The 57,671-nt window shown below is 41.3% G+C and carries 51 protein-coding genes, 1 tRNA gene and 1 riboswitch (1 of these 53 running past the window's edge); of the genes, 37 read left to right on the top strand and 15 right to left on the bottom strand.

Annotated features, from left to right (window positions below):
• Positions 1-280, bottom strand: partial view of a chromate transporter gene (locus tag ACYVLS_RS04505; RefSeq protein WP_460321703.1) — the start only. Its footprint begins 284 nt before the window's first position; only the first 280 of its 564 coding nucleotides appear in the window; the start codon lies at positions 278-280; its stop codon lies off the left edge, out of view.
• Positions 277-855, bottom strand: a complete 579-nt coding sequence (locus ACYVLS_RS04500) for a chromate transporter (protein WP_460321701.1) — start codon at positions 853-855, stop codon at positions 277-279. The genes ACYVLS_RS04505 and ACYVLS_RS04500 overlap by 4 nt, the downstream gene beginning before the upstream one ends.
• A 162-nt stretch (positions 856-1,017) precedes the next feature.
• Between ACYVLS_RS04500 and ACYVLS_RS04495 the strand changes: the two genes are divergently transcribed.
• The 4 genes from ACYVLS_RS04495 to ACYVLS_RS04480 all read left to right on the top strand — a co-directional run bounded on the left by ACYVLS_RS04495 (position 1,018) and on the right by ACYVLS_RS04480 (position 6,617).
• The gene (locus ACYVLS_RS04495) at positions 1,018-1,887 is read left to right on the top strand and encodes a glycosyltransferase family 8 protein (protein WP_460321698.1); all 870 of its coding nucleotides are present in this window, start codon (positions 1,018-1,020) and stop codon (positions 1,885-1,887) included.
• Positions 1,884-3,245 carry a glutathione-disulfide reductase gene (gorA, locus tag ACYVLS_RS04490; RefSeq protein WP_460321696.1) on the top strand — a complete coding sequence of 454 codons (1,362 nt, stop codon included), beginning with the start codon at positions 1,884-1,886 and terminating at the stop codon, positions 3,243-3,245. Before ACYVLS_RS04495 ends, gorA begins: the two co-directional genes overlap by 4 nt.
• A gap of 137 nt (positions 3,246-3,382) precedes the next feature.
• A riboswitch (purine riboswitch) is annotated at positions 3,383-3,480 on the top strand.
• A gap of 144 nt (positions 3,481-3,624) precedes the next feature.
• Entirely contained in the window at positions 3,625-5,085 is a 1,461-nt protein-coding gene (locus tag ACYVLS_RS04485) for an NCS2 family permease (protein ID WP_460321793.1), read from the top strand.
• Between the two features lie 332 nt (positions 5,086-5,417).
• The gene (locus ACYVLS_RS04480; RefSeq protein WP_460321693.1) at positions 5,418-6,617 is read left to right on the top strand and encodes a bactofilin family protein; all 1,200 of its coding nucleotides are present in this window, start codon (positions 5,418-5,420) and stop codon (positions 6,615-6,617) included.
• Positions 6,618-6,727: 110 nt separating this feature from the next.
• On the opposite strand, the gene ACYVLS_RS04475 is transcribed toward ACYVLS_RS04480, so the two are convergent.
• From ACYVLS_RS04475 to ACYVLS_RS04465, 3 genes are read right to left on the bottom strand one after another with little or no spacing between them, the layout of a single operon-like run.
• On the bottom strand, positions 6,728-7,948 hold the full coding sequence (locus ACYVLS_RS04475) for an ABC transporter permease (RefSeq protein WP_460321690.1): 1,221 nt from the start codon (positions 7,946-7,948) through the stop codon (positions 6,728-6,730).
• Positions 7,949-8,656 carry an ABC transporter ATP-binding protein gene (locus tag ACYVLS_RS04470; protein WP_460321687.1) on the bottom strand — a complete coding sequence of 236 codons (708 nt, stop codon included), beginning with the start codon at positions 8,654-8,656 and terminating at the stop codon, positions 7,949-7,951.
• Between the two features lie 15 nt (positions 8,657-8,671).
• A complete protein-coding gene (locus ACYVLS_RS04465; protein WP_460321684.1) occupies positions 8,672-9,538 on the bottom strand; it encodes an efflux RND transporter periplasmic adaptor subunit in 867 nt (288 codons plus the stop codon).
• Between the two features lie 231 nt (positions 9,539-9,769).
• Here ACYVLS_RS04465 and ACYVLS_RS04460 point away from each other — a divergent pair, with 231 nt between their 5' ends.
• From ACYVLS_RS04460 to ACYVLS_RS04445, 4 genes are all read left to right on the top strand, one after another.
• The gene (locus tag ACYVLS_RS04460; RefSeq protein WP_460321682.1) at positions 9,770-10,495 is read left to right on the top strand and encodes a metallophosphoesterase; all 726 of its coding nucleotides are present in this window, start codon (positions 9,770-9,772) and stop codon (positions 10,493-10,495) included.
• Between the two features lie 22 nt (positions 10,496-10,517).
• Positions 10,518-11,339 carry a metallophosphoesterase gene (locus ACYVLS_RS04455; protein ID WP_460321679.1) on the top strand — a complete coding sequence of 274 codons (822 nt, stop codon included), beginning with the start codon at positions 10,518-10,520 and terminating at the stop codon, positions 11,337-11,339.
• A gap of 97 nt (positions 11,340-11,436) precedes the next feature.
• Positions 11,437-13,617 carry a Tex family protein gene (locus ACYVLS_RS04450; RefSeq protein WP_460321676.1) on the top strand — a complete coding sequence of 727 codons (2,181 nt, stop codon included), beginning with the start codon at positions 11,437-11,439 and terminating at the stop codon, positions 13,615-13,617.
• Positions 13,618-13,667: 50 nt separating this feature from the next.
• Positions 13,668-14,114, top strand: coding sequence for a SprT family protein (locus tag ACYVLS_RS04445; RefSeq protein WP_460321673.1), 447 nt, complete (start codon positions 13,668-13,670; stop codon positions 14,112-14,114).
• Between the two features lie 461 nt (positions 14,115-14,575).
• On the opposite strand, the gene ACYVLS_RS04440 is transcribed toward ACYVLS_RS04445, so the two are convergent.
• Positions 14,576-15,193 carry an HAD family hydrolase gene (locus tag ACYVLS_RS04440; protein ID WP_460321670.1) on the bottom strand — a complete coding sequence of 206 codons (618 nt, stop codon included), beginning with the start codon at positions 15,191-15,193 and terminating at the stop codon, positions 14,576-14,578.
• A 137-nt stretch (positions 15,194-15,330) separates the two neighbouring features.
• Between ACYVLS_RS04440 and ACYVLS_RS04435 the strand changes: the two genes are divergently transcribed.
• The 5 genes from ACYVLS_RS04435 (at position 15,331) to ACYVLS_RS04415 (ending at position 19,450) form a co-directional block, all read left to right on the top strand.
• Positions 15,331-15,414 (top strand) — tRNA-Leu (locus ACYVLS_RS04435).
• A gap of 691 nt (positions 15,415-16,105) precedes the next feature.
• Complete coding sequence (locus ACYVLS_RS04430; RefSeq protein ID WP_460321667.1) at positions 16,106-16,585, top strand: DsrE/DsrF/DrsH-like family protein; 480 nt, start codon at positions 16,106-16,108, stop codon at positions 16,583-16,585.
• 57 nt (positions 16,586-16,642) lie between these two features.
• On the top strand, positions 16,643-18,322 hold the full coding sequence (locus ACYVLS_RS04425) for a rhodanese-like domain-containing protein (protein ID WP_460321791.1): 1,680 nt from the start codon (positions 16,643-16,645) through the stop codon (positions 18,320-18,322).
• 52 nt (positions 18,323-18,374) lie between these two features.
• A complete protein-coding gene (locus ACYVLS_RS04420) occupies positions 18,375-18,605 on the top strand; it encodes a sulfurtransferase TusA family protein (RefSeq protein ID WP_460321665.1) in 231 nt (76 codons plus the stop codon).
• A 62-nt stretch (positions 18,606-18,667) separates the two neighbouring features.
• Positions 18,668-19,450 carry a sulfite exporter TauE/SafE family protein gene (locus ACYVLS_RS04415; RefSeq protein WP_460321663.1) on the top strand — a complete coding sequence of 261 codons (783 nt, stop codon included), beginning with the start codon at positions 18,668-18,670 and terminating at the stop codon, positions 19,448-19,450.
• A gap of 201 nt (positions 19,451-19,651) precedes the next feature.
• On the opposite strand, the gene ACYVLS_RS04410 is transcribed toward ACYVLS_RS04415, so the two are convergent.
• Both ACYVLS_RS04410 and ACYVLS_RS04405 read right to left on the bottom strand, forming a co-directional pair.
• Positions 19,652-20,023, bottom strand: coding sequence for an iron chaperone (locus ACYVLS_RS04410; RefSeq protein ID WP_460321660.1), 372 nt, complete (start codon positions 20,021-20,023; stop codon positions 19,652-19,654).
• A gap of 233 nt (positions 20,024-20,256) precedes the next feature.
• The gene (locus ACYVLS_RS04405) at positions 20,257-21,171 is read right to left on the bottom strand and encodes an AEC family transporter (protein ID WP_460321658.1); all 915 of its coding nucleotides are present in this window, start codon (positions 21,169-21,171) and stop codon (positions 20,257-20,259) included.
• Between the two features lie 126 nt (positions 21,172-21,297).
• Here ACYVLS_RS04405 and gloA2 point away from each other — a divergent pair, with 126 nt between their 5' ends.
• The 10 genes from gloA2 to ACYVLS_RS04355 all read left to right on the top strand — a co-directional run bounded on the left by gloA2 (position 21,298) and on the right by ACYVLS_RS04355 (position 32,672).
• Entirely contained in the window at positions 21,298-21,681 is a 384-nt protein-coding gene (gene gloA2, locus ACYVLS_RS04400) for an SMU1112c/YaeR family gloxylase I-like metalloprotein (protein ID WP_460321656.1), read from the top strand.
• 286 nt (positions 21,682-21,967) lie between these two features.
• Positions 21,968-22,342 carry a lactoylglutathione lyase gene (gloA, locus tag ACYVLS_RS04395; RefSeq protein WP_460321788.1) on the top strand — a complete coding sequence of 125 codons (375 nt, stop codon included), beginning with the start codon at positions 21,968-21,970 and terminating at the stop codon, positions 22,340-22,342.
• 61 nt (positions 22,343-22,403) lie between these two features.
• On the top strand, positions 22,404-24,020 hold the full coding sequence (locus tag ACYVLS_RS04390; RefSeq protein ID WP_460321653.1) for a gamma-glutamyltransferase family protein: 1,617 nt from the start codon (positions 22,404-22,406) through the stop codon (positions 24,018-24,020).
• Positions 24,021-24,045: 25 nt separating this feature from the next.
• Positions 24,046-24,930 (top strand): ROK family protein, encoded by an 885-nt coding sequence (locus ACYVLS_RS04385; protein ID WP_460321786.1) that lies wholly within the window; start codon positions 24,046-24,048, stop codon positions 24,928-24,930.
• Between the two features lie 21 nt (positions 24,931-24,951).
• A complete protein-coding gene (locus ACYVLS_RS04380; protein WP_460321650.1) occupies positions 24,952-25,599 on the top strand; it encodes an SGNH/GDSL hydrolase family protein in 648 nt (215 codons plus the stop codon).
• A 328-nt stretch (positions 25,600-25,927) separates the two neighbouring features.
• Complete coding sequence (locus ACYVLS_RS04375) at positions 25,928-28,219, top strand: endo-1,4-beta-xylanase (protein ID WP_460321648.1); 2,292 nt, start codon at positions 25,928-25,930, stop codon at positions 28,217-28,219.
• Positions 28,220-28,694: 475 nt separating this feature from the next.
• Entirely contained in the window at positions 28,695-30,062 is a 1,368-nt protein-coding gene (locus ACYVLS_RS04370; protein ID WP_460321646.1) for an ABC transporter substrate-binding protein, read from the top strand.
• A gap of 94 nt (positions 30,063-30,156) precedes the next feature.
• Positions 30,157-31,113, top strand: coding sequence for a carbohydrate ABC transporter permease (locus ACYVLS_RS04365; protein WP_460321643.1), 957 nt, complete (start codon positions 30,157-30,159; stop codon positions 31,111-31,113).
• Between the two features lie 2 nt (positions 31,114-31,115).
• Positions 31,116-31,964, top strand: a complete 849-nt coding sequence (locus tag ACYVLS_RS04360; protein WP_460321641.1) for a carbohydrate ABC transporter permease — start codon at positions 31,116-31,118, stop codon at positions 31,962-31,964.
• Between the two features lie 120 nt (positions 31,965-32,084).
• Positions 32,085-32,672, top strand: a complete 588-nt coding sequence (locus ACYVLS_RS04355) for a YrhK family protein (protein ID WP_460321639.1) — start codon at positions 32,085-32,087, stop codon at positions 32,670-32,672.
• 24 nt (positions 32,673-32,696) lie between these two features.
• Here ACYVLS_RS04355 and spx read toward each other — a convergent pair whose 3' ends face one another.
• Positions 32,697-33,107 carry a transcriptional regulator Spx gene (gene spx / locus ACYVLS_RS04350; RefSeq protein WP_460321636.1) on the bottom strand — a complete coding sequence of 137 codons (411 nt, stop codon included), beginning with the start codon at positions 33,105-33,107 and terminating at the stop codon, positions 32,697-32,699.
• Between the two features lie 293 nt (positions 33,108-33,400).
• Here spx and ACYVLS_RS04345 point away from each other — a divergent pair, with 293 nt between their 5' ends.
• The 4 genes from ACYVLS_RS04345 to ACYVLS_RS04330 all read left to right on the top strand — a co-directional run bounded on the left by ACYVLS_RS04345 (position 33,401) and on the right by ACYVLS_RS04330 (position 37,364).
• Positions 33,401-34,312, top strand: a complete 912-nt coding sequence (locus tag ACYVLS_RS04345) for an aldo/keto reductase (RefSeq protein WP_460321633.1) — start codon at positions 33,401-33,403, stop codon at positions 34,310-34,312.
• A gap of 96 nt (positions 34,313-34,408) precedes the next feature.
• Positions 34,409-34,711: a phasin family protein gene (locus ACYVLS_RS04340; protein WP_460321631.1), complete on the top strand. Its 303-nt coding sequence runs from the start codon at positions 34,409-34,411 to the stop codon at positions 34,709-34,711.
• A gap of 62 nt (positions 34,712-34,773) precedes the next feature.
• Complete coding sequence (locus tag ACYVLS_RS04335; protein WP_460321629.1) at positions 34,774-36,369, top strand: ABC1 kinase family protein; 1,596 nt, start codon at positions 34,774-34,776, stop codon at positions 36,367-36,369.
• A 41-nt stretch (positions 36,370-36,410) separates the two neighbouring features.
• A complete protein-coding gene (locus tag ACYVLS_RS04330; protein ID WP_460321626.1) occupies positions 36,411-37,364 on the top strand; it encodes an aromatic acid exporter family protein in 954 nt (317 codons plus the stop codon).
• Between the two features lie 81 nt (positions 37,365-37,445).
• Here the strand turns inward: ACYVLS_RS04330 and ACYVLS_RS04325 are convergent, their stop codons facing one another.
• Genes ACYVLS_RS04325 through ACYVLS_RS04315 form a run of 3 tightly spaced genes read right to left on the bottom strand, consistent with a single transcriptional unit; the run spans position 37,446 to position 39,491 of the window.
• Complete coding sequence (locus tag ACYVLS_RS04325; protein ID WP_460321625.1) at positions 37,446-37,874, bottom strand: hypothetical protein; 429 nt, start codon at positions 37,872-37,874, stop codon at positions 37,446-37,448.
• Between the two features lie 5 nt (positions 37,875-37,879).
• Positions 37,880-38,866, bottom strand: a complete 987-nt coding sequence (gene floA, locus ACYVLS_RS04320) for a flotillin-like protein FloA (RefSeq protein WP_460321622.1) — start codon at positions 38,864-38,866, stop codon at positions 37,880-37,882.
• A gap of 10 nt (positions 38,867-38,876) precedes the next feature.
• Entirely contained in the window at positions 38,877-39,491 is a 615-nt protein-coding gene (locus ACYVLS_RS04315; RefSeq protein WP_460321621.1) for an NfeD family protein, read from the bottom strand.
• A gap of 246 nt (positions 39,492-39,737) precedes the next feature.
• Here ACYVLS_RS04315 and glgB point away from each other — a divergent pair, with 246 nt between their 5' ends.
• From glgB to ACYVLS_RS04290, 5 genes are all read left to right on the top strand, one after another.
• Positions 39,738-41,651, top strand: coding sequence for a 1,4-alpha-glucan branching protein GlgB (gene glgB / locus ACYVLS_RS04310; RefSeq protein ID WP_460321620.1), 1,914 nt, complete (start codon positions 39,738-39,740; stop codon positions 41,649-41,651).
• Between the two features lie 72 nt (positions 41,652-41,723).
• On the top strand, positions 41,724-42,869 hold the full coding sequence (locus ACYVLS_RS04305) for a glucose-1-phosphate adenylyltransferase (RefSeq protein ID WP_460321619.1): 1,146 nt from the start codon (positions 41,724-41,726) through the stop codon (positions 42,867-42,869).
• Complete coding sequence (gene glgD / locus ACYVLS_RS04300) at positions 42,859-44,028, top strand: glucose-1-phosphate adenylyltransferase subunit GlgD (RefSeq protein WP_460321617.1); 1,170 nt, start codon at positions 42,859-42,861, stop codon at positions 44,026-44,028. The genes ACYVLS_RS04305 and glgD overlap by 11 nt, the downstream gene beginning before the upstream one ends.
• An 8-nt stretch (positions 44,029-44,036) precedes the next feature.
• Complete coding sequence (gene glgA / locus ACYVLS_RS04295) at positions 44,037-45,476, top strand: glycogen synthase GlgA (protein WP_460321615.1); 1,440 nt, start codon at positions 44,037-44,039, stop codon at positions 45,474-45,476.
• Positions 45,477-45,692: 216 nt separating this feature from the next.
• Positions 45,693-48,131, top strand: a complete 2,439-nt coding sequence (locus ACYVLS_RS04290; RefSeq protein ID WP_460321613.1) for a glycogen/starch/alpha-glucan phosphorylase — start codon at positions 45,693-45,695, stop codon at positions 48,129-48,131.
• Positions 48,132-48,215: 84 nt separating this feature from the next.
• Here ACYVLS_RS04290 and ACYVLS_RS04285 read toward each other — a convergent pair whose 3' ends face one another.
• Entirely contained in the window at positions 48,216-49,037 is an 822-nt protein-coding gene (locus tag ACYVLS_RS04285) for an undecaprenyl-diphosphate phosphatase (protein WP_460321611.1), read from the bottom strand.
• 200 nt (positions 49,038-49,237) lie between these two features.
• Between ACYVLS_RS04285 and ACYVLS_RS04280 the strand changes: the two genes are divergently transcribed.
• The gene (locus ACYVLS_RS04280) at positions 49,238-49,744 is read left to right on the top strand and encodes a PTS sugar transporter subunit IIA (RefSeq protein WP_460321609.1); all 507 of its coding nucleotides are present in this window, start codon (positions 49,238-49,240) and stop codon (positions 49,742-49,744) included.
• A gap of 64 nt (positions 49,745-49,808) precedes the next feature.
• On the opposite strand, the gene ACYVLS_RS04275 is transcribed toward ACYVLS_RS04280, so the two are convergent.
• A complete protein-coding gene (locus tag ACYVLS_RS04275; protein WP_460321607.1) occupies positions 49,809-50,432 on the bottom strand; it encodes a flavin reductase family protein in 624 nt (207 codons plus the stop codon).
• A gap of 72 nt (positions 50,433-50,504) precedes the next feature.
• Positions 50,505-51,542, bottom strand: a complete 1,038-nt coding sequence (locus ACYVLS_RS04270) for a lactonase family protein (protein ID WP_460321605.1) — start codon at positions 51,540-51,542, stop codon at positions 50,505-50,507.
• Between the two features lie 166 nt (positions 51,543-51,708).
• Here ACYVLS_RS04270 and ACYVLS_RS04265 point away from each other — a divergent pair, with 166 nt between their 5' ends.
• The 4 genes from ACYVLS_RS04265 to ACYVLS_RS04250 all read left to right on the top strand — a co-directional run bounded on the left by ACYVLS_RS04265 (position 51,709) and on the right by ACYVLS_RS04250 (position 57,281).
• Positions 51,709-52,908: an AI-2E family transporter gene (locus ACYVLS_RS04265; protein ID WP_460321603.1), complete on the top strand. Its 1,200-nt coding sequence runs from the start codon at positions 51,709-51,711 to the stop codon at positions 52,906-52,908.
• A 136-nt stretch (positions 52,909-53,044) separates the two neighbouring features.
• The gene (locus ACYVLS_RS04260; RefSeq protein ID WP_460321601.1) at positions 53,045-53,692 is read left to right on the top strand and encodes a TetR family transcriptional regulator; all 648 of its coding nucleotides are present in this window, start codon (positions 53,045-53,047) and stop codon (positions 53,690-53,692) included.
• Positions 53,686-55,407, top strand: a complete 1,722-nt coding sequence (locus ACYVLS_RS04255; protein WP_460321598.1) for an ABC transporter ATP-binding protein — start codon at positions 53,686-53,688, stop codon at positions 55,405-55,407. The genes ACYVLS_RS04260 and ACYVLS_RS04255 overlap by 7 nt, the downstream gene beginning before the upstream one ends.
• Positions 55,407-57,281, top strand: a complete 1,875-nt coding sequence (locus ACYVLS_RS04250) for an ABC transporter ATP-binding protein (protein ID WP_460321596.1) — start codon at positions 55,407-55,409, stop codon at positions 57,279-57,281. The genes ACYVLS_RS04255 and ACYVLS_RS04250 overlap by 1 nt, the downstream gene beginning before the upstream one ends.
• The last annotated feature ends 390 nt before the right edge of the window (positions 57,282-57,671 follow it).

The following is a 57,671-nucleotide window of genomic DNA, read 5'->3' as shown; positions in this document are numbered from 1 at the left end:
AAAGCTGGACGATAATAACAGAAGGTAGGGTTACACCGACTGTTGCTATAACACCACCTAAAATTCCTGCAATCTGATTACCCGAGAAAGTCGCTGCGTTAATGGCTATGGGACCAGGTGTCATTTCGGATAAGGTTAAAATATCGATAAACTGCTGGTTAGTAATCCATCCTTGGGCATGAATCAGTTCCTGTTCGATAAGTGGCAGTGCAGCATAGCCGCCACCGAAACTGAACAGGCCTATTTGGAAAAAGCTTAAAAACAGTTCTAAGTATATCATTTAAGATCCCCCTTATCCTTTTTTCCTTTTAAGTTGATAAGGGTGGTAAAACCACCAATAAGTGCTGAAAACAGAAGCAGCCAGAGAATATTCACCTGGAAAATGATTCCCGCAATCAGTGCGGCAACCATGACGAGTATGGGCACTATTTTTTTCTGTCGAACGATTCGTTTGCCCATATTGTAGACAACGTTGACGATAATCGCCGCAACACCCGCCTGCATACCCGTTAGTATATTGTTAACAATCGCATTGTCACGCACCGCCATATAAATATATGCTAGAATAGTCATAATTACTAAGGGGGGCAGAATGGTTCCTAGTACAGTTATCAAGGCTCCAGGAACCCCCGCCATTCGATACCCGACTAAAAGTGATGTATTGACAGCAATAGGCCCAGGTGCGGACTGACCGACTGCGATCAGGTTCAGCATTTCGTCTTCATCCAACCATTTCAGTTCATTGACAAATTTCTTTTCCATCAAAGGAACAATGACATATCCGCCGCCAAAGGTAAACATACTAAGAAAAAAAGTCGATCGAAACAGTGTAGTATATAATTCTTTCTTCTCCATTAAAATCCTTCTTTCCAACTCATTTCTTCTATTATATTGGAATTGAATACTGTTTAAAAGGAAAAGAAGCGAAAGTGCTTTATGTGAGATTTTGTTCAAGAAAAGGTATAATGGATAAAAGATGTCACTGAGTAGGGAGTGACGGTTTCTGGAGGTATATAAATGATTAATTTACTCTTCTCTTTAAATGAAAATTATGTGTATCCTTTAAAGGTACTGATACAGTCTCTAACGGAGAACCATCCACATGATTCTTTTTGCATGTACCTGCTGCATACTGGCATATCAGAAGAGACGCTACATGAGCTGAAGGCGTTTATTGAAAAAGACGGCAATACGTTAAAGCCGATTAAAAGCGATAAATTTTTTAGAACTTCTGATAAAGTTGCTATAACCAGATATTATGCTCTGGAAATGTATCTATGGATGTTTGCACCGTATCTGCTGCCGGATGATGTTGACCGGGTGTTGTATCTGGATCCGGACATTGTCTGTGTCAATGACATAAAGTCATTTTACAACAAGAGTTTTTTTGGTTATTCTTTTGTCGCGACTAATTACAAGTATAAGACCAAATGGGTTCAGCCATTTAATAATTTAAGATTACGAAATTTTGAATCAGATGATTATTTCAATTCCGGTGTAGTATTGATGAATCTGACTAAATTGAGAAAAACAGCTGACGCCGATCATATCGTACAGTCCATTCGCGAAAATAAACCGTTTCTAATACTACCGGACCAGGATATTTTTAATCTGGTTTTCGTTAACGATATTCTCGAAGAGGACTGGCGTCTATATAATATGAATCCTAAAGTGTACGAAAAACTAAAAATACTGTTTCCACACAAATATAATCTGAAGAATGTGGAAAGTGAGGTTGTATTCATCCATTATTCGGGTAAACATAAACCGTGGGATGAACGAGATAAATATAAATATGCACTCGGTCAGTATTATTTCGACTACGAAAAAAAAGTATACCCCAGTTTATTTGGGGCAGCATCTGAAAAGAGAGGGAGACATTTATGAATCAACAATATGATTATGATTATCTTGTTATCGGTGGCGGAAGCGGAGGGATTGCTTCAGCCAATCGTGCAGGGATGCATGGTGCCAAAGTCGCCTTAATAGAAGAAGGCAGCTTAGGTGGGACGTGCGTCAATTTAGGCTGTGTCCCTAAGAAAGTCATGTGGTATGTAGCGGAAATGATGGAGTCATTGAATCATTATGGTGAGGGCTATGGCCTGGAATTTTCAGAAAAGCCGAGTTTGAATTTTGAAAAGATGGTTGGCAACAGAAAACGGTATATTGATTTTCTGCATACAGCCTATGAGAAAGGACTCGACAGCAATAATGTGGAACTGATTAAAGGCAGAGCAAGGTTCGTGGATGAAACGACTGTCGAAGTCAATGGTAAGAAAATTACAGCAAATCACATTCTCATCGCAACTGGCGGTCAGCCGAAACGTCTGGATATTCCAGGCGGTGAATTGGGCATGGTCTCAGATGATGTGTTTGAAATGGATACACTTCCTGAGAGTATCGCAGTTATCGGCGGTGGCTACATCGGAGTTGAAATGAGTAATATTTTCCATGCACTCGGGGTCGATACTCATCTTTTTGTGAGAAAACCTCAACCACTCTACAATTTTGATTCCATTATTTGTGAGGGGTTTGCGGCCATTTCGGAAAGTGAAGGAAGAAAAATCTCAACAAATAAAACTGTAACTGAACTGAAAGAACTGGAAAGCGGCAAGTACGAGCTTCATTTTAAAGACGGCACGACTCATGAGACCGATGAGGTTCTTTGGGCTACTGGTCGAATACCAAATACGGCTGGACTGAACCTTGAGGCTGCAGGCGTTAGTCTGTATCCAGGTGGTTACATTGAAATTGACAAGTATCAGAATACAACAGGGCAGCACATTTATGCAGTCGGCGATGTCACAGGCAGAGTCGAATTGACACCAGTCGCCATAGCAGCAGGCCGACGGTTATCTGAACGCTTATTTAATGAAAAGGATAAGGAGTATCTATCATACGATAATATTCCGACGGTCATATTTACTCACCCGCCAATCGGGACCATCGGCATGACTGAAGAGGAAGCACACGATCGCTACCCCGATGAAAAAGTAAAAATCTATAAATCTACGTTTACGTCCATGCACAGTTCAATAACGGGCAATAGACAGAAAGCCTATATGAAGCTAGTCTGTGTCGGTAAACGCGAAAAAGTTGTTGGTCTCCACGGAATCGGAAAAGGAATGGACGAAATTCTGCAGGGGTTCGCAGTGGCTATACAAATGGGCGCCACCAAGAAGGATTTCGACCGCACGGTAGCCATCCATCCGACTGCGGCAGAAGAATTTGTGACGATGAAATAGAGTACAAACGAACGTCACTGAAGGTAAAAGAACTCGATGAAGCGCTTTCTGTTTAAAACACGAACATTAAAGATTAAAATTCAATTAATTTTTCGTTTTATATTGATTTCCGGCAACAGATGTACTAAGATAAAACCATCTTAATAAAAGAGTTATCTAATATAACTTAGCGATATGGGCTAAAGTCTCTACCAATCCCCTTAAAGGATTGACTATTAGATTAAACAACAGAGCTTGTTTATGATGTAGTTAATTAAAGGCGGTTTTCCGTCTTTTTTTGCTTTCATAAACCTGTTTTCCCAATCCCGTTATAGGATAACCCTTTTCTAATGTACTCCGTCCGTCGGAGAAAAATAGTTGAAAGAGGGTTTTATCTTTGTTGGAAAAGTTTTTTCAGTTGAAAGAAAATAACACAAGCATTGGTACGGAGGTTACTGCAGGTTTAACGACGTTTTTCGCTATGTCTTATATCATTTTTGTTAATCCACAGATTCTGTCATTAACCGGTATGCCGACACAAGCTGTTTTCTTGGCGACTGTATTATCTACAGCTATCGGAACACTTATTCTTGCGTTGTATGCAAATGTTCCTTACGCTCAGGCACCGGGAATGGGACTGAACGCATTCTTTACCTATACTGTGGTCTTTGCATTAGGTTTCTCATGGCAGGAAGCACTGTTCATGGTATTTTTAACAGGTGTAGTCGGAATTCTAATCACTGTAACGTCAATTAGAAAGAAAATTATTCATGCCATCCCTGAATCTCTTCAGCACGCAATCGGTGGAGGAATTGGCGTCTTTATTGCATACATTGGACTTAAAAACGCACAGCTTCTGGAATTCACTTCAGAGGGACAGGATATTATCGCTATCAACAATGAACCATACACTGCTGGATCCGAAGTTTCCGGTACAATCAATACTGTCGTAACTGGCGGTGGAATCATTCCGGATATGGGAAGTCTGACAAACCCATACGCTTTGCTTGCGATACTAGGCCTGATTACAATGGTTGTCCTAATGATTGCAAAAGTTAAAGGAGCAATCCTGATTGGTATCGTCTTAACAACCATTATCGGAATTCCTATGGGCATTACTGACTTGTCCGGTCTGACTAACCCGGCTAACACATTCGGTTCAGCTTTAAGCGAACTGGGAACAACATTCGGAGCAGCTTTCGGTTCACAAGGGCTAGGATCGCTGCTGGCTGACCCATCCCGTTATGCATTAATCTTAATCACTGTATTTGCTTTCACCCTGACAGATGTCTTTGATACAATCGGTACTTTTATTGGAACAGGTAGAAAAGCGGGTATTTTCTCACTGGAAGATGAGAAAGCCATGGACAAAGGTCGCGGGCTGAACACTAAAATGGAAAAAGCACTGCTTGCGGATACCGTAGCAACAGCAGTTGGAGCCGTTTTGGGCACATCGCCTGTTACAACTTTTGTCGAAAGTGCGGCTGGAATTGGAGCTGGCGGACGTACAGGTTTGACTAGTCTGACAACTGCGACAATGTTTCTGCTGACTGCTTTCTTCGCACCGGTTATGTCTATTGTCCCTGGAGCAGCTACTGCACCAGCACTGATTCTTGTGGGTATCTTGATGATGTCAGCATTCGCTGAAATCGACTGGAACAATTTAGAAGAAGCTGTCCCGGCATTTTTCGCATCAATTTTTATGGGATTCACTTACAGCATCTCTTACGGAATTGCAGCTGGCTTCCTATTCTACATCATCACTAAAGCGGCTAAAGGTAAAGTCTCTGTGGTCCACCCGGTATTATGGGCTACCACTGCCTTGTTCATCATTAACTTTGTTGTGATGGGCTTACTCTAATAACTAATTAAATTAATAACCATCATTTGCTGAGAGTGAATTCCTTCTCTCTTATCAAATGATGGTTTTTTCTTTGCAGAAAGAGAACCAGTACTTTAATCAAAGGGCAAGAAGGCAAGGGTTTCATTAACTGCTTTTCTATTAAAGTGGTAGAATAAACCTATCAGGAAAGCTTTTTAAGGAATGAAATTATACAAAGATGTCATCCCCGCCCGATTACATAGAAGAGATTAGACAGTATACATAGTAGTCACATGTCTTATTGCCGACTAGTCACGTCACGCGCAGTGCTGAGGTTACAGTCGACTGTGATCTGTCAGGAGGGTATGATAATGAAACGTATCAGTACAAACTGTTTTAAACTGCTCTTTACTGTTTTAATTGCTTTACTTGGACTACTCATTTTTACAGGTGTGGTATCCGCCAACGCTCATTTTGGAAACAGAGGATCGATGCAGACGCTGGAAGAAGAATCGACTGTTGAGGGGCCGGCTGTATTTACTGGAAATACTATTGTGATAGACGGAACTGTAGAGGGTACCGCTTTTGCTATAGGGGAAGAGATTCGAGTCAATGGAGATATCAACGGCTCGTTTTTTGCTCTAGGACAGAGACTGTTTGTTGCTGGAGAAGTTACAGGGAATGTATACGGCGCAGCTGAGATTGTGATTATGAACGGTCAGAATGACAGTGATGTTTTCTTAGCCGGCGAGTCTCTTGCGATAGAAGGAGAAGCTGGAGTTGGACGTGATTTATTTGCGGCCGGAATGCGGGTCAGAATAGAAGGAGCGGTTCCGCGGCATACATTTGCAGCCGGTGAATCCGTACTATTAGCTAATTCCATAGGGGGAGACGCTCAAGTTGCTGCGGAACAGCTGATATTAAGTGAGGATGCTGTGGTTGAAGGAGATTTGTCATATGACAGTCCTAACGAAGCTCAAATTCCAGAAGGTGCAACGGTAGCTGGCGAGACAGACTGGACGGAAACCGATTCCTGGAATGTACGCAGGAACATGCATAGAACTATGTCCACTCAGACTAGATGGCTATTGAGGGTAATATGGATTATAGGCAACATTCTAAGTGCTTTGCTAGTCTGGCTGATATTTAAGCTGGTCAGTGCGAATTTCTGGGTAGATACTATCTGGCCCATTGCTGACAAGCCGCTGAAAACTGCAGGCACCGGACTTTTGTTACTGGTTTTCACCCCTTTTGCAGCGGGTTTATTAATGATTACTCTAATTGGTATTCCCATTGGTGGGATAATTCTTCTCTTGTACGGCATAGCGCTCTATCTATCAAAAATCATTCTAGCGCTGTTTATAGGTGCTTCACTATTCAGATTAGGTAAGCGGACAGAAGAGAACAGTGAATTCCTGCCGGTTCTGACAGGTCTGGTTATAATCGAGATATTGTTAGTGATAAATATTGTTAATGCCATCACTGCAGTAGTTATAGCCGTCACTGGTCTAGGGGCGCTCCTGCTGTCCCGTAGAAATGGAACTGTACATTCCAGAGAAGCTTTTCATTGACTAGATATATGAAATAATCTTTGAATACAGCGAATAAAGCAAAGAGCCACACTCGATTAGAATGTGGCTCTTTATAAACTCTTTTAAATACGATTAGTCTTGTATTTTGGTTATTCAAACCGTAAAGCATCAATGGGGTTGAGGTTGGCCGCTTTTCGTGCAGGGTAGATGCCGAAGAAGACACCGACTGCTGTCGAAAAGAGGAGGACGAGTGCTACGCTTCCTAGAGTGAAAATAGGCACAATATTTAAGGCGCCTGCAATGATATTTGACAAGACAATCCCTATCGTTAGCCCAATCATTCCTCCGATTAAACTTAAAATAATCGATTCCATTAGAAACTGAATCAGAATGGTACGGGTAGTTGCACCTAAGGCTTTCCGGGTTCCGATTTCTCGTGTCCGTTCGGTAACTGAAACGAGCATGATGTTCATAACCCCAATGCCGCCAACCAGTAAAGCTATGGCTGCTACAGCTGCAATGAAATTAATGAACAGGCTGAGAACGTTGTTGACCTGATCCAATGCCTGCAGAAAGTTAGTAGCATTATATACATTTTCTCCAACTGAGTTATGACGCAGTTCGAGCAGACGCACTACTTGGCTGGAAACAGGATCTATCTGTTCAGTTGACTGTACTTCAATAATAACGGAATCCATCCCCGCCAATTCAGGAACCTGATTGCTTAAAGTAGAGTGCGGCATTGCTGCGAAGAGCGGCATCTGACTCGTATCAAAAGCCCCTTGCATGTCTGCAAAAGATCCTTCTACAACACCAACGACACGCAGATTCATCTGGCTTTGAGCGACGGATACGCGAATCATTTCTCCCACAACATTTACTCGACCAAAAAGTGCCTCTGCACCGTCTTCATCTATGACAACGACATCCTCTGCTTCATCAAAATCCACCTGATTAAAGTAACGTCCTTCTACCAGGGTTGAACTCATCATCTGACTGACAAACTGAAGATCCGGTGTACCATAAGAAACGACGGTCTGTCTGGCTTCATCTTCTGAGGAGACTGTACCACTCATCTGTTCATTAGGAGAAATATAGCGGATTTCATCAATTGAATCCTTCAGCACATTTAAGTCGTCATTGGTGATTAAATCACCTGACTGGTCAGGGTCATTGGCATTTAAACTGATAGTCGTAGCGCCTAAGTCGCTGAAAGTCGTGGTGATTTCGTCTGTAGCCCCGTTACCGACTGCTAAAATGGCAATAACAGATGCAATACCGATTATGATGCCGAGCATGGTCAGAAAAGACCGCATCTTATTCGCAAATATACTGTCTAAAGCCATTTTGAAATTTTCTTTGATAAACATTTACTCAACCTCCCGTTCTGGAAGAAGTTCAGGAGCCAATGTCTCATCTTCTGTGATAACACCGTCTCTGAAGTGAACAATCCGTTTCGTGTACTTAGCCATTTCGGGCTCATGAGTGACCATGACAATGGTTGTTCCTTCTTTGTTCAGTTCCTGAAAAATACGCATAATATCCAGAGTTGTTTTGGAGTCCAGATTTCCAGTAGGTTCATCCGCCATCAATACGGAAGGGCGGTTAACGATGGCACGGGCAATAGCCACACGCTGCTTCTGACCCCCGGATATTTCATTAGTCTTGTGATCCAGACGGTCTCCCAGACCTACTTTTTCAAGTGCTTCAATGGCCCGTTCTCTTCTTTCTTTGTAGGGAACTTTCCCATAAACAAGTGGCAGCATGACATTTTCCAGCACATTCATTCGTGCCATTAAATTAAAGGACTGAAAGACAAAGCCAATTTCTTTGTTTCTAATTTTTGCCAGATCCGAGTCGGATAAGCCTGACACATCTGTTCCGTTGAGCAAATACTTTCCACTATCGAAACGGTCCAGTAGCCCCAGTATGTTCATAAGAGTTGATTTACCTGATCCGCTGGGCCCCATAATAGACGTGTATTCTCCTTCTTGAATAGAGAGCGAGACTTTATTGAGTGCTTTAACTGTTTCTCCACCCATTTTATAAATTTTTTCAATATCGGTAATTTCAATCATGAGAACACCTCCTTACTAATCTTCCCGTTCAACTTCCATACCGTCCGCCAAGTCTTCACCTGAAGATAGCACGATGACGTCTCCTTCGCTGAGACCGTCTGTTACTTCTATGCGTGCATCGGACTGAATACCTGTTTCAATCATGACTTGTGTCAGAACATTATCAGATTCAATAGTGTAAACGAAAGGCTGATTATCTTCATCGTGGTTAAGAGCTTCGATGGGGATGACTAAGGCATCCTCTACCGAATCAACAATGATATCCACATCTATTTCAAAACCGGCTATCAAACCGTCTGTATCTGATTCGAATGACACAGTGGCACCAAGAGTGGAAGAAGACCCCATCTGAGTCTGTTGTTGAGTGGCAACCGGGTCGATAGCGCTGATGACACCTTCATAGGTTTTGTCGGCATAATCCATTTCGACCTGCTGATCGACTTCAATCAGTGAGGCATCTGAGCGTGAAAGCTGCAGACTGACTTCCAGGTCGTCCAAGTTAGCTACAATAATGGAAGCTTGTCCTTGCTGTGCGTTGGTATCGGCTTCTTCCTCAGTAATGTTCACTTCAGTAACTGTGCCGTCAAATTGAGCAGTGAAGCTCGTACCATCCATATAAGTCACCAGTTCATCGCCTTCTTCAACAGTGTCACCTTTTGATACAGTTAATTCGGATACCACCCCTTGCCCGATTACTTCCTGAGTATCTGAAGGGTCGATTACCCCAGAAGTCATGACTCTTTCCGTGAGAGAGTCCGTGGATACTTCGGCCGTTCGAACGGTCACTGTTTCATCTTCCTGTGATGACTGATAAACGCTGTAGCCGACAAAAGCAGCAAATACAACGAACAGGATTATTCCAATCCATTTTTTTCCTTTCATGTTTACGTCGTCCTTTCTATATCGTGCTTCATTTTTAGACATAATATTAATTATACAGTTAGGTATGGCCTATATCTATGAATGTGAACGAAAATCACGAAATCTTCATTTTTATTACTATATGTAAGTTGCTTGTGTATATCACCTGTTTCCGTATGAAAGCGTGACTATGGTAAACTATAAGAGAGATAGTATAAGAGGCAGAAAAAGGATGTGAAAGGAGACTTCCTGATGAAAGATAAAGTATTTGTAATTGGTGATGTACATGGTCAAATTAATCAGTTTGAACAGATGCTGACCCATTGGAATGAAAAGGACGAACAGCTGGTTTTACTGGGTGATTTAGGGGACCGAGGAGAAAACCCGCGGGCCTGTTTTGAGCTGGCTAAGGATTTGGTGGATAATAAAGGAGCGGTATGTCTGAAAGGGAATCACGAAGATATGCTGCTGGATTTTTTGAAACGACCTCAACACGCTGCCAGTTTGTACGAGATGAACGGTGGCGCGGCAACTATTCAGTCTTTCCTGGATATTAAAGAAGGAAAATTTGATGCCATTGAGCTCTCAGCTGCCATGCAGTCCAAGCATACTTGGCTTAGACCCTTTATCGAGTCACGTCCTTTACTATACGAATGGGGAAAGTATGTATTTGTTCATGCAGGGGTGGACTTAACGTTAAGCGACTGGAGAGACTCCGACGATCGTGACTATATCTGGATTAGAGAAGGATTTTATGATCAGCCTAACCATACAGATCGGACATTTATTTTCGGTCATACGGTAACGGCAATGTTGCATAAGGACCGCCATAATACTGACATCTGGGATTCAGGTGACGGTAAGATAGGAATTGACGGAGGAGCAGTATATGGCGGAACCCTGCATGGTATAGTGCTGGATGAAAATGGAATTGTAGAGCAGTATCAATCTGATAATACGAAGACGTCATTTGGATAAGAAAGTGGAAGGAACTTGATGAATGAGAATCGGAACGGTTTCGGACTTGCATATAGATAGAAACAGTGACTACACGGAACAGGACTTGGTCCGCAGTTTTTCGGAAGTCATTCAGAGTAAACAGATTGACACATTGCTTATTGCAGGCGATATATCCAATCATTATCTGCATACAGACGAGTTTTTGAAAAGCGTGCAGGATAGAAGTGGCGTATCAGTATTTTTTGTCCCAGGGAACCATGACTTCTGGGCAAGAGATCATGACGTAACAGATACGAATAAAATCAACAATTACTTCAATAAACAGAAGTACTCGTTAGTAGGGAAGCCGCACCTGCTTAATTCTGAATGGGCAGTTGTCGGCTCGCCGGGCTGGTACGATTACGGTTATGGCAATACTGAACTTTATGACGACAAAGCTTTTTCCAGGAAACAGTACGGCTTTGCGTCCTGGAATGACCGGCATTATGTGAACTGGGGGAAAAGTGACCAGGCAATCAGTCGTGAGATGCTGACACAGTTATACCGCGACCTTGAAACAGTAAGAGACAAAAAAATCATACTGATGACGCATGTTGCAACCCATCAGGAATTTGTCATGCCTCTCCCGCACCGTGTTTATAATTATGCGAATGCTTTTTTAGGTGCAAAATCGTATGAAAGAATTTATGACGATTTTCCCTCTATACACTATAGTATAATGGGTCATGTCCATTTTCGGAAAATTTTGAACGGCAGGAATAAGACATTCATTTCTGCCTGCGTGGGCAATCATAAACACTGGAAAACAAAAGATTTCACCGCACAGCTAGTTAAAAGTCTGGTGTGTTTCGATATAACGTAAAGAGCGCATGCGAACTGTTGAGTTAAAGCAGTCGGGTTCGTTCTTTTCATTTTTGTGTTAAAATAGATAAGATGATTTTATAGAGGAGATGTTCTTTTTGACAGAAACACCAGATAATCAAATTTTGAATTTACTGAACAAGGAATTAACAGACTACTCCAAGAAGCAGATTGTATCCGTACTCGATTTGCTGAAAGATGGTAATACCGTACCCTTTATTGCTCGTTACAGAAAAGAAGTAACCGGCACGTTAGATGAGGTTCAGATCCGCGAAATCGAAGACCGCCATACGTATTTAACAAATTTGGAAAAACGTAAAACAGACGTCCTGGCTTCTATTGAAGAGCAAGGGAAATTGACACCAGAGCTTGAAAAAGATATCAAGTCAGCCAGTCAGATGCAGAGAGTGGAAGACCTGTACCGTCCGTATAAACAGAAGCGCCGCACAAAAGCGACCATCGCCAAAGAAGCCGGCCTGGAACCGCTGGCTAACTGGGTTTTAACCTTTCCGCAAGGCTCACTTGAAGGTGAAGCGGAGCAGTATATAGATGAAGAAAAAGGGCTGGAGTCAGTTGGAGATGTTCTAGCCGGGGTGCACGAAATTATTGCTGAAACCATTTCGGATAATCCTGAGTACCGAAAATGGGTAAGGGATTTTGTCCAGAACACCGGCATCCTGGAATCTAAAGTGAAAGACAAAGAGATTGATGAAAAAGGCGTTTATGAAATGTATTATGAGTACTCTGAAACACTCAAGACGCTTGTTCCACACCGTGTTTTGGCGATGAACCGTGGAGAAAAAGAAGGGGTCCTGTCCCTATCAATAGAGAGTGATGAAGACCGTATACACCGTTTCATCATGAAAAAGGAATTGCCGGACGGGAAAACTTCTCCAGCCATCGAAACAGTTAAGGAAGCCATCATCGATGCGTATAAGCGGTTCATCTCTCCAGCTATAGAGCGGGAATTGAGAAATGACCTAACAGAAACAGCGGAAGATCAGGCGATTCAAGTGTTTGGTGAAAATCTGAATAACCTGCTGCTGCAAGCACCCCTGAAAGATCAGGTCATACTGGGCCTTGATCCGGCCTACCGTACTGGGTGTAAGCTGGCAGTCATTGATGCAACAGGTAAAGTACTGGGAATCGATGTAATTTACCCGCACAAACCCGCTTCCGGACAGAAACGTAAGGAAGCTGCAGGCAAATTCCTTGAAATGGTCAATAAATATGACGTCGATACGATAGCTATCGGTAATGGAACGGCCAGTCGGGAATCTGAAACGTTTGTGGCCGAGCAATTAAAATCAGTGGATAAAAAGGTAGCCTACGTAATCGTCAATGAAGCGGGCGCATCTGTCTACTCCGCTAGTGAAGAGGCGAGAAGAGAGTTTCCTGACCTGCAAGTTGAAGAAAGAAGTGCAGTCAGTATTGCCAGACGACTGCAGGATCCGCTAGCAGAATTGGTCAAAATTGACCCGCATTCTATAGGGGTCGGTCAATACCAACATGATGTATCACAGAAAAAACTGACAGAACAGCTGGATTTTGTTATTGAAACAACAGTTAACCAGGTGGGAGTCAATGTCAATACGGCGAGTGCAGCACTACTCAAGCACATTTCCGGACTCACGAAAACGACAGCTGAGAATATCGTTAGCTATAGAGAAGAAAACGGGAAGTTCACGAGCCGGGCCCAGCTTAAGAAAGTAAAAAGACTCGGACCTAAAGCCTTTGAACAGGCCGTTGGTTTCCTGCGCATTCCTGATGGCAAGGAACCTTTTGACAATACAGGTATTCATCCTGAAACCTATAAGCAGGCTGAGAAGATTCTGTCTGCTGCCGGTATGAAGAAAGCGGATATAGGCTCTGAGGACTTGAAAGCGCGCCTCAAACTGGTGGACGAAGAGCGTCTTCTTGAAGAAATAGATCTAGGACAAGAAACATACAAGGATATCGTCAAGGCCTTGCAGGCCCCTGGTAGAGATATGCGGGATGACATGCCTGCGCCACTATTGCGCACAGATGTCTTGTCCATGGAAGATTTGAAAGAAGGCATGGAACTAGAAGGAACGGTTAGAAATGTGGTTGACTTCGGTGCATTCGTTGATATCGGTGTGAAACAGGACGGTCTTGTTCATATTTCGAAATTAAGCAACTCCTTCATTAAGCACCCTAAAGATGTGGTGTCTGTTGGAGATATTGTGAAGGTCTGGATTGACTCTGTCGATGTGAAAAAAGGCCGAATCGGATTAAGCATGGTGCAAGATAACAAGTAGGATTAAAGGCTAACCGCCTTTAATGGATTGGATATATATGGAGTGGTCAGATGAAGCAGGAAACTCTGCAGAAGAGAGTAGAAAAGCTTTCTTTGGAAAAGTTCAATAAAGCTTTTACTCATACAGCGACGTTCAACAAGCGGCTGAGAACTACGGGCGGACGGTACCACTTGGGGAGTCACAACCTGGATTTTAATCCGAAAGTTCTGAATGTTCATGGTCAGGAAGTGTTTGAAGGCATCATTCTTCATGAATTATGCCACTATCATCTTCACCTTGATAAAAAAGGCTATCAGCACAAGGACAAGGATTTCAAAGATCTGCTAAAAGAAGTGAACGGTCTAAGGTTTACGCCTGCTTTAACTAGTCACAAAGCTAAAGCGGTCTGGCAGTACCAATGTAAAGGATGTCAGCTGATTATTAAAAGGCAGAGACGCTTTAATGTAAAAAAATTCTGCTGCTCGAAGTGCAGTGGACGCTTTAGGCTAGTTGAATAAAAGTAGAAAAACCCGGCAGCGAGAATTTTCTCGCTGCCGGGTTTTTTAAAATGTGATAGTAACCAGTTCATCAAGAGATACCTGTAGAAGTGGTCTCTAAAACACTATAGCGACCACTTCGTGAGGCAATTTCATTAGAAAGTGTTACTAAAACGCTATAGTGACCAGTTCACGAAAAATTCTGATAGAACTTGTCACTAAAAGGATATAGTGACAAGTTCATTGGGTGATTTCGAAAGAAGTAGTCGCTAAATGACTATTTTGACCAGTTCATGAGGGGATTCCAATGGAAGTTGTCACTAAACGGTTATTATGACTAGTTCATAGGGGAAATTTAGTAGAAGTTGTCACTAAAACGCTATAGCGACCAGTTCATGAAGAAGTCTTGGAAGAAGTTGTCACTAAATGGATTTAGAGACCACTTCTACGAACGTCTTAGAAAGAAATGGTCTCTATGTTAGCTAGCTAATAGTAATGTGCTCTTTTTTGAGATGCTCTTTTAGTTTTTCAATGTCGCCATCAAAAATGTGGCCCTTCATACCAAGATTTTCAGCGCTCTGTATATTTTGAGGCAGGTCATCGATAAAGAAGCATTCTTCAGGATTCAGGTCGAATTCTTTGAAAAACAATTTGTATATTTCTGGATCCGGCTTAATCATTTTCCAGTCAGATGAGAGAAAAATACCGTCAAAATAGTTCAGGCCAGGAATAATATGCTTGAACTGATGAAAATCCTGGGATACATTGGAGAGAAGATACAAGTCATACTTGTTTTCATCAAGCTGCCTGAGAATATCTTCCATCTCACTAATAGGGGTCATACCAGTGTACCAGTCAACCAGTACATTTTTAGCAGTTTCGTGCAGTTTATCGGGTATATTCATTAACACATGGTCAAGCAATTCCTGGTTAGTTAATGTTCCCTGATCATACTCCTGCCATTCTCGGGCGTAAAATATGGCATCCAGCAGCATTTTCTGTTCATCAAAATCTGACGAATAATTCGTGATAAATACTTCAGGACGATAACGGATGAGAACATTGCCCATATCAAATACAATGGATTGAATCACTGTCATTCACACCTTTTCATTTGGATTTAAGAATCTTAACTTAACTTTACAGCTTATGCCTAGAGGTGTAAACTATAAAAGATACTTTTCAAATATTGACATTTTAGCAAAACACTGGTATGATAGCTTTTGTTGAGTATATAGCGCACGTGGCGGAATGGTAGACGCGCCAGCTTGAGGGGCTGGTGGGGCGATGCCCCGTGGAAGTTCGAGTCTTCTCGTGCGCATAAATAAGATTAAATAAAAGCTATGTCGGTTCCCCTAGGGTGCTGACATAGCTTTTTCTGTATAAACCCGCGTTCAATATAATAGTGTCAATGAACCGTTCGTCTGTTGCAGATGAGCGGTTTATTTTTGTACGGACATAAATAATAGTAACTAACTAGTCTATTGGTTAATAGTTTTCAGCTTATCATTACCAGCGATTATGGTCTATTTCAAAATTAGCCATCACTATACCTGTAAGGGTATAAGAGGGGGTGTTCAAACTGGTACTTCCACGTAATTTAGTATGTTGGTTGTAAGATTACCAAACTTGTAAAAGGAGAAAAGCTATGTTTATGTTGACTTTATTGACGTCTGAACTTTCTAGTGGAAATAAACTCTGGGGAATAAATAAGATTCGCCATCGAATAGTATGGTAACCATTATGAAGATAACCCAAGTTGAAAATTCACAAACTTCGCGAAAATAGAAGTGAAATATCAATAGTAATGCCTATATTAAGCCGATTCGTCTTAGTGAAAACAATAAAAAGAGGAAAAAAGAAATAAGTTCCTTGACAATTATACCTTACAGGGTATAGTATGTAATTGTAACGTTGAAATACAACGATGCAAACATTGTTAGTATCGTGTATTTTAATTTGAGAATTTTAATACCCTAATGGGTTAAAACAAAACAGGAGAGGGATATGATATGAGCGAGCGTAAAAAAACCAATATAATTTTATTTAGTGGCGATTATGATAAGGCAATGGCAGCGTACATTATTGCGAATGGAGCAGCTGCTTATGACCACGAAGTAACTATTTTCCACACGTTCTGGGGATTGAATGCACTTCGTAAAGACGAGCCAATTCAAGCTAAGAAAAACCTGCTGGAGAAGGCATTCGGTAAAATAATGCCGAGAGGTCCTGAAAAAATGGGGCTGTCCAATATGAACTTTATGGGAATTGGACCTAAATTAATCAAAAAAGTCATGAAAAGACATAACGCTATGCCGTTGTCCGATCTAATCGAAACGGCTGAGGATCAAGAAATTAATCTGGTTGCCTGCACGATGACTATGGATTTACTGGGGCTTGATAAGTCTGAAATGAGAGAAACTACAGAGTACGCTGGAGTAGCTGCTTACTTGGCAGAAGCTGAAGATGGCGGCGTCAACATGTTTATCTAAAAATCTATTTAAAAAAAGACAGCAATTTAATTAAAGGAGATGAAACTAGTGAAAGAAATGTCATACGATTTATTAGTAGATGCAAAAGGTCTGGCTTGTCCTATGCCGATTGTACGAACAAAGAAGGCATTAAAAGACATTGCATCAGGATTAATTGTAGAAGTACAAGCGACGGACAAAGGGTCGACAGCTGATCTGAAAGCCTGGGCTGAAAAATCGGGACATGATTACCTCGGGACTGTTGAAAATGACGGTTTGCTTAAACATTATCTTCGGTCATCCGGGGAGGACAAAGAAGGTGAACCCTACCCTCATATCATTCAAAATGATGAGTTGAAAGACCGAATGAACGGCAGTGATGACCTCACTGTTCTGGATGTACGTGAAACAGAAGAGTATGAAGGTTACCATATACCCTCAGCTGTATCGATTCCTTTAGGGGAACTGAAAGACAGAATGAGTGAATTGTCAGATAACAAGCCGATTTATGTTGTCTGCCGAATGGGCAACAGAAGTGATATGGCAGCAACGTTATTAGCTGAAAGTGGCTACAAGGACGTTGTCAATGTGAAACCTGGTATGAGTGAATGGAATGAGGAGGATGCAAACGTGAGCTTAACTGCTATGACACCTAAGGAACTGGCACAGAAAGTCATTCAGAAAAAAGACTTATTTATCCTGGATGTACGAAATGAAGATGCCTTTGAAGACTGGAAAGTAGACGGAGAAAATTTCGACTATCTGAATATTCCGTATTTCGATTTACTGGATGGGGTGGAAGAGGTTCTACCACAACTCCCTTCAGATAAAGAGCTGCTGGTCGTCTGTGCTAAAGAGGGGTCTTCGGTTATGGTGGCTGAAATGCTGGTTGAAGAAGGTGTGTCAGCGTCATATCTGGAAGGCGGAATGAAAGCCTGGAGCGAGTATCTCGAGCCAGTAAAAATATCCGACTTGAAAGATGGAGGAGAACTGTTCCAGTTTGTAAGACTCGGGAAAGGGTGCTTGTCTTATATGGTGGTATCAGGCGATGAAGCCGTCGTTATTGATTCTGCACGCATGACTGAACCGTATATGAAATTAGCTGAAGAAAAAGGCGTATCTATCACAAACGTACTGGATACTCACTTGCATGCTGATCATATCTCAGGTGGACGCACAATAGCACAGGATACGGGTGCAACATACTGGCTGCCACCTAAGGATGCTGAAGAAGCAACCTTTGAGTATGAAGCACTGGAAGAAGGTGCCCATGTAGAAGTTGGTGCATCTAAAATTGATGTAAAAGCACTTTATACACCGGGTCACACTATAGGTTCAACATCCTTTATAGTCGACGATGCTTACTTGCTTTCTGGAGATATTCTGTTTGTAGACTCCATTGGTCGTCCGGATTTGGCAGGAAAAGCCGAAGACTGGGTCAGTGATTTAAGAGACTCGCTCTATGAAACCTATCAGAACCTATCTAAAGACTTAACCGTTCTTCCGGCTCACTACATGATTGTGGATGAACTAAACGATGACGGAAGTGTAGCTGAAAAGCTGGGTGTTCTGTTTGAGAAAAATCACGGTCTTAACATTGAGGATGAAGAAGAATTCCGTTCAACAGTAACGGATAATTTGCCTCCACAGCCAAATGCTTATCAGGATATTCGTCAGACCAATATGGGTAAAATTACTCCAGACGAAGAAGAACAGCGTGAAATGGAAATCGGTCCAAATCGCTGTGCGGTCAGATAATTGTAGTATAAAAAAATTAGAAAAAATATAAAAATTAAAGGAGAATGTAAAAATGAACGTAGCAAAAGTATTAGATGCCAAAGGATTAGCTTGCCCGATGCCAATTGTTAAAACGAGAAAAGAAATCAAGTCAATGAACACGGGTGAAATACTGGAAGTACAAGCAACAGATAAAGGTGCCTTGAAGGACTTCCAGGCCTGGGCAAAGTCTTCTGGACACGAACTGCTTCAAACAAATGAATCAGATGAAGTGTTGACTTTCCACATTAAAAAAGGCGAATAATTGCAGAGTGAGGGGGGCTGACAGGTCCCTCTTTTCCTTAGTCAATTAGATAGGAGGATGTTATGGATATTTCATATATTATCACGATTTTTCTGATAGGCTTTGTCGGTTCGTTTGTTTCCGGCATGGTTGGTGTAGGGGGATCAATTATCAAGTACCCGATGCTGTTGTTTATTCCACCTTTATTAGGGTTCAGTGCACTGACAGCCCATGAAGTGTCTGGTATCAGTGCCGTTCAGGTGTTCTTTGCAACAATTGCAGGGGTATGGGCATACAAAGGAACAGGTTATCTGCACCGTAAACTTGTCCTGTTCATGGGAAGCAGTATACTGATAGGTAGTTTTATTGGTGCGTTTGCGTCAGGTTTCTTTCAGGAAAACGCCGTTAATCTGGTTTATGCCATTCTGGCAACAATTGCGGTCGTTATGATTCTCATGCCTAAAAAGCAGATTCCTGATCAGCCGGCCCATCTAATTTCTTTCAATAAACCACTCGCTTCCGGTCTGTCGTTCGTGGTCGGCGTAGCTTCTGGTATTGTTGGAGCAGCTGGATCATTTCTTCTGATTCCAATCATGCTGACGGTTTTAAAATTACCCACACGTGTAACCATTGCAACATCGCTGGCGGTAACTTTTCTCTCTTCAATCGGATCGACAGTTGGTAAAGTAGCGACAAATCAGGTGCTCTATGCACCGGCAGCTGTCATGATTGTTGCCAGTCTGATTGCTTCTCCAATAGGAGCGAAGATAGGACAGAGAACTAACACAAAAGTTCTTCAGTGGATTCTTGCTATGCTGATTTTAGGTACGTCAATTCAAATCTGGTACAATCTATTGTGGTCATAATAAAGACTAAACCAGTTTATTGGAATAGAAAAAATTAAATATAAATCTTAACTAGAAGATACTCCTGATAGAGTAGGAGGTAAAATCAGAGCGCTGCTATATCAGGAGTTTTTCCATGTATATTTAGACTGAAATTGTAAGTGTATAAATAAGGTGTCCCTCATTACTATGGACACCTTATTGACTAAGAGAATATGTGTGTTACTTACGCCAGAACGTTGTGTAGTCTGCTTTATCGACAATGTTAAACTGGATAATATCCTTTAGAAGAGAATAATCGACCGGCTGATTCCATTTGATTCTGAAAATTTCTTTCGTTGCATCATACTTACATGCCGCCAATTCTGTTTCGAATTGCTTTAACCCTGCTTTTTCGGGTGCGACTGCCATATGCTTTTTTGATGTGCTGAAGCCGATAATGTACGTGCCACGATGGGTATACATGGGTTGATTCCAGCCCATTTTTTTCTCAAGTTCAGGAAATTCTTTGTCTATCCACCCAAATAAGTCTATCATTCGCTGTTTGTGCTTTTCATTATCCAGCTTCTCAAGAAAATCGGTAAAAGATTCCATTCTGTTCTCCTCCATTAAACTTTTATCGTTTCTATTTTATGAGTTTGATTATAACATACAGGATTGAGCAATCTGAAAAGGAGTAAAGCGCAATAGGAAAAATAGATAGTATATGTGTATTAGCGCTTCAGCTATCCAAGTTATTGCGAGTCCAACTATTTTAAAGGAACAAGTCAATAAAAAAGTAACGCCATCTTTCCATTATTGCTGGAAGAGAAGCGTTACTTTTTTGGTCATAAAAGATAAGTAGCCAGGCTGATCATCAGCGGCATGGTAATAATAGAAAAGAAACTAGCCAGTATAATGATGCGCGCTCCATATTCGTAGTCGCCCCCGTATAGTTGGGAGAACAAAGCAGTATTGACAGCTGTTGGGGTGCAGTTGGCAATGGCTAGAACGAATAAAACGGACGGGTGACTGATTGGCAGCAGCCAGAGCAGACCTAGGGCAATTAGAGGAGCAATAATCAGTCGAACAGCAACAGTTAAGTAATTGCTTTTCACCAGGAAAATATCTTTGATGTTACTGCGTGCCAGATAGCCTCCGAGTAGAATCATTCCTAAAGGAGAACTGAGACTACCTATTGTATCCAGACTGTTATACAAGACACCTGGAATGGGCAGACGTGTGATGTATAAAGTAAAACCGATAAAGGCACCAATACTGGCTGGGTTAGTCAGGATCGATTTAATCGTAATCGGCTGTTTTCCTTCCGACAGCATCCATATACCGTATGTAAACTGGAAAATGGCTGACGTAACAATGTACATGGACAAAAAGAAAATTCCTTCGTACCCAAGAAGAGGCAGTACGATTGGAATGCCCATAAAAGCTGTATTTGAAAAGACGACAGCATAACGGTCAATTTTCGACCGGTTTCTAAGTAACGTATGCGCAATAGCGATGCGAGAAAGAGTGATAGCCAGAGCACCCATCAGTGATGTGCCTAACAGTTGAAGCTGACTCGTTTCGAAATCCTGCTGAAATGACAGGAGCATGACAATTGGAATGACAAATTTCGTGACAATGTTGGCAAGCTGCTGACTGCCGTTCATATCAAGAAACTTGATTTTTACAAGTACAAAGCCAAACATCATGATGAAAAACATCTGAAGCAGCTGATTAATAATAACTGAAGAAATATCCATAACTTTCGCCTTCTATTCATTTTGTAGTAAACTAAAGGAGACTCATTTAGTATCTTATTACTATACCTTCAAAACGATGTAAAAGCAAAAACAGATCAATAGTTTAATACTAAGGAAGTGATTGAAGTGCTGACAAATTTTATACACCATGTAGCTGTTATTGCCAGTGATTATGAGACATCGAAACATTTCTATACAAAAATTTTGGGATTTGAAATAATACATGAGGCATACAGGGAGGAAAGGCAATCGTATAAACTTGATTTAAAAGTCGGAGACAACCAAATCGAGTTGTTCTCTTTTCCGGATGTACCTGATCGGCAAAACAATCCGGAAGCAGCTGGGCTCCGACACCTCTGTTTTGCAGTGGAAAGCGTAGATGAAGCCGTTAAGCAACTGGCTCAAAAAGGAGTGGAAGTGGAACCCGTGCGGATAGACCCTTATACTCAAAAGAGCTATACGTTTTTCAAGGACCCTGACGGCTTGCCGTTGGAACTCTATGAAAAGTAAATGAGCGCAAAAAAGAACCCCTGTTTCCGCAGGGGTTCTTTTGCATAGAAAGGAGATGATTTATGAAAAAGAAAACTAGTAGTACTGCTACTAACTATGTTTCTATACAAATGATAACGCATACATAATAAATAGTCAATAACTATTTTAGTTTATTTTTAATTAATGTAAACGCTTGATTTAATAATATGTGTTATTTTATAAGAAGAGGAAAGCTTGACGCCACAATGAAAGTAAGGCAAAATGAAAGCATAATTACTGAGGAGGAATAGTGGTGCGAAAAAGAATGCTGCACACGTGTGTACGTGTAAAAGATTTGGATAAATCTCTTACCTTTTATAAAGATATTTTAGGTCTTGAAGAGGTGCGTCGACTGGATTACCCGGACTACAAATTTACATTAGTTTATCTGGCTTTACCGGGAGATGAGGTTGAACTGGAATTAACTTATAATTATGATCAGGAAGAACCGTATGAATTGGGTAATGGTTATGGCCACATTGCTATCGGTGTGGAAAATTTGGAAAACACACATGAGGAGTATAGCCAAGCAGGTCATGACGTCACTGACTTAAAAGGGTTGTCTGATGGAGCGGCTTCTTATTTCTTCATTAAGGATCCTGATGGCTATAAGATTGAGATTATTCAATTAACTGACTGATGATAATTTAACTATACCCCGAAAGTTTTGTCGGGGGTACATACAAAGGGGATAAAGAATTATGGGGGAACTAAAATTTAGACCGGAAGCCTTTCGCTATTCATCCAGACGCGAATGCGTATATGGGAAAAACGGAATGGTAGCGACATCACATCCGGCGGCAGCACAGGTGGGGCTGGAGCTGCTGAAAAAAGGCGGCAATGCCATTGATGCGGCGATTGGGACAGCTGCTGCTCTGACAGTGGTGGAACCTGGTTCAAATGGTATAGGGGGAGACAGCTTCAGTATTATCTGGAAAGACAATAAATTGTCTGGATTGAATGCCAGCGGGCCGTCACCGCAAAAATTAAAGCCGGATAAATACAACAAAGGGGAAGAGGAGTTTCCAACCTTTGGTATTCAAACAGTTACTGTACCGGGGGTACCCGCCGGTTGGGCGGAACTGAGCAGGAAACACGGGAAACTACCGCTTGAGGAAGTGCTTGAACCGGCAGCAAAGCTGGCTGAAGAGGGTTTCGTAGTGACCAGTGTGGTTGCCCAGTCGTTCAGCAGAGCGTTTAAACGCTATTCAAAAGACATCAAACAACATCCTGAACTCCAGTCCTGGTTTGACGTTTTTGCCCCTGAGGGGAAACCGATGAAAGCAATGGATGTCTTGAAATTGAAGGGTCATGCTAAAGGTTTGCGTCTGATAGCCCAAACGAAAGGGGAAGCGTTCTATTGTGGAGAAATAGCGCGAGCGATTGATGCTTTTTCTGTGAAACATAAAGGAGAATTAAGGTACGAAGATTTAAAAACCTTCGAACCGGAATGGGTCAACCCCATTTCAATTAATTACAAAGGCTATGACATTTGGGAAATGCCCCCAAATGGCCAGGGTATCGTTGCCCTTATGGCCTTAAACAGCCTTAAATTTATGGAGCTTGATGGAATCGACAATCCGCTTACACTGCATAAGCAGATAGAAGCGATCAAGCTGGCTTTCTCCGATGGGAATTTATCAATTGCCGATAGTCGCCACATGACAGTTTCTAAAGAGCGTCTGTTGTCAGAAACATATGCCGAGGCTCGCTCACGCCTGATTAAGGATAGTGCGACTGAAGCGGTACCGGGTATAAAAGATGATTCTGGAACGGTATATCTGGCAACGGCTGACTCAGAAGGCAACATGGTATCCTATATCCAAAGCAACTATATGGGCTTTGGATCTGGTGCAGTAGTCCCGGAGTTTGGCATCAGCTTAAATAACCGGGCATTAGGTTTTACACGCGAGGAAGGTCACGTCAATTGTTTAGGGCCGGGAAAACGGCCGTTCAATACAATCATTCCGGGTTTTATTACTAAAAATCAGAAAGCCGTCGGTCCATTTGGTGTGATGGGGGGACAGATGCAGCCTCAGGGTCATGTGCAGGTGGTTCAGTCGTTGATTGACTTTAACCTTAACCCTCAAGATGCACTGGATGCGCCAAGGTGGCAGTGGTTAAATGGTAATAAGGTCATGGTTGAACCGGAACTGCCCGTGTCAACCATGCAGGCTTTGAAGAGTATGGGCCATGAGATTGCTGTGGAATTAAATAAAGGGCAGTTCGGCAGAGGCCAGATTATTATAAAAAATGAAAAAGACGTGCTAATTGGCGGAACTGAACCGCGGACAGATGGATCAGTGGCTGCTTGGTGAATTAGTCAGTCCAAAGGAGAAATATATGGGAATACTAGCGTTTGATATTGGTGGAACGAGTGTCAAGTATGGCTATTGGGACGAAAAAGAACAACTCAAAGATAAGAGCAGTTTTAAAACGCCTAAAAACTGGACGGAAATGAAAAGCAAGTTGACAGAAGTGAAGAATCAGTTTGAAGAAAAGTATGCACTTGAAGGTGCTGCTTTCTCAGCTCCCGGAGCTGTTAATCAGAAAGACAGACAGATAGAAGGATTTAGTGCTGTAAATTATCTGAACTACTTTCCTATCTATGATGAACTGGAAGAAGCTCTTGGTTTACCGGTATCGATTGAAAATGATGCCAACTGTGCCGGTCTGGCAGAAGTGTGGCGAGGAGCGGCCAGAGATAATGATACTGTTCTCTTTGTAGTACTGGGCTCTGGTGTTGGCGGTGCCGTGATTGTAAACAAGCAGGTTCATCACGGACCCCATCTGCATGGTGGTGAATTTGGATTTATGCTGATGAATGATAAAGAAGTGTTCAGTCAGGTAGGGACTGCAGTTGCGATGGCTAGGAAGTATGCTGAAAGAAAAGGTCTGTCAGAGAATGAAATAGATGGAAAAAAAGTCTTTGAGCTGGCTGAAAAAGGTGACGTCATTGCACAGGAAGAGGAAGCTAACTTCTACGAATACTTAACAAGAGGCCTCTTTAATCTGGCAGTTGCTTTTGATCCGGAGAAAATCATTATAGGTGGCGGGGTTTCAAACCATGAGGGGCTATTAGAAAGAATAGATTTAGAAATGGATAAGCTGAAAAGCAAAATGTTTTTCTTTCCATTTAAACCCGAAGTGGCAATTTGTGAATTTAAAAGTGATGCCAATCTGATTGGAGCAGTGTACAATTTTAAGCAGAAAAGACAAAACAGCTAACACCTTTTAGGAGGTAACCGTGTGAAAATCGATAACAATGATACGTTATTATTTATAGGCGACAGCATTACTGATACTGGAAGAGACCGGTTGGATGGGAAAAATTTAGGTCAGGGGTTTCCTCTACTCATAGCCGCCTATCTGCAGACGCATTTTCCGGAAAAAAGACTGACTGTGTTAAATAGGGGCGTGGGCGGAGACCGTCTAATTGACGTCAAAAACAGATGGGAAGAAGATTGTCTTATCATCAACCCGGACATTGTAACCTTAATGATTGGGATTAATGATACATGGACTAATCAGAATGACGGAAAAGAAGTCACAGAGGCTGAGCTGGCAGAGTTTGAATCAAATTACCGCTTCCTTTTGAAGTCACTCCATCAAAGAACAGATGCACGCGTTGTTTTAATGGAACCATTTGTACTGCCTTTTCCAAAAGACCGGGTAGAGTGGCGAGCAGATTTGGATTCGAGAATCCAGATTGTACGTAAGATGGCACGCGATTACCAGACCGATCTCATTCCTTTAGATGGACTATTGAACGCTGAAGGCATTAGAAATGGCTTCAGTTATTATACTGGTGATGATGGCGTGCATCCGACTGTGGCAGGACATGGATTAATCGCTCAGTTCTGGATAGAGAATATAGTTGACAAATCTCATCATTGACAATCGACTGATTATATAGTAATATATTCCTTATGCGATGAGTCGAGGACTCCATTGATATGGAGACTCTGCGCAATACAGATGCTTTTGCATCACGACAGGAAGTCGGTATTGGAGAAGGATTGCTGTGAACATGAATTCTCGCTTGTAGCAATACAAGTCGCGAAAAAAAGTGCGGACATTCTGTCTGCACTTTTTTTGTTTGCTTAAATTTAACGAAATATGTTAGTTTAAAAAACAAATTAACTCTTGACTGTTTTCGCAAGTTCGGTATGATTAAACAATACTGTGTAAGCGGTCACACCTATAGATGAGGAGAGTTGATTCGATGTATAAACGTGTGAAGAAAATAAGTGTTTTTGTGATGCTTTTATTTGTATTGAATGTGCCTATGGAAATTGTATCGGCAAACGACAGTCTGGTTTTTGAAAATTTTGAAGAAAACAGTCACGGATTTGAACCGAGAGGGGACGATGAAGTAGTGGAGCGTACTACTGAAGAGGCCCATTCAGGTGACTATTCGCTCAGAGTTACCGGCCGAACAGAAAATTGGAATGGTCCCTCGGTTAGGGTGGATGAACACCTGGAAGCAGGGAGGGAATACGCTGTTTCTGTTTGGGTCAAGTTAATTGACTCTTCAAGAACCGATTTAAAGCTGTCAACACAAATCGGTGATGGGGGCGGAGCTAGTTATCAGACAATTGATACACAAACAGTATCTTCTGATGAGTGGGTTCAACTGACTGGTTCTTACCGTTATGATTCACTTGGGGACGGGTACGTCAGTGTCTACGTGGAAAGTGACTCGCATCCGACTGTGGACTTTCTGATTGATCAGTTTGAATTAAGTGTAGAAGGTGGAGAGGAAGACGTTGCAGTTGAAACTGAACTGGAACCGTTAAAAGATATCTATGAAGACCACTTTTTAATCGGAAATGCTGTTTCGATGAACGAAATGGATGGCCAAAGACTGGATTTACTTACGCATCATCATAACCTGGTCACGGCAGAAAATGCGATGAAACCAGAATATACTTACAATACTATGAGGGAATTTGATTTCTCAAGCCAGATGAGGCTGGTTGAAAGAATCAAAGAAGAAGGGTTGGCTCTGCATGGGCACGTGCTGGTCTGGCACCAGCAGTCGCCGGAGTGGCTGCACAGTGAAGCGGGCGAGCTATTGTCCAGAGAAGAAGCGCTGCAAAATATGTATACACATATAGAAGAAACAATAGTGCAGTACGGCGACTCTGTGATAGCCTGGGAGGTTGTCAATGAAGCGATAAATGACAATCCGGGAGATCCGGAAAATTGGCGGTTCACGTTAAGGCGTTCGGATTGGTACAATGCAATCGGAGATGATTATCTGGAGTTGGCTTATACGAGAGCGCGGGAAGTATTAGATGAAAACGGCTGGACAGATGTCAAGTTATACTATAATGATTACAATGATGATAACCAGAATAAAGCAACAGCTATTTACTATATGATCAAAGAAATTAACGAAAACTACGCGCAGGATAACCCGGGTGAACTACTGATAGATGGTGTAGGTATGCAGGGGCATTATAACAGTGGGACAAGTGTTAATAATGTGCGGATGTCGATAGAACGATTCCGTGAACTGGGTATTGAAATAGGCGTTACAGAACTGGATATTACTACAGCCAGTACTGGAGAGTTGAGTGAAGAGGAAGAGATTGCTCAGGCGCTTCTATATGCTGAATTGTTTTCTTTATACAAAGAACATTCGGATGTTATTTCTCGAGTGACTTTTTGGGGATTAAGTGATTCGACAAGCTGGCGGTCTGAAAGGAATCCGCTGCTGTTTGACGGTGATTTAAGAGCCAAAGAAGCCTACTTTGCGGTTGCCAATCCTGAAGAATACCTCGCGCGGCATTCCAATCAAGCGGAAATGGACAGGCGAGAGGGACAGGCATTATATGGAACTCCGGATAGGACAGGTGGGCTGGATGATATTTGGGAGCAGGCTGAAGTATTATCCATTGACCGGTACCAATTGGCATGGCAAGGTGCACAGGGAGTCGGCCGGGTACTTTGGGATGAAGATAATTTATATGTCCTGATTGACGTTACTACTTCTTCTATAGATGTATCAGCAGAAGAGCCGTGGGAGCAGGATTCTGTCGAAGTGTTTCTAGAGGAGTCGAACGATCAGGCGGAGAGTTATTTAACGGGCACCAGCCATTTTCGTGTAAATACGGAAGGGGTTGAAAGCGTCGGTGACTGGACTGAAAATGAAATGGACTCCACTCGGGTTTTCGAGACAAATGAATGGTACAGTGTTGAATTGGCAATTCCTTGGGTAACGCTATCGCCATCTGCAGGAGATTCAGTGGGTTTTGATCTGCAAATTAACGATGCGCAGTCCGGGAGCAGAGAAAGCGTCGCTGCCTGGAATGATTTATCGGGTCAAGGCTACCAGAACCCCTCCGTTTTTGGAGAGCTTATTCTGTTGGCTGACCAGGGTGGTAGCGTAGATGGCGCATCATCTGCCAATGTTATCGAAAATAATATTTCTGTAGCGGTAATATCGATTGGATCCGTATTGGTGTTAGTTATATCAGTTATATTATACAAACTGAAATTGAAAAACTGATAATCAGGGGTGAGGCCTGCAACACAAAGGTTTCGCCCTTTAAGTTATATTCTAGGTTATATTTACAAACTATGACCATTTTTTCTTGCTTTGTATAGTAATATATTAGTGTGAGAGCGCTTTGAAATAGTGGGATAAGACAAAAAAAGTGTTGCAATTTCATGTTAAAAAGATTACTATAAGCTTGTAAGCAATATTAGTTTGTAGATTAAACAAACTAATAATTTTTTTACACTTAGTGTAAGCGTTTTATTAGTTTGTAAACAATAGATTTATGGAGGTGAATCCGTACAAATAGTCGCAAAGGGGGATTGTGCACTTTTATCGATAAGATAGAGCAATTATAAGTATCTAATCATGTCAAGTAAAGTAAAGCTACACCGATTACAGCTTATGTATAAAGACGTTTGTAGGCGATTCAATAAAACATTGTTACTGATCTTAATTTTAGACTATATAAAATGGAGGGTTTCAAATGATGAAGAAACGAATCTTAATGAGTTTAACTACTTTGACAGCACTTGCATTAATGGCTTGTGGAAATGGCGATACTGCTGATACTGGAGATAACGGAGAAACAGCTGACGGCGGTAATGATGAGGGTGAAGTATTAGAGACTGAAGACGGTGAGGAGTTTGAAGCACCTACTACAGGTGGCGAAGGTGTCTTGGACGTATGGACATTCACAGATGAAGCACAGACGATGATTAATGATTATTATCTAGAAGAATTTTCGGATCTAGATTATGAAATTAATATCTCTATCGTGCCAACTGAAGAATTCGAAACACAATTAGATCCGGTATTTACTACAGACAGTGCCCCTGATGTTATTTTTGCAGAACAGGCATTTGTTAAAAAATACGTTGAATCCGGTATGCTAGTCGATCTAAGTCAGTACGATAGCTTAATGGAAGGTGCCGAAAATACATTTGATTATGTTAGAGATATCGGTACCCATGAAGACGGAACTTTTGTAGCAAACTCATGGCAGACGACTCCTGGTGCATTCTTTTATAGACAAGATTTGGCAAGTGAGTACCTAGGAATTGAATCTGAAGATGACATGCAGGATGCGATTGGAGATTGGGATGGCTTCCTTGATACTGCACGAGAACTAAGAGATGCATCAGACGGTTCAGTCTACATGGTTTCAGGTCGCGGCGATTTAAGTCACGCTTACTATGGGTCTCGTGACCAAGGTTGGGTTGTAGACGGCCAATTAATCATTGATGATCAAATTTATGAATTAATGGAAACAGCACGTACGATGGTAGATGAAGGTCTCATGATGGATGCTGAGCCTCAAGGCGAAGAGTACTTTGCTGGCATGAATGGGGATGAAATTTTAGGTTACAGCTTACCGACATGGGGTCTGCACTTCTGGCTGGTACCTAATGGTGATCAGACAGCAGGAAACTGGCGCATGGTAACAGGACCGACCGCTTACTTCCGTGGAGGTACGTGGATAGGTATTCCTTCAACGTCTGACATGCAGGACGAAGCAGCGCACTTAATTGAATACTTGACTACCAGCGAAAACTTCATGAGAGATTGGGCTGAAGATACAGGAGACGTTGTTTCTCACCAAGGCGTAGTTGAAGAAGTACGTGGTGACTTTGAAATGGAATTCCTCGGCGGTCAGAACCACTATGATGCCTTTGCTGATGGAATTGAGCAAATTGATGGTGAAATTATTACTCAATACGACCAAGGTATTCAGGGAGCATTTGATGATCTTGCTTTAACACCATATTCTAAAGGTGAGATGGAAATGGAAGAAGCCTTAGATGCATTCAGAATGGAAGTTCAAAGTCTTTACCCAGATATTCAAGTAGACTAATTAGATTTTGTGTAGCACATGGAAAGTGCAGCTGACCACTTATATAAGTGCTCACTGCACTTTCTCCGCTACATTGAATGGAAAGGAGTTATTTATGGCAACGACTACTGTGACTACGGCATCCGGAAAACAGAGAAAACTGGCCAAACGAAAGAATCATGATAAATGGGGTTACGTCTTTATGGCGCCCTTTTTCCTATTCTTTTTGGCCTTCAATTTTTACCCGATGTTTTATACCATCTATTTATCTTTTACAGATTTAGCTGGTTGGGCAACTGAAGCAAATTTTGTAGGGTTTCAAAATTTTCAAAACATCTATAATAACATGCTTTTCAGAAGGGCAGTATCAAACACCTTTATCTTATGGGTAGTTAACTTTGTCCCTCAGATTATCCTTGCTTTCTTGCTGGCCTACTGGTTTACGAGCAGACGTTTAAATTTAAAAGGGATCGGCTTTTTCAAAAGCATGTTTTACTTGCCTAACATTATCACTGCAGCATCTGTTGCGGTTATCTTCAGCTCTTTATTCAGTTTCCCACGTGGTCCACTGAATCTCATTATGCTTCAATGGAATCTGATTGATACCCCGATTGATTTCTTTAGAAGCGTCTGGATGACTCGAGGGATTGTTTCTTTCATCCAGTTCTGGATGTGGTATGGACAAACAACCATCGTGCTTCAGGCGGGCATTTTAGGAATTGATGAAAACCTCTTTGATGCGGCTCGAGTAGATGGAGCAACCGACTGGCAGTCCTTCACTAAAATTACGATGCCCTTGATGAAGCCAATTACTCTCTATGTTTTAATTACTTCATTAATCGGTGGACTTCAGATGTTCGATATCCCTTACCTTCTGACAGGTGGCGGACCTCAACAGTCTGTAGAGACGATGATTACATTTATTTATAAACAAGCTTTCCAAGGCGGACGAAACTTGAACGTTGCATCAACAGCTTCTGTTGTACTTCTCTTGATGACGACTGTATTCAGTCTGATTGTATTCAACAGTTTCCGAACCCGTGCGAATAAATCAAGCAAAGGAGGAAGATAGGTATGTATCAGACAGGTAATGCCAAACAGATAAAAATGCAGCGTATCCTGCTATATGTATTCTTCACTATTCTGACACTGTTAAGTATACTGCCATTCTGGATTGTTATAGTCAATGCGACACGATCCGCTCCTGAAATCCAGCAGGGACTGTCTCTAATTCCCAGTGATAATGCCTGGAACAACTGGACGCACTTGAGAAGCAGAGGGTTTAATATCTTCCAAGGATACGGGAACTCTTTCTTCATCGCGGCCACGTCAACCGGTCTAAGTTTATACTTTTCATCGTTAACAGCCTATGCGTTAATTGTCTATCAGTTTAAAGGAAAGAAGTTCTTATGGGGAATTATTCTCATGCTGATTATGATACCGACTCAGGTCAGTATTATCGGTTTTTACCGTTTTATGGCTAATTTAGGCTTGCTGAATAACTATATTCCACTTATTCTTCCAGCTATAGCGAGTGCACCGACTGTTTTCTTCATGAAGCAGTATCTCGAGACTATTTATCATCCGGCGTTGGTTGACTCGGCTCGTATTGATGGCGCAAGTGAGATTAAGATATTCCATACGATTATTTTACCTCTAATGAGACCGGCTATAGCTACAATGGCAATCTTCGGATTCATTATGTCCTGGAATAACTTCCTGCTGCCACTTATCCTGATTAATGAGCGGTCAATGTATACGTTGCCGATGCTTGTTCAATTACTGACAACAGACGGTTATCGAACAGAATTTGGTGCGATGTATATGGGAATTACACTTTCCATCGTTCCGTTAATTCTAGTTTATACATTCTTGTCCCGCTATATTATCGGTGGTGTGACTGCCGGAGGGGTCAAACAATAAAAAAAGAAAAGGCTGCAGCTGCAGTCTTTTTTTCTGAAATCAAATCCCTCTCATTCTGTATTAAGATATGATAGAGTATAAGTATAAAAAAGGTTTACGCTATGGAGGGGTAGTGGCAAAATGCCTGGAGTTAACGATAAATTACTCAATGTGAAACCTGATATTGAAAAAAAAGAGCACGATGTTGGTCCCGAAAAAGAAGAGGACGTCATTGTAAAGACCGGACATTTCAGAATATACTTTCAGAATTACTACACATTAATATCATTAATCAATGATATCTTTACGGGTGTATTTTATCTGACCGGGAGTCTGACACAGACCTTTACAGATTTTGAGACGGCAGGCAGTTATATGTTTATATTTGCCAGTTTTTTTCTACTAATGCGTCCCATTCTGAAAATCCTTCATAATGTTTTCTTGTACAGTGAAGAAGAATATCAGGAAAAAGTACTAGGTGAGAATACTGAAGAGGCAGTGAAGAGAAGTGAAGGTGAGTCGGATAAGCCGACCAAGGAAGTAGATTTAAGAAGTGAATCTAAAAAAGAAGAAGCCGAAGAGAAAAAAGAAAAGAAAGAAAAAGAAGAGAAGAAAAACGATGAGGGTAACACTACAAAATCACCAGAGAATAATACAGAATCTGAGCCTAAAGAAGAAATTGAAAAGGGATATAACGACAGCTATTATCAGAGCGAAGAAAAAGAGTAGAGGCTATTATCCTCTACTCTTTTTTTATGCGGTTTCTTCAACAGCCAGTTTACGATGTATTTCTGCAAGTTCCATGGCTCTGACTTTTCGTGGAAGAAAACATCTGATTTCTTCTTCGTTATAGCCAATTTGCAGTCGTCTGTCATCCATAATTATAGGGCGTCTAATCAGGCTAGGCTCTTGTTCAAATAAGTCTAATAACTCATTCAACGAGAGATCTTCAATATCTCGAGTTAAGCCCTGATAAGCCTGGGAGCGATAAGAAATAAGTTCACTTGTTCCTTCCTCTGTCAGACTCAGTATCTGCTTAATTTCTTCTTTAGTTAAAGGTTCATGGAATATATTTTTTTCGGCATATTCCAGACCCTGCTCTTCCAACCATGCTTTAGCTTTTCGACAAGATGTACAACTTGGGGATACATATAAAGTAATCATTTAGTCACTACTCCTTTTCTAATTCGCTCCAGCATTTTATGTAGTTAAAAAATTAAGGTATAAAATGTGAACGTTTTGTTACAATTCCTATTCTAAGAGTAAAAGTAAAATAAAGCAATAGCAGTTGACACTTTTTCGTCACATTTAATGTTTTTTTAAAAACGAAACAATTCTGTCACATTCTTGTCAAATACTAAATATTTAAATGATTTTTATTATTAGATGTTAAAAAGTCGCGAACTGTCGGATTGTGGAGTAAGATAAAGACAGAATGAAATATGGAGGGACATTTAATGAAAAAAATAAAGTTGGGTCATTCAGATTTGTACGTATCTGAGGTTGCTCTAGGCTGCATGCGCATGGATAAGCTGTCCACCGAAGAAGCAGTAAAAGTAGTGAATAGTGCTTATGAAGCGGGCATTAATTTTTTCGATCATGCAGATATTTACGGTAAAGGCGAGTCTGAAATCAAGTTTGCTAAAGCACTTAAACAGACTGATATCAAAAGAGAAGACATCATCCTTCAATCTAAAGCGGGTATACGCTCGGGCTTTTATGACTTCTCAAAGGAACATCTGCTGGAATCAGTGGATGGTATACTGAACAGACTGGATACCGATTACCTGGATATCCTGCTGCTGCATCGTCCAGATGCTTTGGTGGAACCCGCAGAAGTAGCTGAAGCCTTTGACGAATTGCACCGCTCAGGCAAAGTTAGACATTTCGGTGTCAGCAACCACAGTCCGTATCAAATCGAATTACTGAAAAAACACTTGAATCAGCCTATTGTTGCCAATCAGCTGCAACTGAGTATCATGCACACGGGTATGATAGATGCGGGAGTCCAAGTCAATACCAAAGACAGTCATTCAATTGATCACGACAGAGCGATTCTGGATTATTGCCGACTGAATGATATTACTGTTCAGCCATGGTCTCCAGTTCAAGGTCCAGATGGGGTTTTCTTGAATAACGAGCAGTATCCTGAATTAAATAAAAAGCTCCAAGAATTGTCTGAAAAATACGGCACAAACCCAGATGCATTGGCGATAGCGTGGCTGCTCAGACATCCGGCTCAAATGCAGATTATCCTAGGGACGATGAATCCGGACCGTGTAGCCAATTATGCATCAGCTTCTGAGGTAACATTGGGAAGAGAAGACTGGTATGCTATTTATCGGGCAGCCGGGAATCCGTTGCCTTAAAGTAAAGTTAGGCAGTCAGACAACGTTTTTGTCTGACAATTGTTTATGTGAATGGTATACTATCTATGTAAGATTAATACGGAAGGGGTTCTTTACATGATTGAAGATATCAAGAAAGCTTTACTAGTTGGCGTAGGTTCGACAGCAATTGCTTTTGATAAAGCGGTCGAGCAGGTAGATAAATTAGTCAGTCGAGGGAAATTAACCGTAGCCGAAGGAAAGAAACTTACCGAAGAATTAATCCAGAGAAAAAACAAGGAAGTGTCTCTTGAAGAAAAAGAAACACTCGAAGCCATCTTGCTCGAAATGAATGTGGCTCAGAGAAAAGATATAGAGGATTTGGAAGCTAAAGTCGAAGAATTGGAACGTAAGATGACGGACAAATCAACAGAAGCATAAAAAAATGGTGTTGATCATTTTCCTGGTCAGCACCTTTTTCAACTAAAGAAAGGAGGCCAACAATGAAAAGTAATCGTGAACGGTTAACCGAAATCGCCAGTGTCCTAGCATCATACGGTTTTGGACATATCTACCGGACCCGAGTCAGAACCAAGCACAAAGAGCAGGATGCTACGAATCTTCGTCTGGCATTTGAAGAACTTGGACCGAGTTTTATTAAGATTGGTCAGATTATCTCAACAAGACAGGATTTGCTGCCGCCGAGTTATATTAGAGAAATGTCAAAACTGAGAGATGATGCGCCTCCTTTTCCTTTTGCAGATTTTGCCCGTATTTTTAAAGAGGATTTTAAGGAAGACTTAGATGATGTATTTGAGTGGGTTGATAAGCAGCCTCTGGCAAGTGCATCCGTTGCTCAAGTACATAGAGCTCGACTGAAAACAGGTGAGGATGTTGTGGTCAAAGTACAACGTCCTGAAATTGAAGAAAACCTGCTCAGAGACATACAGCTCTTTTCTCGAATAGTTTCTATGGCACCAGAAACAGTCAAAGAAATGCTTGTGGATGCGAAGGCGGCCTTCAAGGAAATAGAGGAAACGACTAAAAGAGAACTTGATTTTAGAAACGAAGGTCAGGCTCTCGTTAAATTCAGGCAGCTTAATCAGGATTTGGATGCTGTTGCGGCTCCTAAACCACTATTAAACTACACATCGAAGCGTGTCTTAGTGGAAGAGTATGTTGAAGGCATCAGAGGCTTGAACCGTCAGCAGATTAGAGAAGAAGGCTACGACAAACATGATATTGCTGAGAAATTAGTGTATTCTTTCCTGTCTCAGGTATTTAAAGATGGCTTCTTCCATGGTGATCCACATCCCGGCAATCTCATTATCAAAGATAAAAAAATAGTCTTTATTGATTTTGGGATTGTGGGAGAGCTGTCTGACGGAGTCAAGGAAGACCTGGTTAAATTAATGCGTGCGATTGTATTTGAGGATATTGATCAGTTAATGAATTTGCTTCTTCAAATGGCGATTACAAAAGATAAGGTTGACCGCTTTGCTTTCAGTGAAGATTTAAATGACTTCTATCAGTCATATATATCAAAAAGTTTCGGTCAGATTGATCTGAGTACTTTTTTTGCCGATGTTCTACATGTGACGCATAAATACAAGATGGTTATGCCGAATGATTTCATTCTCCTGGCTAAATCATTGACTATCATTGAGGGAGTAGTCAGCGAACTGCACCCGGATATCAATATTATGAAAATCGCAACGACGTACATTAAAGCAAGTGATGACATCAGTTTAGTTGAGGGCATATCTAAAGATAAGCTTAAGCTAGGAGCCTATCAGCTAGCATCAGATACTGTTAAATTACCTTCGTCTCTAAAAAAAGCCCTGGATACAGTTATTAATGGCAGGATGATGGTGCACATTGACCTCGTTCACTTTGAAGATAAGTGGCGGGAAGTAAATAAAATGATTAACCGTCTTGTATTTGCTTTGATCGTATCAGCTTTAGTCATGTCGTCTTCTATTATATTTGTCATGTCTGAAGGGGCCGGTGTGTCATTTTTTGCTATAGCTATATTTATTGGCGCTATTGTTATGGGATTGTGGCTGCTGATTTCCATCATTAAATCAGGCACACTCTAGTGACGTATTGACTAAAGAAATTAAGAAGGGACATGACAGCTATGTCTATAGGAGAACGTACGATTAAAATGGTTCTGGCCACGCTGCTGTCTACCTTTGCAGCACAGTTTTTTCAATTAGAGCATACTTTAGCTGCTGGAATAATAGCAATCCTGAGCTTGCTTGATACAAAGCGGGCTTCCTTTATTATTGCTTTTAAGCGTACGGCCTCAACCGTCCTAGCCTTTCTGATTGCCAGTATAATTTTTTACTTTATGGGATTTACAGTCTGGGCTTTTGGAATTTATCTGGCTATTTATGTACCACTTGCCTACACGTTCGATCTGCAAATTGGCATCGCTCCGGCTTCGGTATTGGTCACGCATTTTATGGGTGCAGGCAGTATAGCTTTGGCCTGGCAGCTCAATGGTTTGGGATTAATGTTTTTAGGCGCTGCCGGTGCACTGCTCATTAATTTGTGGATGCCTTCTTATCTAAGTCAATTGGAAGAAAGCAGAGCTGAAATTGATAATAAATTAAGCTACGTTTTAAAGGTTATTTCATTTAAGCTGACTGGAGCGAATCCGTCTGAAGAGTTGAAAGAATTGCTTTTAGAACTTGAAGAACAGCTGCTGGATTCCAAGAAGAAAGCACTGAATGAGTACGACAATCAGTTGTTCAACAAAGAGGATTATCTTGTCCGCTACCTGGAAATGCGTCAGATACAAATTAACATTTTAAAGCGGATGCTATACTCGCTTCAAAATATTACGCTTGAAACCAGTCAAGCGCTTATTCTAGCTGATTTGTTTAAAGAGACAGCTGAACAGCTGAATGAAAAAAATACTGGCCTGGCTTTACTCGAAAAAATCAGTATTCTTTACCGTGAGTTTAGGAAGTCCGAACTTCCTAAATCGCGAGATGAATTTGAAAATAGAGCCTTTCTCTTTCAGCTTCTTCACGAAATAGAAGCCTTTATAGAAATAAAACGACAGTTTTTTGTTGAAGAAAACTGATTATGTTATTATTAAAATTACAAAAAACCGACAGAGAAGAGTTGGCTATTTCGCCTAACTCATCCTGTCGGTTTTTCTATTTTAATCAGAATCTCTCATTGATACTGGTTTATCCAATATTTCTTTGTAGATTACAGCTTCTTTTAATTTCTTTTTATTAAAGCTGACTGCTCCCGTTCTTTTTTTCTTTTTATTTACGGAAGTGGATAAGTTGACAACGTCTTTTATAATCGGTTCACTGCTTTTATTTCGCTGATACCGTTCATACCGTTCTCGTTTTTCTCTTTGAGTTCTCGTCGGACGATTGGCGGTTTTTTCCTGTTTCTTAGCGTTTCGCTTGAATTCTTTATCCTCTATATCTTGAGAGGGGTACTTTTCAACAGAGTCTCCAGCTTGACCGTCATGAGGGTGACGGCTTTTGTTCTGATTTTTTGTAAAGACCCCGGCTACACTCGTAACTATGAGGAAAAATATAAACAGCTGGATGATAAAAGAGAAGTAAAAATTCATTTATATCACTCTTCTTCGCTTGACTGGTCAGAAATCGCGGCTCTCATATCTGTGTCTGCATTGATGTTTTTCATTTTGTAATGATCCATTACACCAATGTTTCCGCTTCTCAAGGCTTCTGCCATAGCAAGTGGAACCTCAGCTTCTGCTTCAACCACACGGGCACGCATTTTTTGAGTTTCTGCACGCATCTCTTGTTCCTGTGCAATCGCCATAGAGCGGCGTTCTTCTGCTTTAGCCTGTGCGATATTCTTGTCTGCTTCGGCCTGTTCTGTCTGAAGTTTAGCTCCGATGTTCCGACCGACATCTACATCCGCAATATCAATAGATAGAATCTCAAAAGCGGTTCCTGAGTCAAGACCTTTACCCAGTACAGTTTTGGAAATCATGTCCGGATTTTCCAGGACATCAGAGTGTTTGTCTGCAGAACCGACTGTTGTAACAACACCTTCACCTACACGGGCGATAATAGTATCTTCACCGGCACCACCGACTAGTCGTTCAATATTAGCACGAACCGTTACTTTGGCTTTGGCAATGATTTCAATACCATCTTTAGCAACAGCGGCAATATCTGGTGTGACTATCACTTTCGGATTAACCGAAACTTGAACAGCTTCAAATACATTTCTACCTGCTAAATCAATCGCGGCTGCTTTTTCAAATTCCAGTTCAATATCTGCTCTGTGAGAAGCTATCAGCGCATCAATGACCGTATTGACATTACCACCTGCTAAAAAGTGTGCTTCGAGCTGATTAGTATTCAGGGTCAATCCTGCTTTAGTCGCTTTGATCAGCGGGCGGATGATAGCATGCGGACTTACTTGTCTCAGCCTCATTCCTACTAAAGTTCCAATACCTACTTTAACACCTGAAAAGTAAGCTGTTATCCAAAGTCCTACGGGTACAAAACGAAGGAACAAACTTAAAAAGATCAGTATGATAACAGCGGTAACTATAATGCCTGCGAATCCATTACTTAAAAAATCCATGGTCATTCTCCTATCTATTTTTTCTTACAGTTATTTTGGTGCCTTTCACTTTGTCTACAATTACTTCTGAGTCTCTGGATATGTGTCCATCTATACTTAAGACATCATAGACAGTTGGGTCATCTCCAAAGACTACCTTACCGGAAGGACGTAAAGGGGTGAGCGTTGTGCCTTCCAACCCTTCAGTAATAACGGGTTTTTCTTTTTTCTCCTGCTCAGCTGAAGAAGTCCCAGGTAAGTTAGTCTGTAAAATCAATTTGTTGACGTTAGCCAGAGAGTAGCCATTTTTAACGAGGTAAAAAACAACCCCTGACGTAATAACCACCGATAAGCTAAGATCTCTAACGGTTTGTCCTATGTCCCCAATTGTGAGATACAGTCCTGAGATGAGCAGAATCATGCCGATAACACCAGCTACTCCGAATTCGGGAATAAAAATCTCGAATACTATTAGAAGTAGTCCTGCAGTGAACAATATAACGGGTAACCATGTTTCAAGACCAGCAAATCTAAAGTAAAAAGCCAAACTGATTAATGTCAGACCTGTGCCGCTTTTAACGAATGGAGTCAAAATAGCCAAAGCAACTCCGATGAATCCTAAACCAAGCAATAAACCTTCCATCATTGTGCCTCCTTCCTGACAGAATTGGTCACCTGTTAGTAACTTAATCATACCATTTTAAGCTTCTCATGTCATCGGTCGCAAGTAGTAGAATAATATTAAAAAATTCTAATAGTTCAGATTTACACAAAAGCTAAAGTTTGGTAAACTAGCCTGACTAGGGTACAATATTAATAGAATCACTATATATAATATCGTGCACTGATATATTAGAATACGTTTATAGTTCGATTAAAATGGGGGATAAGGATGAGTGAATGGAAAGGGAGTCAGGAAGTGAATGAAGAACTTTTAGAAGCCTGTTACTTATTTAACGAAGGCACACAATATGATAGCTATTACACAATGGGTTGTATTAAAGCTGAAGAAGGGTTCCGATTCAATGTATGGACACCGAATGCTCAAGCTGTTTACTTAGTTGGGGAGTTTAATAATTGGACAGAACAGGATGAAATGCAGGAAATAGAGGGTTCCGGCATTTATACTATTGGTATGTCTAACGCAAAAGATGGACACACATACAAATACAAAGTCATTCAAGCTAATGGAGAAGTGGCATATAAGATAGATCCTTATGCCTATGAATTTGAAGTTAGACCTAAAGATGCTTCAGTTGTGAAAGATTTACCGAAGAAGCATTGGAAAGACGGGTTATGGATGGCTAACCGTAGACGACTCGAAATTTATAGTCGTCCTTTAAATATCTACGAAATGCACCTGAGCTCGTGGAAGCAGCACGAAGACGGGACATGGTACACAATTAAAGAGCTTCAGGACGAACTAATTCCATACGTGAAAGAACTGGGGTACACACACATCGAGTTTATGCCTCTAATGGAGCATCCCCTCGATATGAGCTGGGGATACCAGACAACTGGATTTTTTGGCTTATCTTCAAAATTTGGTACGATGGAAGACTTTCAAGATTTTGTCGAAGCAGCTCATCAGGCCAATATTGGTGTGTTAGTCGACTGGGTGCCGGGCCACTTCAATAGAAATGATTATGGACTCGCCTATTTTGACGGTACGCCACAATTTGAGTACCAAGACCCTAATCGGGCAAACAATAACAGATGGGGTACGCTGAATTTTGACATAGGGAAAAACCAGGTAAGAAGCTACCTAATTTCTAATGCTTTATTCTGGATTGAACAGTTTCACCTTGACGGGCTTAGGGTAGATGCTGTCAGCAACATGCTTTATTTAGATTATGATTTAGGCGACTGGACACCTAATAGTGAAGGAACAAATGTTAATTTGGAGGGAGTTGAATTTCTGCAGCTGCTCAACAAAAAAATATTTGAACGCTATCCGGAAGTTTTAATGATGGCCGAAGAAAGCACCGCTTGGGAAAAAGTGACTCATCCCGTACACGAAGGGGGTCTGGGCTTCAATTACAAATGGAACATGGGGTGGATGAATGACACCCTTAAATTCTTTGAAATGGACCCTTTGTACCGCAAAGATCACTTTAACCTTATTACGTTCTCCTTTATGTATACTTTTAACGAAAACTTTGTATTACCTTTTTCTCATGATGAAGTTGTCCACGGGAAAAAGTCAATGATGCATAAAATGTTTGGTGACCGCTACAACCAGTTTGCTGGACTGCGAACCATTGAGTCTTATCGTATGATGCACCCCGGGAAAAAACTACAGTTTATGGGTGCAGAATTTGGTCAGTTCTTGGAGTGGCGCTATGACGAAGGCTTGGACTGGGCTAATTTGAATGATCAGATGAATCAGAATCATCTGACTTTCACTAAAAAATTAAATGAATTCTATAAAGAGCACCGCGCACTGTGGGAACAGGACCATTCACCGGAAGGTCTGACCATATTGAGTGCAGACAATGCTGAAGAGAGCGTTCTATACTTTATGAGACACGGAAAGAATCCCAGAGATTTTCTGGTTATTTTGTGCAACTTTGTTCCAGTCGAAAGACAAGGAGTTAAAGTGGGTGTTCCATTCAAAGGACAGTATGAAGAAGTATGGAACACAGAATGGCAGTCGCTTGGAGGCACCTGGGCCGAAAGCCAAGGGGTCATAAAAACGACGCCGGAGAACCTGCACAACCAGGAGCATGCTATTGAAGTGATACTGCCGGCATTGAGCATCAGTGTATTTAAACCGAAAAGAGTTTACGGTGTTCCAAAAAAATAGTTAATAAATAAATACGGCACTAAAAAATGTTTTTAAGGAGGGAAGGAAGGTCTTTGGATACTTCCGAATTAGATGAAAACAGAAACAGTTGCAATGATTTTAGCTGGGGGACAGGGGTCGCGTTTAGGTAAGTTAACCAAACAGATTGCCAAGCCAGCTGTTCCTTTTGGTGGGAACTACAGGATTATAGATTTTGCAATTTCAAACTGTGCCAATTCAGGTATCAAAAATGTTGGGGTAGTCACACAGTATCAACCGCTTGTTCTTAACAGTCATGTCGGAAATGGTTCCAGCTGGGGATTAAACAGACACAATGGTGGAGCAACTATACTTCAGCCTTACTCAAGTGTAGACGGAGAGAAATTCTTTAAAGGGACAGCTCATGCTATTTATCAGAATATTGACTTTATTGATCAGAAAGATCCGGAATATGTAGTGATACTTTCCGGCGACCACATTTATAAAATGGATTATGAAAAGATGCTGGATTATCATAAGAAGAAAGATGCTATTTTGACGGTGGGTGTTATGCCGGTACCTTGGGAGGATACGTCCCGCTTTGGTGTAATGAATACAGATCAGACTGATCGTATCATTGAGTTCCAAGAAAAACCTGAACATGCTAAGTCTAATCTAGCTTCCATGGGTATTTATATCTTTAACTGGTCACGACTGAAGCAGTATTTAGTTGATAATCAGTCTAAAAACCGACAAATGGAAGATTTCGGACATCACGTTATCCCGGCATACCTACGCAACAGTGAAGCGGTCTATGCATACCAATTTGAGGGATACTGGAAAGATGTCGGTACCATCGAAAGTTTATGGAGTGCAAATATGGAGTTTCTTGACCCGAATCATGAACTGAATATCCGTGACCGGGAGTGGCGAGTCTTTAGCCGGAACCCTAATACAACACCACAGTTTCTGACATCTTCAGCTCGAGTGACCGACTCAATGATAACCGATGGGTGTTATGTTGCTGGAGAAGTAACACACTCAATCTTATCGCATAACGTTAAGGTAGGAAAAAATTCAGTCATTAAAGATTCCTTCGTGATGCCGAATGCTGTCATAGGCGAAAATGTGACCATCGACAAAGCTATTGTTGGCGAGGGTGCTCGAATATATGACGGGGCAGAACTTATTGGTAAAGAAGATGACATCGCTGTAGTAGGGTACGGAGAAGAAGTAGGAGGTTATTCTGATGAGAAGTAAAATAGTACCGATTTTAAATTTAGTAGAAGATTCTGAAAAATTAAAACCATTAACTAATAGAAGACCGGCTGCTTCGTTACCCTTCGCCTGTCGTTATCGTCTGATTGATTTTCCTTTTTCAAGTTTGTATAACGCCAAATCAGAAACAGCGGCATTATTCATTGCAGGATCAGGTCACTCACTCTATGACCACATTCGTTCAGGCAGCACTTGGGGACTTGATTCATTGGCTGGTGGTGGCGTATTTACGCACTCTCAGCTTGAAAAGAAATCAATTGCTGGCAACTCTCAACATGGGAAGTTCTATTATGATGATTACCATAAGTATGTGACGCGTTCCAGAGCTGAATATGTGGCTATAATGGGCTCCAGTCTCTTATCAAATATAAATTTAAACTCACTTCTTCATTTTCATAATGAGAAAAATAGTCAAGTAACAATAGTCTACAAGAAAATCAGACGAGACGAGCTAATCAGCGATACAAAATTGTCTGCTCTGAAAATAGATAATGAAGATTCCAGCAAAGTGGAAGGCGTCACCCACATCGCCGACTTGAACGGTGAAGAATATGTGTATCTGAATATGGAAACGATGCTTCTGGACAAGAAAGTATTCCTTGATTTTCTATTCAAGGCAAAAAATGAAGATTTAAAAGTAAATGTGGAAAACTTCATAAGCTTTACACTGGAAGCAAACTGCACAGTTTACGGGTACGAGTATACCGGCTACCTTAAAGCTATTGAAGACATTAAAAGTTATTACGATGCGAATATGGACATGCTGGACGAAGATAACTTTAATGCACTGTTTTATAGAGCCGATCCGGTTAGAACACGTGCAAAGAATTCTGCGCCTACTTACTATGGAAGTACAGCCGTTATAGAAAATGCACAATTTGCGAATGATTGTGAAGTGTATGGAACAGTTAAGCATTCCATTATTTTCCGTAAGGTGAGTATTGCAAAAGACGTTCATATTGAAAATTCGATTATCATGCAGGATTCCTGTATTGAAGAGGGTGCTGTTCTGAAAAATGTCATTCTGGACAAGCATGTCTATGTTAAAAAAGGAGCTCATTTGGAAGGAACACGTGAAGAACCGCTTGTTGTTGCTAAAAACAGCGTGGTGTATTCCAACGGAGAGATTGAAGAAGGGTGAGAGATAATATGAAGTTGCTTTTTGCGGCATCAGAATGCGCACCATTCTTTAAAACCGGTGGTCTTGGAGATGTGATGGGGGCCCTGCCTAAAGAACTGGCTAAAAGCGGGAACGATGTCCGAGTAGTATTGCCGCACTTTGTACAGAAGTTAAGTCCGGATTTACAAAATGAACTGGAAGACGTGACGTCCTTCACCGTTGAAGTCGGCTGGCGTAACCAGTATTGTGGCATTAAACAATTAAAAAGAGATGGTGTCATTTATTACTTTATTGATAATCTCTTTTATTTTGACAGAGAAAATCTCTATGATTATGGCGATGATGGTGAACGATTCGCTTTTTTCCAGCAGGCTGTTATCGAGATGATGGAAACCATTGATTTTATTCCGGATGTTCTTCATGTTAATGACTGGCAGACAGCGATGATACCGGTACTTTTAAAGGACAAATATTCCTGGATAAACCCGCTAAAAGACATCAAAACAGTATTGACCATTCATAACATTCTGTTTCAGGGCGTTTATGATCAGTATATTCTGTCTGATTTCTTTAACATTGGCTATGCTGCTTTCCATGACAGAGGCTTGAAATATGGGGACAACGTCTGCTGGTTAAAAGGTGGTATTTATTATGCAGACTTAGTCACGACAGTGAGCCCTACTTATGCGCATGAGATTCAGACGCCAGAGTTTGGATATGGACTGGACGGAGATTTGCAAAACGTTCAGCACAAACTGGTCGGTATTTTAAACGGGATTGACTATGACACATATGATCCAGAAACTGACGAGACAATAGCATATAACTTTACAGCCGATGATTTAGCAGGAAAACTCGAAAACAAGAAAGCTCTTCAAGAGCGAGTAGGCCTACCAGTTGATGAAGAAGTTGCCTTGCTTGGAGTGGTAACACGCCTCGATGAGCAGAAGGGTGTTCAGTTAATTGTGGACGCTATGGAAGAGCTGATGAAGTATCGTCAGGTACAGCTGGTTCTTTTAGGAACAGGGAAGCCTTACTTTGAAGATGCCTTCCGTCACTTTACGGAGGCCTATCCGGAGAAATGTCAGGCTATAATTGATTTCGACGGAGAACTGGCCCAGTGGATTTACGCAGGGGTCGACATCTTCCTGATGCCTTCACAATTTGAACCTTGTGGTCTGTCGCAGCTCAACTCACTTAGATATGGGACAGTTCCGCTGGTTCATGAAGTCGGCGGACTGGTTGATACGATAGAGCCTTACAACAAATGGACAGAGGAAGGTACGGGCTTCAGTTTTTATGATTTCAACGTCCTGACATTCCTTTCAATAATCGATGAGGCATTGACGACTTATTATGATGAACCTGACAGCTTTAAAAAAATGCAGGTTAGAGGAATGACACAGAACAACAGCTGGGAAAAATCAGCTCAAGAGTACATGGATCAGTACCGCTATATAGTCTATTGATTACTAAATCTCGAATGATTCATTTTATAATCATTCGAGATTTTTGTGTTTTTTTAGTGGGTATTACAACATACTGAATAAATAAGAGTAGCAAAAGATTAGTATCTTACTTTAAAAATATAACAAGACAGATTTCTGTACTGAATCTTTACAAAGTTAGCTGTTTTATCAGGATGCTTTACGGTATACTTTGTTTTATCAAGGGGAGGAATGTTTATGGACTTTTCGAAAAAAGAATTCATTAAAGATTTTAAAGCACAATTTCAGAGCATGTACGCCTATCCTTATGAAGAAGGATCTACTGAACAACTGTATAATGCACTAGGTTTACTTATGAAAAACTACATTTCTGAGGATTGGAAAAACACGCGCACGAATTACATTAAAAATAGCGTTAAGCAGGTTTATTATTTCTCTATGGAATTTTTACCAGGACGTCAGCTGACAAGCAATGCTTATAATCTGGGAATTCTGGCTATTATCACAGAAGGACTGGAAGAGTTAAACGTGTCTTTTGAGAAACTAGTCGAAGCCGAGGCTGATCCTGCTTTAGGCAACGGGGGACTGGGGCGTTTAGCATCTTGCTTTATGGACTCACTGGCCTCACTCAGCATACCCGGAAACGGAAACGGGATACGCTATCAGTATGGCCTGTTTAAGCAGAAATTTGTTGACGGCTATCAGGTTGAATTGCCAGAAAACTGGCTGAGATATCGCAACGTATGGGAAACGCGAAACGACAAGTCAACGTGTATGGTTCGTTTTGGAGGCAATGTGTGGATTGAAGAAAATCAGCAGGGCCATTTTGAAGCGAAATATGAAAATACGTTGAATGTTTTAGCGGTCCCTTATGATACACCTATGGTGGGCTATAGAAACAACAAAGTGAACAATCTCCGTTTATGGTCTGCGGAAATTCCCGTGGAGGAAGAAGAAAACTATCTATCCATAGAAGCGACAGAACCGATCAAGGAAATTACGGAAGTTCTTTACCCGGATGATTCCAATTATGAAGGGCGCCTGCTGCGATTGAAACAGGAGTACTTCATGGTGTCAGCTGGCGTGCAGTCGATTCTAAGACATTTTAGAAAATATAATGTTCCGCGCAAAAATATACCGGACAAAGTAGCAATTCATATAAACGATACCCATCCGGCATTAGTTATTCCGGAAATGATGCGTATTCTTCTTGATGAAGAACATTTATCCTGGGAACAGGCATGGGAAATCACCATTAAGACATGTAGCTACACCAACCACACAATTTTAAGAGAAGCACTTGAAAAATGGCCGATTGATATGATGAAAGAGCTGTTGCCTCGAATTTACATGATTATTGAAGAGATTAACAGACGATTTGTTGAAAATACTCAGCCGCTGTATGGTGAGCGTATTACATGGCAGACAGCTATTCTTCAGAATGGTGTGGTCAACATGGCTCACTTGGCTGTTATCGGCAGTCACAGTGTGAATGGTGTAGCCAAACTCCATACAGAAATTCTGATGGATGATGTTTTAAAAGATTTCTTTGAACTTTATCCTGAACGATTCAACAATAAAACGAACGGTATTACGCAGAGAAGATGGATGCATCTGGCGAATCCAGGATTGACCCAGCTAATTGATGATAAAATTGGGGAAGATTGGAAACGAAATCCGTCAGAACTGAAAGTATTTAAGGGGTTTGAAAAAGACAAGAAGACTCTGAAGAAGCTGGCAGCCATCAAGTTGGAAAACAAGAAAAAACTGGCGGAGTATATTCAGGAAGTCAAGGGAATAACCATCAATCCGGAAGCGCTAATCGATGTGCAGATTAAAAGGCTTCATGCCTATAAACGTCAGCACTTGAATATGCTGCACATTTTGCATCGTTATCTAGAAATTAAGCAGAACCCGTCCGTCGACTATGCACCGCGCGTGTTTATATTTGGAGCAAAAGCTGCACCAAGTTATGTCTATGCTAAGCAGATTATTAAAGTCATCAATTCTCTGGCAGACTTAGTCAATAATGACCCGGATGTCGGTGATAAACTGAAAGTTGTATTCTTTGAAAATTACGGTGTGTCTCTGGCAGAAAAAATCATTCCAGCTGCGGATATCAGTGAACAGATATCTCTGGCAAGCATGGAAGCTTCAGGCACCAGCAACATGAAACTGATGGCAAATGGCGCGTTAACTCTGGCAACGCTCGACGGAGCGAATATCGAGATTAAAGACTTTGTTGGTGATGACAATCTGTTTGTTTTCGGTTTATCCAGTAAGGAAGTCTACGAACTAAAAGCGAATCAGAGCTACAGCGCGCAAGAGGTGTATGAGTCCAATACAGCTGTTCGTCGCGTGATGGATGCTTTAAAAGATGGGACTATCCCAAATCTTCAAGGAGAAGGGGATGCCATTTTCGAGTCGCTGATTCACTACAACGATGAATACTTTGTGCTGAAAGACTTTGCTTCCTATGTAAAAGCACAGGAAGACGTTGATACGCTCTATAAAGATGAGGTGGAGTGGACAAGAAAGTCCCTGCTCAATATCGCAGCTTCAGCTCCATTCTCAGCAGACTATACGATTAAACGCTATGCAGATGATATTTGGAAAGTGAAACAGTGCTGTCTGGAAGATGAAGGTGTCCAGCCGCTGGACGAACCGCTTTCGTAACAGGTAAATAAAAATACCCCTTTACTCTACTATGTCAGTGGAGTAAAGGGGTATTGCTATTTCAGTTCTTTAATAATAAGTTGATTAGGCAAGCAGACCGAAGTAACCCATAACGATTAGTCCTACCACTATCCTGTACCAGCCGAATGAACTGAAGTCGTTTCGGCGAATGTAATTCATCAGGAATTTTATCGCAAAAATGGAGACCAGGAAGGAAACAATACAACCGACAGCTAGGATAAGCATTTCTTCGAATGTGAAGGTGAAGCCGAAGCCGAGAAGTTTAATCAGACTGGCTCCCATCATGACCGGGATTGAAAGGAAGAATGAATATTCTGCTGCAATCGGTCGGGCAGCTCCAATCAGGATGGCGCCGACGATTGTGGCTCCTGATCGGGATGTCCCGGGGATTAAGGCAAGTACCTGGAAAAATCCAATCATTAATGCCACTTTGTAAGTAAGTTGTTCCCATGTAGCAATTTGTGGGACCTTTCCTTCATTTCTTTTTTCAATGACGATGAAAGCAACCCCGTAGACAATTAAGGCAATAGCTACCGTAATCCAGTTAAAGAACAAGTCATTAATAACATCTTCGAATAAAATACCAAATACACCGGCAGGAATAATACCAATAAGTACTTTATACCAGATATGCCAGGTTTCTTTCTGCTGTTCATCGCTTTTATCTCTATCAAAGGGATTCAAGCGTTTAAAATAAAGGAGAACGACTGCCATAATTGATGCAAGTTGGATGACCACAAGAAACATTTCTTTAAATTCATCCGTAGTATTTAAGACAAGAAACTCATCCACCAGTATCATATGCCCCGTACTGCTGACCGGAAGCCACTCTGTAATACCTTGAACGATTCCGAGTATTATTGTTTTTACAATTTCAAAAAGCACTTTAAAAACTCCTTTATATTTATTTCAACTTTATAATCATATCAAAAATAAAGAGTTGAATGTAAAAAAAATGTGAAATTTTCAATAAATAATCATATTAGTTTTTGTTTGGAGTACTCTATGATAGTATTAAAGTAGAATTGAAATGAATAATCAGGTAAACTGAGAATATAAAATATAGAAGAGAGTAGGGATGAAATATGGGAGTATTTGATTTTTTAAAAGGCAAAGGAAATGAGCCTAAGAACAAAAACGCGGTATTGATAAATCCGGTCAACGGAAAAGTTGTGCCAATTGACGAAGTGGATGACCCGGTATTTTCACAGAAAATGATGGGCGATGGCTTCGGAGTCGTACCTAGTGATGGAGATATTTATTCTCCTGGATCAGGAAAAGTAGTGAGTGTGTTTCCAACTCAGCACGCTGTCGGTCTAGAACTGGACAACGGCGTAGAGGTACTGGTTCATATCGGTATTGATACGGTTGAACTGGAAGGCGGTCCATTTGATACGCTAGTTAAAGAAGGCGATACCCTAACACCCGAAACAAAAATTTCAACTGTAGACTTGGAAGGCTTGAAAGCAGCCGGAAAAGAAAATACAGTAATTGTAGTCTTCACGAACATGGATCAAGTGGATAACTACGATTTATCAACCACTGGTGAAACGAAAATGGGAGCAGAAATTGGTTCTGTTTCATCAAAATAATTTCAGATAGATAAAAAGCTCATCGCCCGCTGGGGTAATGAGCTTTTTTCATATATGCTGTTGCCTAATTTTGAGGTCGGGTGATGGAAAAGATTTTACCAAGCTCTGAATAAGCAGTTCCTGACAGACGAGCGACAGGCCGCAATGCTTCAGGTAAAATATATTCTTTCTCAGCATCGAACACACTAGGATCCAAGTGGACATCGGTCACTTTCAAAAGGAAGTGATCGGTCATAATAGTCCCTTCCTCATCTTTTATCGGGATATGCTGATAAAGAGTGGTCTCAAAACGAATGAGAGCCTCTTTTAAGCCTGGCACCTTTATGGATGAGCTGTCTACCAGTGATAAATCCGTCCGGTCCAGCTCACTTTCTGTTGAAGGCAGTGGAGCCGATGTTTCATTCATGTTAATGGTCAGTGATTCGCTGACGATGTGCACAACAGCTTCCTTTTGAGCCAGAATGTTTTCAGCAGTATCTTTAGCTTTTCCGTCTGTACGAAGTATAGAGACGGTCAGCAAGGGAATCTGGTTAGACGCTACACTGAAAAAACTGAAAGGTGCTGCATTGACAATATCAGCATCTTTGTTCAGAGAGGTTATCCACGCGATTGGTCGGGGTATAACACTTCCTGTCAGTAACTTGTATTGCTGTTTTACGGATAAATCTTCTGCTTTAAAGTGATGCATGTTTATCTCCTTTTGTCTGAAAAAATCAGCAGTTTTCTTATTTGTTAGACGGTTAATGCTGTGAGAGGGAATTTATTGTGCAAACTGCACACAGACAACTTCAGGCGCATAAACATCTTTCTGAAGCAGTGTAAGTGTACCGTCTTCACTGTTCCGCTCAAACAGAGTGAGATTATCGCTATCCTGATGCCCTACTACTAGAAATTTTTCATCCGGAGTCAAATTGAAGTCTCTTGGAATCTCGCCTTCAGTAGCGGTAAACTCGAGTCTTTCGAGCTTTCCATCGGACTGAACAGAAAAGTGTACGATAGAATCGTGTCCTCTATTAGATGCATAAAGGTGTGCCCCGTCTGAAGTGATACGCAAAGCAGCCCCGCCATTGAAGCCACTATGGCTGTCAGGAATAGTGGGAAGGGTCTGCAGATGGCTGAATTCTCCTTTATTAGAGTCATATTCAAACACCAGCATCTCGCTGCTTAGTTCACCGAAGACGTAAGCGTGTTGACCATCAGGATGGAAGACCAGGTGTCTGGGGCCAGTCCCGGGAGCTACTTCAACGACAGCTTTCTCCTGCAGCTTGTTCTCTTCATCAAGCTGATACGTATAAACTTTGTCAGTACCCAGATCACAAGCAACTAGAAAGCGTCGATCTGGCGTCAAGTCAAAATAATGAGCATGAGGCGCATCCTGATTTTCATGAACGGACTTGCCGGAGTGAACAGCCTTGTCAAGGAGTTTGAGCATACCTTCTGAATTTGTCTGATAGACAGCGACTTCTCCCTTGTGGTAATTGGCAGTGTAGATTAAGCGTCTATCTCCATCATATGCCACATAACAAGGCGGAGCGCCTTCTTCCAGCAGCTCATCCTGTTTAACATAATGGCCTTCAGCATTCAGTGCAAAAGAGGCTAAACCACCTTTGCCATCATCAGTTTTAGATACTGAGAACAGTAACGACATGTCCTCGCTGCCGTCTATATAGGTCGGGTTGCCAACAGCTGCTTCGTGTTTTAGTGATTCGAGCTGCTTGGACTCGGTGTTCAGCTGAATACTGTACACGCCTTTGCTTTCTCGTTTCGTATAGGTTCCTAATAGTATGTTCTGATTCATTCCTTTACCTCCTGTAATTTAGTCTCATCGCTTTTAGTATACCAAAGAATGATTACCCATAGAAAGGAAACAATTCAACTGTCTCACTGAAGGCCTTAATTTTATCTATACGGATTCAGTTATGATAAAATAAAAGAGTGCAAACTAGGGAAAGGAGGCAAGGAAGATGTCCGAAAAATCCGCTGATAAACAGGCTACGCAATGGAACAACACATGGTTCTGGAAAAGAATCATCAACAATAAAATCGTTTCTGCACTAGTCATTACTTTTTTACTGTTTGTAAACATTTATATGTTTACGCGTATTTCTTACATATTTCGCCCGATAGGCATTATTTTGGGGATAGTCGGTCCACCCATGATATTCTCTGTCATATTTTATTATTTGCTTAACCCGATTGTTGACTGGCTTGAACGCAAACGCTTTTCGAGAAATACCGCCATTGCGTTTATGTTCAGCATTCTAATCCTTCTGATTATTGGGGGGATGAACTTTATTGTTCCGATTATTCGTGACCAGCTGGAATCCCTGATTGAAAGCTGGCCGACCTACTGGAATAATCTGATGATGCAACTGGACAGTCTGCTCAATACGCAGGCTTTTACAGATTTTATGGATCAGCTGGGCGAAACGACAATTCTGGAAACACTCACTAACCAGACATCGCAGGTTGTAAATGCAACAATGGGGAGTATCGGCAGTTTAATCGGAACGGTTACCCAGATTTTCATTACCCTGTTCACTATGCCATTTGTATTATATTATCTGCTGAGAGACGGGAAAAAGATACCACCATTTGTTACCAAATACATTCCGATTCAGGCTCGACCGAAAGTGAATGAATTATTTACAGCAATTAACAGACAAGTCAGTTTTTATGTTCGCGGCCAGCTGATAGTAGCTATTTCGGTTGGAATCATATTCTGGATAGGTTTTACCATTGTCGGCTTGGATTTTGCTTTGACTTTAGTCATCTTTGCTGGATTTTTGAACCTGATTCCTTATCTAGGGTCATTTGTAGCCAGCATACCGGCATTGATTATTGCTGTGGTCCATTCGCCATTTATGCTGGCAAAAGTACTGATGGTTTTTGCTGTCGAACAGATATTGGAAAACAGAATCATCTCACCTCAAATTATCGGAAATACCCTTAAAATTCATCCCGTTAACATTATTTTTCTTCTGCTGATTGGTGGAAGATTGTTTGGAGTGATGGGAGTCGTTTTTGGCATTCCAGGCTATGCCATTATAAAGATTATCGTATCGATGGCGTTTGACTGGTACCGTGCGTATTCTGGCTGGTATGATGTCGAAGAAGCACCGATTAATCCACAAGAAGCTCTGGTAAAAGTTAAAGATCATTAAATTAGACAGGTTTGTCATTTGACAAACTTGTTTTTTTTGACTTGATTTATGACAAGTTGTCACATATAATAACATAATATGACAACTTGTCATTTTTAACCCACTTTTATAATCTACTTTGAAAGGACTAACTACTTTGCCGACACAAACATTCTTTAACTTATCTGAAGAAAAGCAGAAACGGCTGATTACCGGGGCGATGAAGGAATTTTCAGCTAAATCGCTGAATGATGCCTCGATTTCAAACATTGTGAAAAATTCTAAAATATCTCGAGGCAGCTTTTACCAGTATTTTGAAGACAAGAAAGATCTTTATTTTTATCTGATTGGTAAGTTCAGATACAACTATCGCCAGCTTATGTTTAAAAGCTTCAAGGAAGAAGCGGGTGATTTCTACAAAGGGTATAAGAACTTCGGAGAAAAATACATTAAGTATATAATGGAATCCGAAAAGTTCGGATTTTTTGAAAATATGTATATGCACATGAATTATCAGATTAACCAGGAAGCCCGCGTTGACGTCAATCACTCAAGTCAGCAGAAGCTGCCGGAAGGAAAGCGGATCATAGATGTCATTGACCGTAGTCGATTGAAGGTTGAAACGGACAAAGAAGTAATCGACATTCTAAGATACATTCTAAGCATGCTGAATGATACGATAATGGAAGGGTTCTGGAAAGAACTCACTGTTGTTGAAACACAAAAATTGTTTGTAAAACGCCTAAAATGGATAACATATGGCGTGAAAAATTGTAAAGAGGAAGAAGATGAGTCAACATGTTAAAACTTGGTAGACTGATGAATACACCGAGGGTACTGCTCAGTCTTTTATTCATGGCGTTTCAGGTAGTCGGGATGCTCGCTATGCCTACAATCACCGCCAATATAATTGACTTTGGAGTAGCTGAAGGAGATATCAACTATATTATACGAACTGGCCTTATAATGCTCGGTTTCACTTTTCTGACAATTATCTCTGCGCTCCTTAATGTTTATTTTGGAGCAAAAGAATCTCAGGGTCTGGGTGATACAATCCGCCGGAAAATCTATACTATTGTTACTTACTTCACAAACGAAGAACTGGATCGATTCGGAACATCCACTCTGATTACGCGTACGACGAATGATATTATGCAGATTCAGTTTGTCATGATGATGGTCATCCGTATTATGACTCTGGCTCCATTTTTAATGGTTGGGGCAGGTATTATGGCCTATACGCGTGAACCTAATTTGGCATTTGTCTTTTTAATTTCCATGCCTATTCTAATGGGGTTACTGTTTTTAATCCTCCGATTGACCAGCCCTATATTCAAGTCACTTCAATTGAAAACAGATAGATTGAATCGTGTTTTCCGAGAAGGTTTGACTGGTATTCGAGTCATTAGAGCTTTTAATAAGGATGCCTACGAAAAAGAACGGTTTGATGATGCGAACTGGGATTTTGCCTCCACATCTATTAAGGCACATACGATTCTGGCCTTTATGATGCCGTCCATGGTGTTTGCAGTCAGCCTGACAAATATCATGATTACCTGGTTTGGAGCTCAGTTTATCAGTGTGGGTGAGATGCAGGTCGGAAACCTTGTGGCCTTTATGACCTATGCTATGCAGATTCTACTGGGAATCATGATGGTGTCCTTTGTTCTGTTCTTCCTGCCACGGGGACAGATTGCTGCAGCACGTGTCATTGAAGTGCTGGAGACACCGAATATTATTAAAGATCCGGATCAGCCTAGAGAGTTGAAACAGGATGCTAATGTGTCCCTGCACTTTAATCAAATCAGCTACCGCTATCCGGGGGCTGAAGAACTTGCACTCAAAGACATTGACTTCAAACTGAACAAAGGGGAACGTCTGGCTATTATTGGCGGGACCGGATCAGGGAAAACGACTCTGGCTAATTTGATTCCCCGTTTGTATGATATCGAAAGCGGATCGATTGAGGTCAACGGCATTGATATTAGAGATGTGGCTCAGGGAGCCTTGAGACGACTGATTGGTTTCGCTCCACAAAAAGCGCTGCTGTTTTCAGGAACGATTCGCGAAAATATGAAATACGGAAAGCCGGATGCAACAGATCAAGAAATCTGGCATGCACTGGATATTGCTCAGGGAAAAGAGTTTGTTTCAGGCTTGCCTAATGGCCTGGATTCTAAAGTCGAACAGGGCGGGGGGAATTTCTCTGGTGGCCAGAGACAGCGACTCAGTATCGCACGCGCTCTTGTCACAAATGCAGATATTTTAGTCTTCGATGATTCTTTCTCTGCACTGGACTTTAAAACGGATGCTCAGTTAAGAGAAGCATTGAAGCCCGAGACGAAAGATAAAGCAGTAGTAATTATTGCCCAGAGAATCAGTACCGTTGTGGATGCTGACCAGATCATTGTTCTGGACAGAGGAAAAATGGTAGGCAAAGGAACACACGAAGAACTTAAACGCTCCAATACGATTTACCAGGAAATTATGGAATCACAGCTGAAAGGAGAGGATATTTAATGAAAGACCAAGGAAAAAGCACTGCTCACCTGAAAGCGAAAAAAGCCAAAGATTTCTGGGGCACAACCTTCAGACTGGTTAAATATATGTCCACTCGTTTCTGGGGTCTGGTTCTGACGTTTGTTCTGGTTATAGCGGCTACAGTCATGGGAACCGTGGCTCCTTATATTCTGGGACTGACCACCACCGAAATCTTCCGTGGGGTTCAGGAAGGAAACGCCTTGATTGAAGCCGGCGAAACAGTTTCAACTTACCCGATAGATTTTGATTACATTCGAAATATCTTATTAATAGTTGCCATAGTGTATATCACACAATCCATCTTTCAGTATTTCCAGTCTTACATTACTGCTCGAATAGCTCAAAAGACGGTTTATGATATGCGTAAAGATTTGAAAGAAAAGATGTCAACCTTGCCGATAAAGTATTATGATACGCATTCAAACGGAGACATCATGTCACGCGCGATTAATGACATGGACCAGATTGCGAACACCCTTCAGCAGTCGCTGTCCCAGTTCATCATCAGTGTAGTCCAGTTTGCGACTGTTTTGACGGTGATGATTGCTATCGATATTCGCCTCACACTGGTGACTATCGTTACTGTTCCGTTGAGTTTTCTGCTGATAGCCTGGGTCGCACCTAAATCCCAGAAACAGTTTTCTGCTCAACAGAAAGAACTCGGTGTCCTGAACGATCAGGTAGAAGAAACATTTTCCGGGCACACCATCGTCAAAACCTATAATCGGGAAGAAGATGAAATCGAAAAATTCGTCAAGCAGAGTGCCAAGTTGAATGATGCATCCTGGAAAGCTCAGTTTCTATCCGGAATCATGATGCCTCTAGTCAGTTTTTCAAGAGACCTGGGTTACTTTGGAGTCGCTATCGTCGGGGGAATTGGTGTTGCCAACGGGACAGTTTCCTTAGGTAATGTTCAGGCATTCATTCAATACGTCAATCAGTTTTCTCAACCGGTCAGACAGATTGCCAACCTGGCCAATACCATTCAAGTGACGATTGCGTCATGTGAGCGGGTATTTGAGATTCTCGATGAAGAGGAAATGGAAGAAACAGCATCTGCTTTGAAACCTAAACCGCATTCGCCCTATAAAATTGAATTTGAACATGTTCAGTTCGGTTACGGTGATGCAACTGAAGACGAGCTGCTTATGACTGATTTCAACTTGTCTGTAAAAGACGGTAATATGATAGCCGTTGTTGGACCAACGGGTGCTGGAAAATCCACCCTGATTAATCTACTGGAACGTTTCTATGACGTTAAAGGCGGCAGCATCCGTTATGACGGGACTGATGTGAGAGATATTGACCGAAATGAACTGCGCAGCCGATTCTCAATGGTGCTGCAGGACACTTGGCTGTTCAATGGAACGATTTGGGAAAATATTGCTTACGGCAGCCATGATCAGCAAAACGTCAAGGATGAAGACATTCTGGCTGCAGCGAAGGCAGCTCACGTGGACGAATTTGTCAGACGCCTGCCGGAAGGCTATGATACAATTTTAAATGAAGAAGGAACCAATATTTCTCAAGGGCAGCGTCAGCTGATTACAATCGCGCGTGCGTTCCTTGCCGATCCGGATGTCCTGATTCTGGATGAAGCCACTTCTTCTGTAGACACGCGAACAGAAATACTCATACAAAAAGCGATGGAGAACCTTCTGGAAAACCGAACCAGTTTCGTAGTAGCCCATAGGCTATCCACGATTCGTGATGCGGACAAGATCATTGTCATGAATCATGGAGATGTGATTGAAACAGGCAATCACGATAACCTCATGAAACAAAACGGTTTCTATGCCGACCTGTATAATTCGCAGTTTCAGTCACCGGATGAACAGTTACAAGCAGTATAAATAAAATCGAATGAAAGAGATCGAGAGTTTAAAGCTTTCAGAATGAGTTAGTTCTTCTGCAGCTTACAATCGGTCTCTTTTTTGTTTGCAACACCTGAAATGACAAGGCAGGCAAGTGATGCTACAAAACTATCTAATCAAATAGCGGTTACATTTTTTGTTTATGTCAGTAATACCTCCTCTAAAAGTTAGTCTTTTTCTAATTGTTTTCTCACTATTGCTTAATTATATAAGCAGGTCTAGAATGAAGAACATCTTAAAACAGCATTATGGTGGTAAGTCAAGAGAATAGATTATAAATAGACAACCTAATTTCATAAAAAAGGGTTCACTGAACTAAACCGTCACGTATTCGAAAATACGTTCGGTTTATGTCTTCGGATAGTCGTC

The organism is Alkalibacterium psychrotolerans (assembly GCF_054784355.1).
Note: the sequence above shows the minus strand (reverse complement) of the source record. Positions and strands in the feature narration are given on the sequence as shown.

Excerpts from the sequence above, each read along its gene's own strand:
- ACYVLS_RS04500 (WP_460321701.1), bottom strand. The coding sequence starts at position 855 with ATGGAGAAGAAAGAATTATATACTACACTGTTTCGATCGACTTTTTTT.
- ACYVLS_RS04495 (WP_460321698.1), top strand. The coding sequence starts at position 1,018 with ATGATTAATTTACTCTTCTCTTTAAATGAAAATTATGTGTATCCTTTA.
- gorA (WP_460321696.1), top strand. The coding sequence starts at position 1,884 with ATGAATCAACAATATGATTATGATTATCTTGTTATCGGTGGCGGAAGC.
- ACYVLS_RS04480 (WP_460321693.1), top strand. The coding sequence starts at position 5,418 with ATGAAACGTATCAGTACAAACTGTTTTAAACTGCTCTTTACTGTTTTA.
- ACYVLS_RS04475 (WP_460321690.1), bottom strand. The coding sequence starts at position 7,948 with ATGTTTATCAAAGAAAATTTCAAAATGGCTTTAGACAGTATATTTGCG.
- ACYVLS_RS04470 (WP_460321687.1), bottom strand. The coding sequence starts at position 8,656 with ATGATTGAAATTACCGATATTGAAAAAATTTATAAAATGGGTGGAGAA.
- ACYVLS_RS04465 (WP_460321684.1), bottom strand. The coding sequence starts at position 9,538 with ATGAAAGGAAAAAAATGGATTGGAATAATCCTGTTCGTTGTATTTGCT.
- ACYVLS_RS04460 (WP_460321682.1), top strand. The coding sequence starts at position 9,770 with ATGAAAGATAAAGTATTTGTAATTGGTGATGTACATGGTCAAATTAAT.
- ACYVLS_RS04455 (WP_460321679.1), top strand. The coding sequence starts at position 10,518 with ATGAGAATCGGAACGGTTTCGGACTTGCATATAGATAGAAACAGTGAC.
- ACYVLS_RS04445 (WP_460321673.1), top strand. The coding sequence starts at position 13,668 with ATGAAGCAGGAAACTCTGCAGAAGAGAGTAGAAAAGCTTTCTTTGGAA.
- ACYVLS_RS04440 (WP_460321670.1), bottom strand. The coding sequence starts at position 15,193 with ATGACAGTGATTCAATCCATTGTATTTGATATGGGCAATGTTCTCATC.
- ACYVLS_RS04430 (WP_460321667.1), top strand. The coding sequence starts at position 16,106 with ATGAGCGAGCGTAAAAAAACCAATATAATTTTATTTAGTGGCGATTAT.
- ACYVLS_RS04425 (WP_460321791.1), top strand. The coding sequence starts at position 16,643 with ATGTCATACGATTTATTAGTAGATGCAAAAGGTCTGGCTTGTCCTATG.
- ACYVLS_RS04420 (WP_460321665.1), top strand. The coding sequence starts at position 18,375 with ATGAACGTAGCAAAAGTATTAGATGCCAAAGGATTAGCTTGCCCGATG.
- ACYVLS_RS04415 (WP_460321663.1), top strand. The coding sequence starts at position 18,668 with ATGGATATTTCATATATTATCACGATTTTTCTGATAGGCTTTGTCGGT.
- ACYVLS_RS04410 (WP_460321660.1), bottom strand. The coding sequence starts at position 20,023 with ATGGAATCTTTTACCGATTTTCTTGAGAAGCTGGATAATGAAAAGCAC.
- ACYVLS_RS04405 (WP_460321658.1), bottom strand. The coding sequence starts at position 21,171 with ATGGATATTTCTTCAGTTATTATTAATCAGCTGCTTCAGATGTTTTTC.
- gloA (WP_460321788.1), top strand. The coding sequence starts at position 21,968 with ATGCTGCACACGTGTGTACGTGTAAAAGATTTGGATAAATCTCTTACC.
- ACYVLS_RS04390 (WP_460321653.1), top strand. The coding sequence starts at position 22,404 with ATGGGGGAACTAAAATTTAGACCGGAAGCCTTTCGCTATTCATCCAGA.
- ACYVLS_RS04385 (WP_460321786.1), top strand. The coding sequence starts at position 24,046 with ATGGGAATACTAGCGTTTGATATTGGTGGAACGAGTGTCAAGTATGGC.
- ACYVLS_RS04375 (WP_460321648.1), top strand. The coding sequence starts at position 25,928 with ATGTATAAACGTGTGAAGAAAATAAGTGTTTTTGTGATGCTTTTATTT.
- ACYVLS_RS04370 (WP_460321646.1), top strand. The coding sequence starts at position 28,695 with ATGATGAAGAAACGAATCTTAATGAGTTTAACTACTTTGACAGCACTT.
- ACYVLS_RS04365 (WP_460321643.1), top strand. The coding sequence starts at position 30,157 with ATGGCAACGACTACTGTGACTACGGCATCCGGAAAACAGAGAAAACTG.
- ACYVLS_RS04360 (WP_460321641.1), top strand. The coding sequence starts at position 31,116 with ATGTATCAGACAGGTAATGCCAAACAGATAAAAATGCAGCGTATCCTG.
- ACYVLS_RS04355 (WP_460321639.1), top strand. The coding sequence starts at position 32,085 with ATGCCTGGAGTTAACGATAAATTACTCAATGTGAAACCTGATATTGAA.
- spx (WP_460321636.1), bottom strand. The coding sequence starts at position 33,107 with ATGATTACTTTATATGTATCCCCAAGTTGTACATCTTGTCGAAAAGCT.
- ACYVLS_RS04345 (WP_460321633.1), top strand. The coding sequence starts at position 33,401 with ATGAAAAAAATAAAGTTGGGTCATTCAGATTTGTACGTATCTGAGGTT.
- ACYVLS_RS04340 (WP_460321631.1), top strand. The coding sequence starts at position 34,409 with ATGATTGAAGATATCAAGAAAGCTTTACTAGTTGGCGTAGGTTCGACA.
- ACYVLS_RS04335 (WP_460321629.1), top strand. The coding sequence starts at position 34,774 with ATGAAAAGTAATCGTGAACGGTTAACCGAAATCGCCAGTGTCCTAGCA.
- ACYVLS_RS04330 (WP_460321626.1), top strand. The coding sequence starts at position 36,411 with ATGTCTATAGGAGAACGTACGATTAAAATGGTTCTGGCCACGCTGCTG.
- ACYVLS_RS04325 (WP_460321625.1), bottom strand. The coding sequence starts at position 37,874 with ATGAATTTTTACTTCTCTTTTATCATCCAGCTGTTTATATTTTTCCTC.
- floA (WP_460321622.1), bottom strand. The coding sequence starts at position 38,866 with ATGGATTTTTTAAGTAATGGATTCGCAGGCATTATAGTTACCGCTGTT.
- ACYVLS_RS04315 (WP_460321621.1), bottom strand. The coding sequence starts at position 39,491 with ATGATGGAAGGTTTATTGCTTGGTTTAGGATTCATCGGAGTTGCTTTG.
- glgB (WP_460321620.1), top strand. The coding sequence starts at position 39,738 with ATGAGTGAATGGAAAGGGAGTCAGGAAGTGAATGAAGAACTTTTAGAA.
- ACYVLS_RS04305 (WP_460321619.1), top strand. The coding sequence starts at position 41,724 with ATGAAAACAGAAACAGTTGCAATGATTTTAGCTGGGGGACAGGGGTCG.
- glgD (WP_460321617.1), top strand. The coding sequence starts at position 42,859 with ATGAGAAGTAAAATAGTACCGATTTTAAATTTAGTAGAAGATTCTGAA.
- glgA (WP_460321615.1), top strand. The coding sequence starts at position 44,037 with ATGAAGTTGCTTTTTGCGGCATCAGAATGCGCACCATTCTTTAAAACC.
- ACYVLS_RS04290 (WP_460321613.1), top strand. The coding sequence starts at position 45,693 with ATGGACTTTTCGAAAAAAGAATTCATTAAAGATTTTAAAGCACAATTT.
- ACYVLS_RS04280 (WP_460321609.1), top strand. The coding sequence starts at position 49,238 with ATGGGAGTATTTGATTTTTTAAAAGGCAAAGGAAATGAGCCTAAGAAC.
- ACYVLS_RS04275 (WP_460321607.1), bottom strand. The coding sequence starts at position 50,432 with ATGCATCACTTTAAAGCAGAAGATTTATCCGTAAAACAGCAATACAAG.
- ACYVLS_RS04270 (WP_460321605.1), bottom strand. The coding sequence starts at position 51,542 with ATGAATCAGAACATACTATTAGGAACCTATACGAAACGAGAAAGCAAA.
- ACYVLS_RS04265 (WP_460321603.1), top strand. The coding sequence starts at position 51,709 with ATGTCCGAAAAATCCGCTGATAAACAGGCTACGCAATGGAACAACACA.
- ACYVLS_RS04255 (WP_460321598.1), top strand. The coding sequence starts at position 53,686 with ATGTTAAAACTTGGTAGACTGATGAATACACCGAGGGTACTGCTCAGT.
- ACYVLS_RS04250 (WP_460321596.1), top strand. The coding sequence starts at position 55,407 with ATGAAAGACCAAGGAAAAAGCACTGCTCACCTGAAAGCGAAAAAAGCC.